The following is a 57671-nucleotide window of genomic DNA, read 5'->3' on the forward strand; positions in this document are numbered from 1 at the left end:
AATTCGGCGGCTGGAATGCCTATCTGTTCACTTCCGATTTACGCATGCCGAAGTTCATCCGTCTGTCCGTTTCACGCCGCACCCTGCTATTCAACGGCGCAATTGAATGTCGTCTATTTGAATACAAGATGGTGGCGGGGAGCAATCGCACTTGAATAAAATTATATGTGAAAAATTCAAGCCATTGCCATTGGCCAAACAATGTTTCTAGTCCAATAGAACGTTCCGTCAACTCGACACGTACGCTGGAGAAATTAGTGACAATGAGGGGCACAGTGTTTGAACTTTGCCCAAGGGCGAAACATTAAACCTGCTGAAATGAAATTGTTGGGCTGAACAAGCCACACAATATTTCTATGGGGATTTTATTTCACTACTCTAAGTCGCGGTTTGCCAGGAAGCGTGGGTTTATCTGGCGAAGTCGCACTACCACTATCCGTTGGAAGTGTCGGTATAGAGTCGTTTCCCTGAAAGACCAGTCCTTGCCCAGTTTCCTTGGCAAAAATACCAATCACAGCATCTATCGGCACGACCAGTCCATGCGATACACCGCCAAAGCGCCCACCGCAGGTAATCTCCTCATTACCAATATGCAGGTTACGCACTGCATCCATGCTAAGGTTGATCACGATTTCGCCATCCTTAACATAGGCCTTTGGTACTCGCGTCTGCTCACTTACTTTAACTGCCAAATAAGGAGTTAAAGCACTGTCGGAACACCAGTCGTAAATCGCACGTATCAAATATGGTTTTGTGGAAAACTCCTTCACTTCCGCATCGCTTTTTCGGCTGCCGTCATCGCTTCAATATAGGCCGGACGCGAAAACAATCGTTCAGCATATTTCATCAGCGGCGCAGCCTCCTTGGCAAGTTGAATATCATAATAATCCAGTCGCCATAGCAATGGGGCTATTGCCACGTCAAGCATAGAGTATTCATCATTCAGCATGAATTTTTGTTTGGCAAAAATTGGGGCAATCTGGGTCAGACTGTCGCGTACTGATAGACGTGCCTTATCTGCGGTCTTTTGCACTCCACTTTCCAGTGCACCAATGTGACAGAACATCTCACTCTCAAAGCGATGTAAAAATAATCTGGCACGCGCACGCATTACAGGGTCGGCAGGCATCAACTGCGGATGTGGAAATCGTTCGTCAATATATTCGTTAATGATATTGGATTCATACAGAACCAAGTCCCGCTCTACCAGCACTGGTACCATATTATATGGATTCATTATCATGAGATCTTCGGGTTTGTTAAACACGTCGACATCAATGATCTGGAAATCCATCCCTTTCTCATACAACACGATACGGCAGCGCTGACTGAACGGGTCTGTTGTTCCCGAGTAAAGCGTCATCATAGCGCGGCTCACACTTTTATCAGATGACTACGGGCCATCATACGACGCACCAGCAGGAACCCGATAACGGCCAATACTGGGACAATAACAAGAACAGCAAACACTGGCATAGTGCCGGTTCCATTTACGCCAGAAATCCAAACATACCTTTCAAACAACGTTCCGACGATAATACTAGCAGCCACTGTCAAGATAATGGGCGGTGAGTGCCGTGACGGACGCATGGCCAGCACTGTAAATGGAATAATAAATTTAAGAGTTATCATCGACCACCATAGCACGCTGTAGTCGCCATTCTGCATCCCCATCACGCGATCCACTTCGTTGGGGAGATTTGGATACCAGATGACTAAATATTGTGCAAAGAAAGTATATATAAACAGTAAAGTGAATGCGAACATCATCTGCGCGAGGTAGTTGTAAACATAATCTTCAACGGGGCGCACCAATTTGCCACGCGTATTCAATACGTAAATCCACGTCACAAGGAAAGCCATGAACATGTTGAAATTACTAATGAAATGCTGCATGCCATAAATCGCACTGTGCCAAGATGGCACCAGCGTCATCTCAAAGTCCCACGCTATCATAGTGCCGTATAATACAAAAGTATAGGGAATCCAATTTGCAATATTATGAAAGCGTTGCTGATCTTCCTTACTGCGATCACTCACCTCCTGTCGCTTGATGAATACCCAAAAAATGGTCATCACTGCCAGCATACCAAGCACTTGGCGTGTCACCAGAAATGTGTAGTTATGCCAAGCGGGAAGATGATGCCCATGCTCAGTGGCCGTGCTCAACCATGGGAAGGTTTTTTCGCCGCCAACCAATAGTATGATCAACAATACAAACGCTAACGGGAAAAGTGCAAACAGAGATACTGCTAATCGGCGAATTTCATAGCGCCATTGGGCGCCTACCAAGTGCAACACTGCACTCAATGTCACCCCCCCCAGCGCAAGATAAAGCACCACCAAAAAACTAACTGTCAAAACTGACCAATTGCTATACGAAATCATTTGCTGCACTCCCTTATTTGGCTGCGGGCGTTACTGCCACAGCAGATTGCCCATTTTGCAGCACCTTGCGCACATAGTTGATTACATTCCAGCGTTCGGTAGCTGACAGATCATTAGCATACGACGGCATGACCGCACCCCCGAACGTCATATAGCCCCAAATGAAACCATCAGACCGCTCTTTCGTTTGATCAGCTGTCAAGTCAAACGGCTTTAATAATAATTTCGCTCCCACTAATCCATCGCCCTTGCCAGAATATCCGTGACAAGGAGTGCAATAAATTTGAAACAACTTCCCGCCAAGCGCCACTGATTTGTCGTCTGCTGGAATTGGATTCAATTGCTTTTCCGACGCGCCCATATCCTTCACCAGAGATGACACACCGGGAATTGGAACTGAATGTTTTGGATATGGTCTCATTCCAGGATTTTTCAAATCCACACTCTCTTGTGGTTTAATACTAATCTGGTTCGCCATGTCGTCCGACCATGGCCATGCTTGCGCAAACGTAGGTACTAACAGCAATACAATTGCCAAGGATAATTTCATCATTTTCCCGCCTCTTCCTGAATCTCAAGTGCCTTATGCTTGGTAAAAATCGTCTTAAAAATAGCTACTGCCGACTCGTCCCCTTTCACCAAAATACCAATTTGGTCTTCCGATACTTTGGTGCTATATAACGATGACCGCTTAGCTGGCAAGCCTGCGCAAATTAAGAAACCAAGGATGGTGATGAATACACCCCCGAGAATGAACATTTCATAAGTCAGAACGAAATCAGGCGGCAATGGCACAATTGGTTTGCCACCCTTAATTTGGGAAAAGAAGTTAGCCTGCGCGCTCGCAACCAGAAAAAAAGCAAGCAAACCACCCATACAGGCTCCAATTAAAGTAAACCATTGCACATGGACTGGCTTGTCGCCCAACACTTTTTCAACTTCAGGATGCTCAATGGGTGACTTGAGTATCAAGTCGTCCATGTTAAACCCCTTGATATTGGCCGCGCGCAATTCAGCAATTACAGCCACGGCCTCATCAAAATCGTTAAACAGTGCCAGTAAATGACGTTGGCTCATTTTAGTACTCTCCCTTCACAGCAGGTTTGTGCTTCATCGCTAGACTACGGTGATACACCATTTCTTTGACTTCATACATAGAAACGGAAGGGAATACCTTGCAGAACACCATAAACAATAAAGTGAACCAGCCAAAGCTACCAAATACGATACCCCACTGCACTAAGCTTGGCCATTGATCATGATCCCAAGTCCAGGGATAGTGGCCGTGAGCGAAACTCGGCGCTATAATCATCCAACGTTCCAGCCACATACCCACGTTAAGCAATATCGATACTACGAACAATATTGGAAGGTGGGTCTGGAAACGTTTAAATGCTAGCATCAAAGGCAAAATGGATCCAAAGAAGATCATTGCCCAGAAGAATGGGGCATAAGGGCCAGTAGCCTTAAAAATTAATTGATCCTTGGCTGTCTGGTCATGCCCATACCATACTGAAGCAAACTCAATCAGATTGAGGTAAGTCCACACCATTGCAATAGCGAAGGTCAGGCGTACCAGCTTCTTCATAATAGGCAACGTCATGTACTCTTCAAACCTGAACACATATCGCAAGATAATAAAAAGCGTGATGATCGCCGCACAACCGGAATATAAGGCACCCGCAACAAAGTAAGGAGGGAACGATGTTACATGCCAACCGGGCATATTCGACATAGCAAAGTCTGAAGCCACGATGGAGTGCACTGACACAGCCAGTGGAATCAGGAAGCAAGCTATAGTTAGATAGGTGATTCTGAAGTTTCGCCACTGGCGATCAGTTCCTTCCCAGCCAAGTGACATCACCGTGTATAATTTCTTACGCCAACCCGAATGGATATTGTCACGGCAAATTGCCAGATCAGGAATCATGCCGACGTAAAGAAAGAGAACGGAAGAGCTTAAATAGGTGGCAATCGCGAACATATCCCATACTAGCGGGGACTGGAAATTTGGCCATACCCAACGCTCATTAGGGTAAGGCATCACATAATAGACCATCCATAAACGGCCTAAGTGCACCAGGACGAACAAGCCTGCCGTCATCAACGAGAAGGTTGTCATTGCCTCAGCGAAACGGTAGATTGGCTTACGCCAATCGGCATGCATTAAATGCAGAATCGCCGACAGCAAAGTTCCAGAATGGCTCATGCCTATCCAAAAAATGAAGGTGGCAATGTACAAACCCCAGACATGAGAGTTGTTTTTATTGGAAACACCCATGCCAGTCTGATACTGGTAAATTTCGCTTCCCACCGCCACACCTATCATGGCAAGTGCGATAAATAAAATCACCCAGTACAGCCTTCTTGGACTCTCCAAACTCTTGAGCACATCTTTGTTAATCTGTGCCCAAGCTATATCTTCGCGTATATCTTTTCCCATTGCTCTATTTCCTCCCCTTATGCTTGCGTGAAAGTAGCTTCAATGCCGCTTCCCACGCGGCATCCCCATTACGCTGCTTAAATAGCGCTTTCACGCAACTGCTCCAGATACATCACCGACGGATAAGTGCGCAACTCTTCCAAAATGCGATAGCCACGCAGTTTGACAGCCTCTTCTGCTGCGTCCTTTGCTTGTTTATCCTTATTTAGTTCAACCTGTTGCGTCATCCACTGTTTACCAACCTTAGCCAAGGGGTCAACCAGATTACCAAAAGATATAGCTCCCGTCGGACAAACTTGCTGACAGGCAGTCTGCACTTCACCATCAAGTACACTTCGTCCTTCGCTACGTGCATTGCTCTTGGCGACAGTCAATCGCTGCACACAGAACGTACATTTTTCCATCACACCCTTGCCACGCACGGTCACGTCTGGATTGAGCTGCTGATTCATCGGCTCCGGCCACACATTAGCAGTAGTTGGATAGTCATACCAGTTGAAGTAGCGAACCTTATACGGGCAGTTCGCGTTACAGTAACGTGAGCCGACGCAACGATTGTAAACCTGCGAGTTCAGACCATCCGCCGTGTGGTTGGTAGCACCTACTGGACATACCGTTTCGCACGGTGCAGCCTCACAATGCTGACACAACATAGGTAGAAACTGCGCCCCCTGATCGGCAAATTCGCGGCCATCATTATCCCAGTAACGTTCGATGCGTATCCAATGGTGGGAATGCCCATGTGCAAATTTCTCCTTGCCAACCACGGGCAGATTGTTTTCTGCATAACATGCCACGCTACAAGCATTACAGCCGGTGCATGAATCCAAGTCTATGCTCATCGCCCATTTGTATTCCCGGTGCGGCCTGTCGTCCGACGGATGCTGTTGGCGGAAGTCAGACCAGTTTTCTAATAAGTTGGTAATGGACACCTTTTACACCTCCTTCGAAAGATTCACTTTATCAGATGACATCCTTACCGCTATTTTTCTGCCCATCTGTTGGCCACCGGCAGGGCCTTCATCTTTAACGATGATCACACGCTGCCCAGCCTTGCTGACTTTAACGCGCGTCTCGTGCATTGCCAACTCTCCGGTTTCCTTGTCGAATACGGGATCAAGAATCTTGAAGGCATTAACACCGACACCCTTTGCATAACGTCCCATCGCCTCATGACCATAGCCCAACGGCACTGAAACTACATCGGGATGAATACCGGTAAATACATAGACCTGCGCCTTAATAGCACCGCTTTTTGAAGCCACTTCAACAATGTCGCCTTCCACAATGCCCAACTTGGCGGCGGTCTTGGGATGCATCTCCACCCAACTATCCCACACGATAGTAGTTAACGGATCCGGTGATTCCTGCAACCAAGGTTCATTGGCATTGCGGCCATCACGTAAGCTGGCGCTCACTGCAGGAATCAGGTGCAACGGATACGTACTATCTTCTACAAACGGAGCTGGCACCACCAAGCCATTGACGGGTGCATGACTGGATATATTGACAGGTGCGCCTACTAATTTGACCACACCATGGCTTAAAGCAGCCTCCCAAAATGTATCGTCGTCCGCATTCGCACCACCCAACGCGCCCTTGTTCGACACCATTGCATTACGCAAGTAAGAATAAAAATCTTCATAGCCTTTATATTCATCTGGCCGGCGTTGTTTGAGCAAGGCAAGCAGGATGTCACCCATGCCCAGTGTACCGGGGTGCAATTTTTCCATCAGCGGTTGCCGAATATTTAGTTGCGCACCTTCCGCAATATATTCCGGCATGACCGTTCCCCAGTCCTCCAGAGCAGAATTCAACGGCAGCACCAAATCGGCCTCTACTGCGGTTTCATCCATGTAATGAGCGAACGCCACCTTAAAAGGTACTTTCTTTAAGTTTTCTTTCAGTTTCATGGACGCAGGTGCAGTGAACATTGGATTTGCACCATAGCTGAATAACACTTTAACCTTGTCTTGCGCCATATTGTCATTGAGTGTCTGTAACGCCAAGCGGTTGCCAGTAGTCGGCGCTATTTGCGGAAATGGTATACCAGAAGGTGCTTCTACCGTCTTACCGACATTGCCTAATACTTGATTCAACAAAGCGATAGCGGTGGCATTCTGCGAACCGTGCGCATAGCCCTCGGCCGCACTACCGGCAATTATTAAGCTAGGGCTACGCTCCTTAAGTAATGCTGCAAGCTTGCCTATATGTTCAGTAGACACTCCGGTATCTTTGCTTACCCGGTCTGCGGTGTATTCCTTTACAGCAGCAGCGACATCTCCTGGAACAGATAATCCTGCTGCAGCTAGCACATTAATCAATCCCAGCGCGAGGATGCCTTCAGTGCCAGGACGTATAGCCAGCCAACGATCCGCATTCGCACCAGTTAATGTCATCTTGGATTCAACCTGCACCAACACCCCGCGCTCGCCATTATCAGCCTTGCGGAAGCGAGCATACTGCTGGGAGAAATGCACCGGTGAGACCCACGCACCGAGGAAATCGGCTCCGAATGAAAGAATAACCTTAGCCTTGTCTAGACGTAACCGCGGCATCTCTACGCCATAAGCCTTTTTATTAGCTGCACGCATAACTGACGGTGCAACTGCCTCATAAACATAATGATGACCAGAGCCCAGCGCATCTAGATAATTTTTCAATAATGCTTTGACATGTCCACTAACACCACCGGTCAGGAAGGCGACATTCTCTGCTTTCACACCACCGACCTTTTCGTTGATTAACGCCAGCGCTTTTTCCCATGTTATCGCTTCACCTTTATCACCATTGCGCAACAGCGGTTCGCGGATGCGATCTGGGTTGTAATGCGCCTGCACTCCGGCCTGCCCTAAACCGCACATTTTGCCGTTATTAATGGATGATTTTGGATTGCCTTCCAGCTTAAGCACGCGACCTTCTCGCACTCGCCCCATAATGCCGCACCCAGCATCACACTGCGCACAAGTCGAGTTAAAGTATGTGCCAATACTAGGAATGATATAGTCCGCCGTCTGGACATAGGAAGTTACAAATTCCTTTCCATCCTCAACTGAGGTATTGCCACATCCGCTTAATGCGACCGTCGCACCGCCCCACCCCAGCACCTTCAAAAAATCTCGCCGATTAAAACTGTTTTCAATCATTGCTGATACCTCTTGGAAATCTTTATCTTGTGAACGCACCGATTACTTATGACACTGCCAGCAGTCGTTCGGGCCGTGAGTCGTCTTTGTGGATGTTGCATCTACCGGATGATCTTTCTGATGACAGCTCACACACCAACCCATGGAGAGTGACTTTTGGCGACGCGCGACGGTCATTGTTTTCACATCGCCGTGACAATAACCACAAGCTTCCTGTACCGGCTTGTTTTGCGCGAAAACAAAACGCTGGATGTGACGCTCATGGTTGAATCGCACGAAATCAGGAAGGTCATGCACCTTTTTCCAAGGCACTGCTTTTTTAGCTTCCCAATATTCGAACAATTTCTTGATACGCGGGGTTTCCCGCACCGACTCGATGCTTTGATGGCAACCAATACATTTCTGCAACGGCGGAATGCCTGCCACAATGCTACGGCGTGCATAAGTATGACAGTACATGCAATTTATCTGCATGCCGCCTTTTGCAGCATCACCAGCGTGACGGTCATGGGGAAACTCAATTGGCTGTTCGACCTTAGGACCCAAGTCGTCAGCTGTAGTGAGGGGCTGCACCGCATTAGCGGCATAGCTGCCAGCGGAAACAATCAATCCAACAAGCAGAACGGACAAACGTAAAAAACAATACATCGTAAGTAGCTCCCCCAACAAACAAATTAGACTGCCGACCAGAACAACATCGGCATGTATATCACATTTACAACAGGTAATTTAAACGATGCAATATCGCTTAAGTATTTACATACTTACTTATTTGGTACATACCCCTCCACAAGGGATAGACGCGATAAAACGACGGCATAATGTCCAGTTTGGAAAATAAAGTCAACAGTACAAAATATAGTACGCTAACTTTTGCACAATAATTTACATAAAAATTATATATAAACATAACATTACATTTTTTATGTCTATTGTTTTTTGCATAAAGAATAACTTTTGCGCATGCCACACTTCTAATAAAACGAAATCCATCTTTAGCTTGCGATTGTTGGTATGCCCCAAAGTCAATCCACCAAGCTGGAATCAAGTGCTATAGACCCGGCACGATTTATAAGTGAACTTTTCTTGATTTTCGATGTCCATGGAGTATGGAAAAAGAAGATGCCCGCAAGCAGTCGCGAGAAGTACTGCATGAACGACGCAAGCAAGTCATTCGTATGCACCGCAAAGGTGTGGCGGTGATGGAGATCGTGGTGCAAACGGGACTGAGCTGGACGGCAGTCAATACGGCGCTGCGGTTGTATAAGGCTGAAGGTTCGGGGGCACTCAAGCCCGGCGTTCGGGGTAAAAAACCTGGCAGTGGACGTCGCTTGACGGTTAGCCAAGAGCTGGCGATTCAACAAACCATCTGCGACAGACGCCCCGAACAACTTAAGATGGATTTTGCGCTATGGAGCAGGCCCGCTGTGCGCCAGCACATTGAGCTGGCGCACAGTATCAAGCTGTCTATTCGGGCAGTAGGCAACTACTTGGCACGTTGGGGTTTTACACCACAAAAACCCATTAAAAAAGCATACGAGCAGCGGCCTGAAGCCGTCCAGGCTTGGCTTGATGAACAATATCCGGCCATTGAAGCCAGAGCAAAAACAGAAGGTGCGGAAATTCACTGGGGCGACGAGACGGCGCTAGTCAACACGGATGTCAGAGGCAGGAGCTATGCGCCGGTGGGCAAGACACCTGTGACGTTCGCAGTAGGCGGCACGCGCCACAAGCTATCGATGATTGCGACGGTAACCAATCAGGGTAAAACGCGCTGGATGATTATTGATGAGGCATTTAACTCCGACAAGCTCATTGAATTTCTGGAGGCGCTCATCAAGGATACAGACCGCAAGGTGTTTCTGATACTGGACAACTTGAGAGTTCATCACAGCAAACCTGTAAAGGCTTGGGCTGCCGAGAACGCACAGAAAATCGAGTTGTTCTACTTGCCCAGCTACAGCCCTGAACTCAACCCCGAAGAAAGACTGAATGCAGATCTCAAGCACGTCATCACTTCAAAGGTGCCAGTGCGCACCAAGGCAAAACTCAGAGCTGCTGCGACTGATCACATGACCATGCTTGAGCAAAACCCCGAACGCGTGCGCCGTTATTTCGGCGACCCAAAAGTCGCCTACGCGGCTTCATGAATAATTTGTGCCGGATCAATAATCAAAAAAATCGGCAGACGTCAATCAAAGCAGAGCACATGAAATTATTTAGCCGTAGCCGATTTTCGCTGTCCCCGTAGCATTAACACCAAGCCCACAATCACCATTGGCAGACTGAGCCATTGGCCCATGCTAATACCGAAACTCATTAGACCAAATATGCCGTCATCTGGGTTACGTGTATATTCAACAAAGAAACGGAAGCTGCCATAACCGAGAAGGAACAAACCAGATACAGCACCTACTGGACGCGGCTTGCGCGAATATAGCCACATAAGCGCAAACAGAACCAAGCCTTCCAGTATAAATTCATAAAGCTGAGAAGGATGGCGCGGCAGATCATCCACATTGGGGAATACCATCCCCCAAGCCACATTTGTGGGTCGCCCCCATAATTCAGCATTAATAAAGTTGCCGATACGCCCTGCACCCAAGCCCAATGGCACCAGCGGGGCTATAAAGTCCATCAATTGCAGCCAGGGAACTTTGTGCTGACGAGCAAAAAGTGCCATCGCCACCAATACGCCTAGAAAACCACCATGAAATGACATACCACCCTGCCAAACCGCGAGAATTTCAAGCGGGCGAGTTACATAGTAACCGGGGTTATAAAACAGCACCTCGCCCAGCCTCCCACCCAGCACAACACCAAGAATGCCGTAAAATAAAAGGTCATCCATCATTTTGTCATCCCATCCAGGACGATTAAGAGTGCGAATGCGCGATTTCCCCAGCCATAAAAATAGCATAAAGGCAAGTAAATACATCAATCCATACCAGTGTACTGCAAGAGGGCCAATGTGTATGGCCACAGGATCAAACTGGGGATGGATGAGCATACTGAGTGATTTATCTTAACGATGATTTTAAGATCAATATTATACGTGATTTAATATCACGTTTATCCTGGCACGCAGCAAATAGAATTTGCTACGCTAAAGCAGGATTTGTCAACGACCAGTTAGAGATATGCGTTATTATCAACACTGTCTAGTGCCTTACAGTTTGCAAACGAGATGGAGTTGGTTAAAATGGCATGGGCAGCAATGTCTAATTATAATTTAATTGTAAGAAAACTTAATATAATGGAGCTTAAGAAAATGAAATCTATCATCGTTAGCATGGTTGCAGCAGCAGGCCTGATGGCAGCAGGTAGCGTTTTAGCAACTGATATGCCAGAACTGGCCAAGAAAAGCGGCTGTACTGCTTGCCACAAAATTGATACAAAATTAATCGGTCCAGCTTGGATGGATGTTTCCAAGAAGTATAAGGGCGTTAAAGAGTATTCTTATTCGCCAACTGGCAGTGCTAGCCCCGACGCCAAGAAGATGTCATTGGAAGAAGGTCTGATCATGAAAGTATCCAAGGGTGGTACTGGCAACTGGGGTACTGTACCAATGACTCCTAACGCTCCTGCTGTAAAACCTGAAAACATCAAAACACTGGTTCATTTCGTTCTTGATCTGGCCAAGTAATAAAGGGATTAAATTTCTCTTAGCAGAAGTCGGCGTCAGCCGATTTCTGCTTTCCGCACAACAATTCAATCAATCGCTTAATGAATGTGATCAAATTTGCAAACAGAACAAACCTTAAAGCCAGTTTATGCTGGCTTTAATTTATTAATGTTCCAGTTGCAGTTTCTGACATGTAACAAATTTACACGCATGATGATGCAACACATGTTATGTTAAACGGGTATCTGCATTGCGTTCTAAGGTTTGTTAATTGTTGCCCCGCATAATCCTCCATCTCAATGATGCGTTGTGCTAACAACAATAATCATATAAAACCTATCATCGCCAACATGCTTGCCTAAATCAGGTTTGATGGTTAAAGGCAGTATCATGCCAGCTGTCATGATGTAGCTTACCAAACAAAGCTCGTGTTCCGACTAACACTCAATTGACAAAAAATAATTGACCACGCACGGATCAGTATCTCCAGAAAGTATTCAAGCTGGCTAAAGTATCGCTTCGAGCAATCCAATTATTGTTTTAATAAAAATAATTATAGTTAACGTATGCTGGTTACATTATTGCGTTTCAATCAATATTCAAAATATGCAAAATTGACAAAAATATAACATGCTAAAGATAATCCATTCGATAACTTATTACCGCTAAACCCATCATGTCGCATAACCAGTCATCCCTGCTCCTCGCCCTGTCCATTACCATCCTCACGGCTTGCAGCGAATCAAAAACACCTGTTACCAGCGGCACGGATGAACTAGTGGTGAAGATCGGTGCCGCTGCCCCACTCACCGGGCCGCAAGCTCATATTGGCAAGGACAATGAGAACGGTACGCGCATGGCGATCGAGGATGCCAATACCAAGGGAGTCATCATTGGCGGACGTAAGGCACGTTTTGAACTAATCAGCGAGGATGACCAAGCGGACCCGAAAACTGCGACTATCGTGGCACAAAAGCTGGTAGACGCAAAAGTGAATGGTGTAATCGGCCATCTCAATTCCGGTACCTCTATTCCGGCTTCTAGAATCTACAGCGATAACGGTATCCCACAGATTTCCCCTTCCGCAACAGCGGTGAGTTACACCGGCCAAGGCCTTAAGACCGCCTTTCGCGTGATGTCCAACGACGGGCAGCAAGGCAAAGCACTGGGCGAATTCGCAGCAAAGTCCCTGAATGCTAAAAAAATTGCGGTTATAGACGATCGCTCTGCCTATGGCCAAGGACTGGCCGACGAATTCATCAAATCTGTACAAGCCAACGGTGCGCAGATCGTAGCGCATGAATACACCACTGACAAAGCGGTAGACTTTACTGCAGTGCTGACCTCCATCAAGGGTAAGCACCCCGATTTACTGTTTTTTGGCGGCATGGATCCGCAAGGCGTACCGATGGCCAAACAGCTCAAAGCTCTTGGTTTAAATATTAAGTTTGTAATGGGCGACGGTGGTTACACGCCAAAATTACTGGATCTGGCTGGCGATGCCGCCAATGGGGTTTATGCTTCACTGCCTGGCGTGCCACTGGAACAGATGCCTGGCGGCAAAGACTTCTCCCAGCGCTATGAAGCAAAATATAAACAACCCATTCAGCTATACGCACCATATTGTTATGATGCGGTGAACGTGATGATCGCCACGATGCAAAAAGCCGCTTCAGCCGACCCAGCGAAATACCTGCCCGAGCTCGCCAAGATTACCCATAGTGGCGTGACCGCGAACATCGCTTTCGACGAAAAGGGCGACATTAAGGGCGGCGCTGTGACTCTGTACCAAGTCCAGCAAGGCAAGTGGCAGCCGTTGCAAACCATGGGCGGGAATACCGCGCTATCCGCGCATTGATTGGGACTGGATTGAAAAATAAAGCGACACCTTGCGTGTCGTTTTTTGTTTGTGAGTAACCTTTGGACACATTGCTACAACAAATCGTCAACGGCTTCGTGCAAGGCAGCGTATATGCCATGGTTGCTTTGGGTTACACCATGGTATACGGCATTCTCGGGCTGATTAATTTCGCACATGGGGAAGTGGTGATGGTGGGAGCAATGGTGGCGATGTCAGTGATCCAGTTGCTCATTGGTTCTGGCTTGCCGCCGCTGCTAATATTACTGATCAGCCTGATAACTTCGATTATGGTATGCATGGCGTTAGGTTACGGCATCGAACGCATCGCCTACCGTCCATTGCGCAATGCCCCACGTCTGGCCCCGCTAATCACTGCGATTGGCGTGTCCATTGTGCTACAAAATCTGGCGATGATGTTCTGGGGACGCGAATACCATGCTTTTCCGTCTTTACTGCCAAACAACTCGCATATGCTGTCTGGTGCAATCATTACGGAAGTGCAGATTCTTATTGTATTAGTAGCGTTAGGAATGATGGGGAGCTTGCTGCTGTTGATGCATCGCACCCGTCTGGGCCGCGCAATGCGCGCTGTAGCGGAAAATCCCACCGCTGCCGTTCTGATGGGAGTGAATATCAACGGTGTGATTGCTATTACTTTCATGCTGGGTTCTGCACTAGCCGCAGTGGCAGGTATCATGGTCAGTGCGAACTACGGCATCGTACACTATTACATGGGTTCCATTCTGGGGCTCAAAGCATTCACTGCCGCTGTATTAGGCGGTATCGGCAACATGCGCGGGGCCATGGTGGGTGGTCTGCTGCTGGGGTTAATTGAAAGTTTAGGAGCAGGTTATGTTGGTGATCTCAGTGGTGGCTTTCTCGGTAGTCATTATCAAGATGTATTTGCCTTCTTTGTGCTGATTTCCGTACTGGTCTTCCGTCCATCCGGCTTATTAGGAGAGCGTGTTGCGGAACGTGCTTAAACATCTGTTTTCTATGAACAGACACAGCGCGTGGCTGGCATTTGTCGTGCTCGCCATTGTATTGCTGGCGTTACCCTTCTTTACCGATGAACTGTTCGGGCGCAGTTGGGTACGCATCATGAATTTCGCATTGCTATACATCATGCTGGCGCTGGGATTGAACATCGTAGTCGGTTATGCCGGCTTGCTCGACCTCGGTTACATCGCCTTCTTTGCGGTGGGCGCATATTGCTATGCTTTGCTTAGCTCGCCTCAATTAGGCTTGCATTTGCCATTTTGGATAGTCCTGCCGCTGGGCGCACTGCTGGCATGTATATTCGGTGTGCTGCTAGGAGCACCAACTTTGCGCCTACGCGGCGATTACCTGGCCATCGTCACCTTGGGGTTTGGCGAAATCATTCGCATCTTCCTCAACAACCTGAACGCGCCGATTAACATCACCAATGGCCCGCAAGGCATTAGTATGATAGACCCTATCCGTTTCGGCGAATTCTCCTTAGGCAACACGCACGAATTGTTTGGCCTCACTTTTCCCTCTGTGCATCTGCATTACTACCTGTTCCTTTTCTTCACATTACTAGTAATTTTTATTTCACTACGCTTGGAAGATTCACGCATTGGCCGCGCCTGGATGGCAATTCGCGAAGACGAAGTGGCAGCTGAAGCGATGGGCATCAATACCCGAAATATCAAACTGCTGGCATTTGCCATGGGAGCAACTTTCGGCGGTTTGGCGGGTGGCTTATTTGCTGGTTTCCAAGGTTTTGTCAGCCCGGAAAGTTTTAGTCTAACTGAATCCATCACAGTGTTATGCATGGTAGTACTAGGTGGTATGGGCAACATCAACGGCGTGCTGTTAGGCGGCATGCTGCTAGTAGTATTGCCCGAAGCTTTGCGCCACGGCTCAGGGCCGGCACAGCAACTACTGTTCGGCAAGACCCTTATCGACCCGGAAAGCTTGCGCATGCTGTTATTTGGACTAGCGCTGATCACGGTCATGTTATGGCGACCTGCCGGATTATGGCCCTCTAACCAACGCCGACGCGAACTGGTTGCCGAAAATGATGCAGCTCAGCGGTAATTAGGATACCTGGGCATGACAACACCCATTGAATTCGACATCAATTTACTCGAACTGTCCGGTGTAGCCAAACGCTTCGGTGGCCTATCTGCGCTGAGCGATATTTCGCTGCACATTCGGCGTGGTGAAATTTATGGCTTGATCGGCCCAAATGGTGCGGGTAAAACGACACTCTTTAACATTTTGACTGGGCTGTATCAGGCGGATAGTGGGCGTTTCACGTTTAACAACATGGAGTATAGCGGCCGCTGCAAACCACATGTGTTAGCGCAGGCAGGAATTGCGCGCACCTTCCAAAACATTCGCTTGTTTGCGAATATGACTGCACTAGAAAACGTCATGGTCGGTCGTCACCTGCGCACCAGCAGCGGCATCTGGGGCGCATTGACTCGCAATGCTAGAGCACGCGTCGAAGAACATGAAATCGTGCAGCATGCACGTACTTTACTGAGCTATGTAGGCATAGACCGCCCGCACCAAACTTTGGCCAAAAATCTATCCTACGGCGAACAACGTAGGCTGGAGATTGCCCGTGCGCTGGCTACCGATCCAAAATTACTTGCGCTAGATGAACCAGCGGCAGGCATGAATGCCACTGAAACTGAAAACCTGAAGGAATTATTACTATCCATACGCGCCAGCGGCATTACAGTGCTGCTCATCGAACATGACGTAAAATTTATTCTCGGCCTGTGCGACCGCGTGGCAGTTCTCGATTACGGCAAAAAAATCGCCGAGGGCGTGCCGGAAAAAATTCGATGCGATCCGGCGGTGATCACGGCTTATTTGGGAACAGAACCCATTATTCCTGCCCAGGCAGGAATCCAATCATAAGAAAAAGATGCTTCATATTGTGAGCATACCAAAACCATGATTGCACCTGAATCAAGATCACTGTTGCAGGTACGCGATCTGAAAGTAGCCTACGGCGGCATTCAGGCACTAAAAGGCATTGATCTCGACGTAGCACCGGGCGAGCTGGTCGCACTCATCGGCAGCAACGGTGCCGGTAAAACCACAACGCTTAAGGCGTTAGCTGGCTTGCTACACCCCTCTGCAGGCGAAATACATTACCGCGGCATATCTTTACAACGCCACGCCGCACATCAACTTATACAAGAAGGATTAGTATTAGTGCCGGAAGGCCGTGGCGTATTCGCGCGACTGACGGTGGAAGAGAATTTGCAGATGGGTGCATATTGCCGCAACGACAAATTCTCCATTGCGCAGGATATGCAACACATCTACAAGTTGTTTCCGCGCTTGGCCGAGCGCCATATGCAACTGGCCGGCACGTTGTCCGGCGGCGAACAACAAATGATGGCACTGGGACGCGCGTTGATGAGCCGCCCCAAACTATTGATGCTGGATGAACCCAGCATGGGACTGGCACCGATGATGGTGGTCAAAATTTTTGAAACCATCCGCAACATTTCCGCACAGGGTGTTTCAATTCTGCTGGTTGAGCAGAACGCCAAGCTTGCCCTCGAAGTGGCGCAACGCGGTTATGTGATGGAAAGCGGCCTGATTACGTTATCCGACAGCGCCGCCAATCTTCTGGGGAGCGCTGTGGTGCGTCGCGCCTATCTGGGCAGTTAGTTCATCTTTAACAGACTGCCTATTGGTGGATGCCATAACGACAATTTATATCGGTCTCAAAGAGATAAGACAACAATAGACGACTGCGCAGAAAGGCGATAATATTGGACGAGCTCACATCCATCTTGCACTGCAACGATGCGAGGAATGATATCCCCACGAAGAGTTAGCGCAGCACATTCAAATGTCGGGCGGTGGACTGTAGTGTGAGCCAGGGTTTATTTTGAATTCAGTAAATACAGCGTTGGAATACTCATCCGCCATAGCTAAATCAAGCTTGCGCAAGGTCTGGTAAATTTCCCGCACCTTTTCCCGCTTGTCTTGGAAATAATAAGCAACGCCTAGGTTAAACCAGGCACTAGCCTTCTCTGGCTCAATACGCACCGCTTCCTCATACGCCAGAATCGCCAGACTGTATTTTTTAAGATTTCCATAAGTAATACCCAAGTTATACCAAGCATCGGCATACTCTGGCTGAAGGCGCAGTGCTTGCCGATATGCCTCAATTGCCTCCTCGTATTGTTTAAGATTGTCACAGGATACGCCTTGGGCAAACCAAGCGTTGACATAGAAGCTTACTGAGTTCATGGTTTCTCCTAAATAATGCAATATGAATTCTTTGTTTCGCGCAAAACAGGCTGGCTAATCACCAAATAACTTTGTAATAGCTGTAAAAACATTGTGGCATGGGTAGTCCAAGACTGGATTTGAAGCTTATAAAGTATTTTATATTATATTTTTATTTAAATTCATCAAAAATTCACCAACCCTCTACTATAGTTACCAAATTTAAAGATGGCCTGCATTGCTAATTCATAAATTAGCTCTCAAGTATAATTTTACCTCTTTATTAGAGATTCATATCCCCAGCCTCGTCCAATATGGAACGAGTCTAAATGACTCGGGTTATAAATGATAATTATACGAGGCATGGTTTTGGATGATCCAAATCTGCACACGATAGCGCAAGTATTGACGTTCTTGGCAGGGCAATCTGAATATTGCCCTCAAAAAATACCTATGGCCGAACATTACTACTGAACGAGTCCCGCTCACTTGATCTATTTAGCGAGATTAATTTCTATACCGTGTTAAACTCGCCGAGAAGCTGGCTAGACAGTCGCCGCGTCCGCAAGTATGGGCGGGGAGGAAAGTCCGGGCTCCGTAGAGCAAGATGCCGGTTAATGGCCGGACACCGTGAGGTGATGAAAAGTGCCACAGAGAATAGTCTGCCTAAGTTCTGCAAGGAAACGGCGAGGGTGAAACGGCGGGGTAAGAGCCCACCGCGGACGTGGTAACACGGACGGCACGGTAAACTCCATCTGGAGCAAGACCAAATAGGCAGGTAATGACGTGGCTCGCGTCGCCTGCGGGTAGGTCGCTTGAGCGTCAGGTAACGAAACGCCTAGAGGAATGACTGTCCACGACAGAACCCGGCTTATCGGCTAGCTTCACTTGATTTCGATAAATATCCAAGAATGATAATTCGAGCGAAAACGGCTTGAATATAGGCCAGCATAAAAACTATCGCTGCCAAAAGGGTAGCTTCTACCAAGTTTTTGTTTTCATTGACATGAAACTAAAACACCTCAAATACCTCTTTTAATTCCGCAGGCCTAGCACCATCACGCTCTGCTCCTCACAAACCCAACAAACATCATAAATAGCTTTAGCATTTTTGTGCAATCCATTATTTATTAAAGAAATTAATACAACATCAACTTTCAGCTCTAACTGCTTGTCGCGCAAAGAAAAATCTAATTTTATTGCTTGACCCAGCCTACTTTTTTCCATATAGTGAAGCGAAGTGGGGAAAAGTGGGTTTTTGTGGGTTGGCAAGTACAGGGTTGCGATAATGTTTCAGGGAGCGACACAACTCAGTCTGGATAGCAAAGGCAGGCTCGCGATACCAGCTCGGCATCGTGATATCTTGCTCGCGCATTTCGCTGGTCAGTTAGTGCTAACTGCTGATGCGGATGGTTGCTTACTGTGTTATCCGCAGCCTGAATGGCAACCGATACGCGACAAACTGCTTAAATTATCCTCTCTTAATCCCCGCATACGCGCGCTACAGCGCCGCCTGATTGGTTACGCCGAAGATGTCGAAATGGATGCAGCGGGACGTGTACTAATTTCTCCCGCCTTGCGTGGCTACGCCATGTTGGATAAGCGCGTAATGCTGATTGGCCAAGGCAATAAACTCGAATTGTGGGATGAGGCAAAATGGACAGCGCAGCAAGAAATAGCGTTGTCGTTTTCCCATGGCGAGCTTCCCCCGGAACTGGAGGGATTCACGTTGTGAGTGGTTGCTTATCTCACACACCCATATTGCTGCATGAAACAGTTTTATTGCACGAAGCCATTGAGGCATTGCAGATTAAACCGGATGGTGTCTATGTGGACGGCACGTTCGGGCGAGGGGGGCACAGTCAGCTGATACTGCAAAAGCTGGACGCGATGGGTCGTTTAATTGCGTTGGATAAGGACCCTGCGGCAGTAGCTGCGGCGCAGGCGATTACTGATTCACGTTTTGTCATGGTGCACAGCGGATTCGCACACTTGACTAAATTGTTGAACAAACTGGCGGTTGAAAAAATAGATGGGGTGTTGCTCGATTTGGGGGTGTCTTCGCCGCAACTGGATGATGAGCAACGCGGCTTCAGCTTCCGTTTCGACGCGCCGCTGGACATGCGTATGGATACCAGCAGCGGACAAACCGCCGCAGAATGGCTGGCCACCGTAAATGAAAGTTTGCTTGGAGAGGTAATACGTGACTATGGCGAGGAACGGTTTGCTACACAGATTGCAAGAGCGCTTGTTGCTGCACGCCAAGAGAAAACTATCTCCACTACGCGTCAGCTCAGCGAGATTGTTGCTCAGGCCGTGCGTACACGTGAGCCCGGGAAAAATCCGGCGACACGTACCTTTCAAGCTATACGGATTTATCTCAACCAAGAACTCGAAGAAATTGCGCGGGTTCTCCCGCAATGTGTGGATTGCCTAAGACTAGGAGGACGTATCGTGGTCATCAGTTTCCATTCGCTGGAAGACCGGATGGTAAAACATTTTCTGCGCAACATGGCGCAGGGCGATAAGTTACCGCGTAATTTACCCATTCGCGCTGCAGATATACCAAAAGGAAGGCTGCGCCTAATCGGCAAAGCAATTCACGCCACATCGCAGGAAGTGGCAACTAACCCGCGAGCGCGCAGTGCGGTGATGCGCGTAGCAGAACGGATGGGCGCGGCAGATGACTAGGGTGCATCTATTGCTCTTACTTATGGTGATCATTTGCGCGCTGGGTGTTGTGACCTCACAAGACAAGGCGCGCAAATTGTTTGCGGAATTACAAAAGGAAAAGGACCGCGCGCAGCAAATGGAAGTGGAATGGGGACAATTACAACTTGAGCAAAGTACCTGGGCGATGCCAGCGCGGGTGGAGAAAATCGCAGTCGACAAGTTGCAAATGCAGCTCCCGAAAAGCCAACAGATCCAATTTATTCGTGCTGAAGAGCTGAATAAATCTTTAACGCAACCATGAATTATCCCAGCAATATACAGGCCGCCAAGCTTGCAACATTACCGCCGTGGCGTTCTCAGCTGTTATTTGCCCTATTGCTATTTGGCATGGGTGCATTGATCGTGCGGGCAGTCTATTTGCAAAGCATCAACAATAATTTCTTGCAACAGAAAGGAAATGCACGTTCCAACCGTGTCGTCGATATTAGTGCGCACCGCGGCATGATTACCGATCGCAATGGAGAGCCGCTCGCCATCAGCACGCCTGTAGAATCCATTTGGGTTAGCCCGCAAGATGTAGAAGCGACTCCACAACAAGTGAATCAGTTAGCGCGGATCATGGGCATGAATATCACAGAAGTGAAGAATCGTTTATTCGACACTACGCGTGACTTCGTTTATCTCCAGCGTCAGTTACCACCCGAACAGGCGGAAAAAATCGTCAAGCTGGGCATGCCCGGTGTGTCACTACGGCGTGAGTATCGCCGCTATTACCCAAGCGGAGACATAACAGCACACCTACTCGGTTTCACTGACGTGGACGACAACGGTCAGGAAGGATTGGAGCTGGCATTACAAAATCAGCTCGGTGGCAAAGCGGGCAGCCAACGCGTAATCAAGGATCGCAAGGGCCATATTGTCGAAGACGTCGCCAGCATTCGCGCGCCCAAGCCGGGCAGCAATCTGGCGCTAAGTATAGACAGCAAAATCCAATATTTAGCCTACCGAGAAATAAAGCTGGCGGTCGAGCACCATAATGCCAAAGCCGGCTCCATTGTAGTGTTAGACGCTAAAAGCGGCGAAGTGTTGGCGCTGGCCAATTGGCCAAGTTACAACCCTAATAATCGTGCCAAGTCCAACCTTCAGGTACTGCGCAACCATGCTGTGACTGATCTATTCGAACCGGGTTCCACGCTCAAGCCTTTCACCGTAGCGGCCGCGCTGGAAACGGGTAACGTGACGCCACAAACCATTATCAATACCGAAAATGGGACAATGCTAGTCGGCAAACACAAAATTCATGACACCCATCCCGAAGAAGCGCTCACAGTGGCACAAGTAATTCAGAAATCCAGTAACGTGGGCGCGGCTAAGATTGCACTATCCTTGCCGCCGGAAAAAATCTGGCAAAGCCTGAACGAAAGTGGTTTTGGCATGCAGACCGGCAGTGGCTTCCCCGGTGAGGCGGCAGGTAAATTACACGATTACAAGAAGTGGCGGCCCATTGAGCAAGCCACCCTTTCCTATGGCCACGGCATTTCCGTCAGCCTGTTGCAACTGGCACGCGCCTATACCATATTTGCAAACAATGGTGAATTGAGGCCAGTGTCGTGGCTTAAGCTGGATGCACCTGTGAACGGCAAAAAAGTATATTCGAATGCCACCGCGCGCGAAATACTCGCTATGCTGGAACTGGCGGTTCTGCCAGGCGGCACCGCGCCGCTGGCACAGATCAATGGCTACCGCGTAGCAGGCAAGACTGGCACTGCGCACAAGCTAGAGGGGGGGCGCTACATCAATCGTTATATTTCTTCTTTTGTCGGATTGGCACCCGCGTCCAACCCACGCCTGGTCGTGGCAGTGATGATCAACGAGCCCAACAACGGTCAATATTACGGCGGTATGGTCGCAGCACCCGTATTTAGTAATGTGATGGGCGCTACGCTGCGGCTGCTCAACGTGCCTAACGATACACAGCTCGGAAATGTATTAATGCCGCTACCTGTCGATATTGTAAAGGAAGAAGTGTGAGCTTCCATTCCGACCTCATTTCCTCCCTCGGCGTAAAAGTCACGCGGCTAGCGACGGAGAGCCGCGCGGTTGCGCCAGGTGATACATTCATCGCCTACCCCGGTAGCAAGGCAGATGGGCGTCAGTTCATTAAGCAAGCTATCGCAAATGGTGCCAATGCGGTGATCTGGGAAGCGCTCGGCTTCAGCTGGAACGGAGCATGGCAACTCCCCAATTTGGCAGTCGCCGATCTGCGCCATCATGCCGGAGAGATTGCTGACCATGTCTATGGCAGTCCCTCGCAAAAAATGTGGGTAGTTGGTATCACCGGCACCAATGGTAAGACATCATGCTGCCACTGGATTGCACAATCATTTTGCGCGCTGGGCAAAAAAACTGCGCTGATCGGAACCTTGGGCAACGGCTTTCACTCTGCTTTGCAGCCCACTCTCAACACCACACCCGATGCCATCCGCCTGCATGAATTATTAGCCGATTATCTCGCGCAGGGCGCACAGGCTGTAGCAATGGAGGTGTCCTCTCATGCTTTGGAACAAGGGCGCGTGAATGGGGTGCAATTCGATGTAGCGCTGCTTACCAACCTCAGCCGAGACCATCTCGATTATCACGGCGACATGCATAGCTATGCGGCGGCCAAGCGCCGCTTATTCGATTGGCAACAACTTAAATACGTTGTACTCAATCTGGATGATGCATTCGGTGCCGAGATTGCCGAACAACTACAGGACAAAGGGGTGGAAGTGGTGGGCTACGGTCTAAACGATGCCGCTTTGGCCTTGGCCGAGCGCCTCGGTTTACGCATGGTTTACGGTGGCGCATTACGTATGGATAGGCAGGGGTTCAGCCTGCAAATACATTCCAGCTGGGGCGGTGGTGAACTGCATAACACACTGATTGGACGCTTTAATGTTGCCAATCTGTTGGGCGTGATGGCGGTGTTGCTGGTGAGTGGAGTGACATTAAGCAATGCGCTGCACGAATTGTCGCATATCAGCGCGGTGCCCGGACGCATGCAGACTTTTAGTGAGGGCGGTCGCCCCACTGTGGTGGTGGACTATGCACATACCCCGGATGCACTGGAAAAAGTGTTACAGGCCCTACGTGAATTGGTCGGACATGCAATAGTCGGAGCTGATAACGGCAAACTGATTTGTGTGTTCGGTTGTGGTGGCGACCGCGACCGCGGCAAACGCCCAATGATGGGGGCTATCGCAGCCAAATTGGCAGACATCTCTATTATTACCAGCGACAACCCGCGCAGTGAAGCGCCACTCGACATAATCGCAACCATTGTATCCGGCATTACGTCAGGAAGAAGGGAAACGAACGGCACATACCAAATCATAGAAGATCGCGCCTCGGCCATCGCACAAGCAGTCCTCAGCGCGCATGCGACGGATATCGTACTGATTGCCGGTAAAGGGCACGAGTCATATCAGGAAGTCAGGGGTATCAAATATCCGTTCAGCGACGCCGAGGTTGCACAGCGCGCGTTGTTGGCTTGGCGCAATGAGGCGCGGGCATGATGCTGCTATCGCAGGCCGCACAAGTATTGGGCTGCGAGCTTGTCGGCCACGATGTATTGTTTACCTCCGTGTCCAGCGATAGTCGAGCGATCAATGCAGGCGATCTGTTTGTAGCGTTGCAGGGAGAAAATTACGACGGTGTCGCATTTGTTGCCAGTGCGACTCAAAGCGGTGCAGTCGCTGCATTGGTAACAGCTACAAATTATCGAAACGTTGAGTCACCGTGCCCTTTGCTGCTGGTGGAAGACACACGCCTGGCATTAGGTCGTCTGGCAGCTCATTGGCGGGCGCAGTTCGACATCCCCGTGATAGCAGTGACCGGCAGCAACGGCAAGACCACGGTGAAGGAAATGTTGGCAAGCATATTGCGCGCAGCAACGGGTGATGACAACGCAGTGTTAGCAACGCTTGGAAATCTCAACAATGACATTGGTATGCCCCTTACTTTGCTTAAGCTGCGAGCCGTTCATCGCTATGCAGTGATCGAGATGGGTATGAACCATCAGGGAGAAATTGAATACTTGACCCGGTTGGCACGGCCGGATGTCGCTATCGTCAACAACGCGGGCAGCGCACACTTGGCCGGATTGGGTTCAGTGGACGCAGTGGCACGCGCTAAAGGAGAAATTTTCACAGGGTTGTCGCCTCAAGGCACTGCGGTCATTAATGCAGATGACGCTTATGCACCACTATGGCGCGAGTTGGCAGACGGCCATACGATTATTGAATTCGGTCTGGGAAAAAGTGTAGCGGTACATGCGCAATGGCAAGTAAGGGACGATGGCGCGCATATCGAAGTGAGTATGCCGCAGGGTAGCTTCAGTGCACAGTTGCAAGTTCCAGGGGTCCACAACGTCCGCAACGCGCTGGCCGCTACTGCGGCAGCGCTGGCCTTGCACGTGCTCGTGCCAGCGATTGCAGCAGGGCTGGAACGGTTTTCTGGCGTGACCGCTCGTTTGCAGCGTAAAACTGCACTGCAGGGTGCGATACTAATAGATGACAGCTACAACGCCAATCCGGCCTCACTGCACGCCGCACTCGAGGTATTGGCGCAGAGCGCCGGTAAAAAAATCCTGGTACTGGGCGACATGGGAGAGTTGGGAGAGGACGCTGTACACCTGCATAGTGAAATTGGCGCAGAAGCCCGCCGTTTTGGGGTGAACCAACTATTAGCATTGGGTAAATTGACACCACATACGGTACATGAGTTCGGCCCAGGCGCTCGTCACTTTGAACGCATTGAGGATTTATTCGCCGTGCTGGATAAGAATTTGGATAGTGATAGCACAATACTAGTGAAGGGCTCGCGCTTCATGCGCATGGAGCGGGTGGTGCAGCACTGCACTCGAACGAATCAGGTAAGAGAAGAAAGAAGCAAGGAAGAGTCCATGCACAAGCTTCACCATCCTTCCTTAACCCTTTCCTCCTAATCGCCCGGCGAAAGAAGCAAAATGTTACTTATATTCGCGCAATGGTTATCGCAATATGTCAGTGTATTCAGCGTTTTCAGTTACATCACACTGCGCGCTGTGCTGGCTGCAATAACTGCGTTATCTATTTCCTTCCTGGTCGGACCGATGATGATACGCAAGCTAACCGCCTATAAGATAGGCCAAGCGGTACGGGATGACGGCCCGCAGACACATCTGATAAAAGCTGGCACGCCAACAATGGGGGGCGCGTTAATTCTCACCTCGATAGCCATCACCACGTTATTGTGGGCCGATCTGAGCAACAGGTATGTATGGGTGGTGTTGCTCACCACATTGGGTTTCGGGGCGATCGGCTGGGTCGATGACTATCGCAAAGTAGTTCATCGCAACCCCAAGGGGCTATCTGCCAAAGCCAAGATATTGTGGCAATCCATCATTGCAGTGATCGTGGCCGCGTACCTGTGGCAACACGCCAGCCTGCCTGCGCATACCGAACTGATCGTGCCTTTCTTCAAGCATCTGGTATTTCCGCTCGCGGCATTCACATTCATTCTGCTGGCCTGCCTGGTTATCGTTGGTACCAGTAACGCAGTAAATTTGACCGATGGTCTGGACGGCTTGGCGATCATGCCCACGGTGATGATCAGCAGTGCGCTGGCGATCTTCGCTTATGTTGCGGGCCATGCAGTATTCGCCAAGTATCTTGGCATGCCGCATATTCCTGGCGCGAGCGAATTGGCGGTATTCTGCGGCGCAATTGCGGGCGCGGGGTTGGCTTTTTTGTGGTTTAACGCTTATCCGGCAGAAGTGTTCATGGGCGACGTAGGTGCGCTGGCGCTGGGCGCTGCGCTGGGCACGGTGGCGGTGATCGTGCGCCAGGAAATTGTCCTGCTTATCATGGGCGGAGTATTCGTACTGGAAACGCTGTCGGTGATCATCCAGGTGGCTTCTTTCAAGCTTACTGGCAAGCGTATTTTTCGCATGGCGCCGCTCCATCATCATTATGAATTGAAGGGCTGGAAAGAGAATCAAGTAGTTGTGCGGTTTTGGATTATTTCAATGATGTTGGTATTAATCGGATTGACTACGCTGAAATTACGATGATGCCATTAACAAATAAATCAGTGCTGGTGCTTGGTCTCGGCGAGACCGGACTATCGCTTGTGCGCTGGCTTAGTGCACAGGGTGCGCGGGTGCGTGCTGCCGACAGCCGTGACCTCCCTCCCTCTCTGGATGCATTACGCACTCAGTTTCCCGAGACAGAGCTGCACTGCGGGGTATTTCGCAGCGAATTGCTCAATGGTATCGATTTGATCGCTATCAGTCCAGGTATGCCATTAAGCAATCAATTGGTAGTGCAGGCGGTGGCACGTGGCATTCCAATAATGGGAGATATTGAATTATTTGCCAGATCATTGCCACAAGATAATTGCCCGAAAATTATTGCCATCACCGGTGCCAATGGTAAATCCACGGTAACCAGCATGGTCGGTGCAATGTGCCGTGCGGCAGGCTTGGACACGGAAGTAGCTGGCAATATTTCGCCCGCAGTGCTGGATGTGCTATTACAACGCCAAGGGCAGCAACCGGATGTTTGGGTGCTTGAACTTTCCAGCTTTCAATTAGAAACCACATCCTCTCTCAGTGCAGATGCAGCCACGGTACTCAACATCAGCGAAGACCATCTCGATCGTTATTCCGACATCAACGAATATATAGCCGCCAAGGCGCGCATCTTCCGTAACAATGGACAAAAAAGCGTGCAAGTGCTCAATCGCGATGATGAAAACAGTACTGGCATGGCGTTATCAGGACGCATACAAAATTCATTTGGTTTGAATACACCGCCTCCCACCGATAATGACTGGGGCATAGATAGCAGCAGCGAAGATGTATGGTTAATGCATGGCCAGCGGCGTGTAATGAATGCCAATGAACTGCGAGTGGCGGGGCTACATAATGTGGCGAATGCACTGGCTGCTCTGGCCTTGTGCCATGGCATAGATTTGCCGCTGACACCGTTACTGAATGCATTACGAGCTTTCGAGGGTTTGCCTCATCGCGTGCAGCCCATCGCAGAAATCAACGACATCGTTTATTACGACGATTCCAAAGGAACGAATGTCGGCGCTACCATAGCGGCGCTACAGGGTTTAAGACGGCCTGCCGTGTTAATTGCTGGCGGAGAGGGCAAAGGACAGGATTTTGCACCGCTCTATCCGGTAGTGATGCAGTATGCGCGCGCAGTAGTGCTCATCGGTCGCGATGCCGACAAGATTGCAGCGGTGCTACAGAATTGTGGTGTGCCTGTGGTTCATGCACAGACCATGGCCGATGCAGTACGTCAGAGTGCCTCTCTGGCACAGCCGGGCGACGCAGTCCTGTTATCGCCAGCCTGCGCCAGCTTTGATATGTTCCGTAATTACAGCCATCGTGCGGAAGCATTTATCGCCGCAGTGCATGCTTTGCAAGGGGATGCGCCATGCTCGCCGCAAGCCTGACCAGCCGCCACCATGCATTAGTGGAATATGACAAGACACTGTCGTGGATAACCATCGCGTTGCTGTCGTTCGGACTAGTAATGGTGTATTCAGCCTCCATCGCCACTGCCGAAGCAAGCAAGTTCACTGGCTTTCAGCCTGCATATTATTTGGTGCGGCATAGCCTGTATATTTTCGTAGGTATCATGGCCGGGGTAATGGCGTTCCAAGTATCGCTACAGAACTGGCAGAGATTGGCGCCCTACCTGTTTCTGCTTGGCGTGGCACTACTCATTTTAGTGCTTATCCCCGGCATCGGGCGCGAAGTAAATGGCAGCCGCCGCTGGCTCTCACTTTTCGTCATTAATCTCCAACCATCTGAACTCATAAAATTATTTGCCGTGCTGTATGCAGCCGATTACACCGTGCGCAAAGGTTTGCTCAAAGATCACTGGGGCCAAGCATTTCTACCGATGTTCGCGGTGATGGCGCTGGTCGGAGGCCTGTTATTGCTCGAACCGGATATGGGTTCTTTTGTGGTGATTTGTATTGTCGCGATCTCTATTCTGTTTCTTGGTGGTTTTAATATCAAAGTGTTCGCCGGATTGGTGATTGCCCTGCCTATCGCATTTGCAGCCCTTATTTTTTCATCACCTTATCGCATGCAGCGCGTAGTCGGCTTTATGGATCCATGGTCTGACCCTTACGGCAAGGGTTACCAGTTAAGCCATGCGCTGATCGCATTTGGTCGCGGCGAGTGGTTCGGCGTGGGGCTGGGCGGTAGTTTGCAAAAATTATTCTACTTGCCAGAAGCACATACCGATTTTCTACTCGCGGTCATTGCTGAAGAGCTGGGCTTCGTTGGTGTATGCATAGTTATCCTGTTATTTGCCGGGCTGATCATTCGCGCCTTCGCCATCGGCCGTCAAGCCGCCAATCTCGATCGCCAGTTTGCCGCGTTGGTGGCACAGGGTATTGCCGTGTGGCTGGGCGTGCAAGCAATGATTAATATTGGCGTAAATACGGGAGTATTGCCCACCAAGGGGTTAACCCTGCCCTTTCTTAGTTTTGGCGGCAGCAGCGTGGTAGTGAGTTGCATTGCGGCAGCGCTGCTACTCCGCATCGATTGGGAAAACAGACGAATGTTGAGAGGTCTGCCAATATGACTTTAATCATTACCAGAACCTCCCATCTTTCGTCTGTTTCAGTAAAAGCCAACATTCGCGTAGTTAATGTTATGTCGGGATTAAACCGTCTATGTGCCGGAGCTGCCAATCATGACGCGTAAGATCCTGATTATGGCTGGCGGAACGGGTGGCCATATCTTCCCAGCCTTGGCTGTGGCTGACTACCTACGCTCAAAAGGCTGGCGCATCATTTGGCTGGGCGCGCCCAAAAGCATGGAAGCACAGTTGGTACCTCAACATGGTTATGAAATGGCCAATGTGCGTTTCTCCGGTCTACGCGGAAAGGGACTGTTGCGCAAATTGATGCTGCCACTCAATCTGCTGCTGGCATTGGGGCAGAGCGGTGCTGCATTGTTTCGTCATCGTCCCGACGTAGTACTGGGCATGGGAGGTTACATCACCTTCCCCGGCGGAATCATGGCTGCATTGATGCGCCGTCCATTGTTGATTCACGAACAAAACTCTATTGCCGGACTGAGCAACAAAGTTCTGGCGCGATTGGCCGCAAGAGTGCTGAGCGGTTTTCCGCACGTACTGCCCGCAGCTGAATGGTGTGGCAATCCAGTACGCGACAGTATCACCATGCTACCCGAGCCACCTATACGCTACGCCGCACGTAGCGGCGTGCTTAACCTATTAGTGCTGGGTGGCAGTTTAGGTGCGAAGGCAATCAATGAATGCGTGCCGCAGGCATTGGCATTATTGCCACAGGCTACGCGTCACAATGTGTTACACCAAACTGGCAAACAGCATTTGGAGGCGGTGCGCACCGCCTACCAGCAGGCGGCAGTAAACGCCGAGTCTCAGCCATTTCTGGATGATATGGCACAGCACTATGCCTGGGCGGACGTAGTAATTTGTCGTGCTGGAGCCTTGACTATCGCCGAACTGGCAGCAGCCGGCGTGGCCAGCATACTGGTGCCATTTCCGTTCGCGGTGGATGATCACCAGACCGGCAATGCACGCTTTCTCAGCGAGCGCGGCGCGGCCGCCCTACTACCACAGACTGAATTGAAACCGCAGCCATTGGCAAATTTATTACAGGGAATAACCAGGGAACGCGCGCTGAACATGGCGCAAAGCGCACGCAAACTGGCCAAACCGGAAGCAACACTGTGCGTTGCGCAAGTATGTATGGAGTTGGCTGGATGAAACATAAAGTTAAACACATTCACTTCGTTGGCATAGGCGGCTCCGGCATGAGCGGAATAGCCGAAGTATTACTCAATTTGGGATATCAGGTGAGTGGTTCTGATATAGCTGACAACGCGATCACACAGCGTATGAAACAACTCGGCGCGACAGTGTATTTAGGACATGCCAATAGTCATGCAGCGAATGCTAATGCAGTGGTAGTGTCTTCCGCAGTGAATTCAGACAACCCGGAGATAGTGGCCGCGCGCGCGCACAATATTCCAGTGGTGCCGCGCGCAATGATGCTGGCAGAGTTGATGCGTTTACGCCAGGGAATCGCCGTGGCCGGTACACATGGCAAGACCACCACAACCAGCCTGACCGCGAGCGTGTTAGCCAAAGGTGGTTTTGACCCGACCTTTGTAATTGGCGGGAAGCTTAACAGTAGCGGCACCAACGCCAAGCTGGGAACTGGTGAGTTTATCGTAGTGGAAGCCGATGAATCGGATGCTTCGTTTCTGTACCTGCAACCCATCTTGGCTGTGATTACCAACATAGATGCCGATCACATGGAAACATACGAGCATGATTTCTCGAAGTTGAAGCAGGCATTCGTGGATTTTGTCGAACATTTACCATTCTATGGCATGGTCATGGTGTGCGTGGATGATGCCAACATACGCGACATTCTGCCCAGCATTAGCAAGCCAGTTACCACTTACGGTTTTGCCGAAGATGCGCAAATCCGCGCGGTGAATGTGCGCCACCAAGATGGCAAGATGCGATTTACCGCACTATGCCGACAAAACGGGCAGCCACGCGATCTGGATATCATACTCAATCTGCCCGGGCAGCATAACGTACAGAATGCGCTGGCAGCAATCGCCGTGGGGCTGGAAGTCGGCGTAGCAGATGATGCCATCATTAGCGCGCTCGGTGAATTCGAGGGCGTGGGGCGGCGTTTTCAGCGCTATGGCGAAATTCCACTAGCGGGCAGTGGTACCTTTACCCTGATCGATGATTACGGCCATCATCCCATCGAAATACTGGCGACAGTAAATGCTGTGCGCGGGGCATTTCCGAGGCGGCGTTTATTGCTGGTGTTTCAGCCCCATCGCTACACGCGTACGCGTGATTTATTTGAAGATTTCGTCAAGGTATTAAGCGGGGTGGATGTGCTACTGCTAGCCGAAGTATATGCCGCAGGTGAGGCACCCATCGTAGCAGCTGACGGGCGAGCATTAACACGCGCGTTACGTGTGGCCGGGCAAAACAAGGTGCTGTTCGTGGAACAAATTCAAGATATGCCGCAGGCCATTCTGAATATGGCACAAGCCGGTGATGTGATCGTAACGATGGGAGCGGGTTCGATCGGTGGAGTAGCGAACACGCTAAAAAATATAGCCACAAGTATTGGCGCATCTCCTAAATGAACATGATCGAGCCCGCACAATTTATTACAGAAGCGTTGCGCGGAACGCTACGCAGCAACGTCGCCATGTGCCACCACACCAGTTGGCGTGCTGGTGGCCATGCTGAAAGAGTCTATCAACCCGCTGATTTGGCCGACTTGATTGTTTTCCTGCGTACCTTGCCAGCAGATGAGCTGGTAGTCGCAGTGGGATTGGGCAGCAACCTATTGGTGCGTGATGGAGGTCTACGCGGCACGGTGCTGCTGTTACATGCGGCGCTCACCGAAATGCGTATAGAAACGGATGGATCGATCTATGTGCAGGCTGGTGTATCCGGTGCCAAGCTGGCTCGCTTCGCAGCAAAGCATAACCTGAGGGGTGCGGAATTTTTCGCCGGAATACCCGGCACACTGGGCGGAATGTTGGCAATGAACGCTGGCTGCTACGGTAGCGAAACTTGGAATGTGGTGGCAAATGCGCAGACGCTAATGCGTAGCGGAAAACTATTGGAACGTGAGCCGGATGATTATGAGATTGGCTATCGGCATGTTGTGTTGCGAAAGAAGGGTAAATATCTTGAGCACGACGACCACATCCCTAATTCCTTGCCTTTTTACCAAGAGGAATTTTTCGTCGGCGCGAGACTGCGCTTGCCAGCTAGTGACGGCGAAATCGCTCGCCGCGAGATTAAGTCGCTGTTATCCAAGCGCATTGCCTCCCAGCCCTTAAACCTGCCGAATGCTGGCTCAGTGTTCCGCAATCCGCCAAATGATTATGCGGCACGTCTGATCGAGCAGTGCGGGTTGAAAAGCTTGCAGATCGGCGGTGCGCGCGTATCGGAACAGCACGGCAACTTTATCGTAAACGTGGGCGGAGCCACGGCGGAAGACATTGAAAATCTGATTAACAAAGTACAGGTGAGTGTGCAACACAAGACCGGCATTTGCCTGCATCCGGAAGTGCGAATTATCGGCGAGTACGCAAACACTCATGAATAACCAATACCTTTTCCCACATTCCTTGCCCCCTGCACAACATGGAAAAGTTGCGGTCTTGTGTGGCGGGCGCTCTGCCGAGCGCGAAATCTCGCTCAAGAGTGGTGCAGCAGTGCTGACCGCGCTACTGAAAAGTGGGGTTAATGCCCAGCCATTTGATCCTGCCGAACAGGATTTACATAAGCTGCTGGAGGATGGTTTTCAACGCGCCTTCATTGCGCTACACGGACGCTTTGGCGAAGACGGCACAATGCAAGGCGCACTTGAATTGATGAACATACCCTATACCGGTAGCGGGGTGTTGGCTTCAGCGCTAGCCATGGATAAGTGGCGCAGCAAATTGGTGTGGCAGGCTGCAAGGTTGCCTATTCCGGCTTATGAGATGCTCGATGCAGCCAGCGATTTGGCTGCGATAGTGAAACGGCTGGGGTTGCCGCTATTCATCAAGCCAGCCAATGAAGGTTCCAGTGTGGGCATCAGTAAAGTGAAAGAGGCCAGTGAACTGCAAGCTGCATATGCAGAAGCGGCGAAACACGACAAATTGGTAATTGCGGAGGCATTTATTAGCGGGGGCGAATACACGGTCGCCATCCTTGGTGAGCAGGCACTGCCAGTAATTAAGATAGAGCCAGCCAATGAATTTTACGACTATGAGGCAAAGTACTTGCGCAACGATACACGCTATCTGTGTCCCTCTGGTTTGTCGCAAGAAAATGAAGCCGAGATGCAACGGCTGGCACTACAAAGCTTTGCACTGATAGGAGGCGCCGGCTGGGGACGTGTGGATTTTTTGACGGATGAGACTGGACAGCCTTTTTTGCTGGAGATCAATACCGTGCCCGGCATGACCGACCATAGCTTGGTGCCGATGGCGGCACGTCAGGCAGGAATGAGTTTCGAACAACTGGTGCTAACCATATTGGATTTGACCCATGTGGGATAAGCCGGAGTCGTTACGCATGATATCCAGCGCACTATTCGGCATTTGCTTCGTACTGGTTTCATATGGCGCGTTGCACTATGCGTTGCACATGCCAGTGTTTGCGCTACGCGTCATATCTATTAGTACAGCGCCGCGCCAGGTGGTTCCTGCTCAGATTGAGGCTATGGTACGCAATGAATTGCACGGTAATTTTTTCACTCTAGATTTGGAACGTACGCGGCGGGCTTTTGAGAGCATTCCCTGGGTGCGTAAAGTAAGCATACGGCGCCATTTCCCCTGGCGACTTGAGATAAGCTTGGAAGAGCATGTAGCGCTGGCACACTGGAACAATGCAGGGTTGGTAAGCACCCACGGCGAAGTGTTTTCGGCTGAAACGGACAAGCTATTGCCGAAATTCATCGGGCAGCCCGATGGCGCAGCCGAAGTGACCCAGATGTATGTCGCATTGACTGAGCAGCTTGCACCGCTTAAGCAGGAAATTACAGAAATCAGCTTGTCCCCGCGCCGTTCCTGGCGATTGCGCCTGAACAACGGCATGCTGCTGGAATTGGGGCGTGAGCAGTCAAAGCAGCGCTTGGCGCGCTTTGTGGCAGTGTATCCATATAGCCTGATGCCCATGCAACAAAATTACGAACTTTTACATGCGGGAAAAGCTCCGCATCAAAATGGACTGCAACGCAGGGCAGAATATGTGGATTTGCGTTATCGCAATGGCTTTGCCGTTTACCTGTCGAGTACAGCAAACGGTCTGGGCATGGTCGGGAAAAAAAGTAATGTAGGGCGAAGCTAAATTCGACAGAGGATTTTTCTCATAATGGAACGCGTATTTTAGTACATGCATCGTCCAAACAACACAACGCAAAAAGTTTAGGCAGTGGAGAAATGTAATGAGTAATAGCAGGGAAAACAAGAATTTGATCATAGGGCTGGACATCGGCACTTCCAAGATTGTCACTATCGTCGCCGAGGTCAAGTCGGAAGGAACCATGGAAGTCATTGGCGTAGGAATGCACGAATCCTCCGGCATGAAGAAGGGAATGGTGGTCAATATTGATGCGACAGTGGCAGCGATCCAGCGAGCACTGGGTGATGCCGAGTTAATGGCTGATTGCAAAATTCGTGAGGTTTACACGGGTATCGCGGGCAGCCATATTAAAAGTTCCAATGCCAATGGCATGGTCAAGATTAAAGATCGAGAAGTTGCGCAGGCTGACATCGACCGAGCAGTTGAAACCGCCAGCTCGCTAAGCTTGCCTGGCGACCAGCAGATATTGCACATTTTGGAACAGGAATTCAGCATCGATGGGCAAGGGAATATCAAGAAGCCGCTGGGTATGAGCGGTATGCGCCTTGAGGTCGAGGTGCATATCGTAACTGGTGCGGTCGCAGCGGCACAGAACATCATGAAATGCGTGCACCGTTGCGGGCTGGAGGTGCGAGAAATGATCCTGCAACCGTTGGCATCCAGCAAGGCGGTGCTGTCGGACGATGAGAGAGATTTAGGCGTGTGCTTAGTGGACATCGGCGGCGGTACTACCGATGTGGCGATTTTTACGGGTGGCGCGATTCGTCATACCGCCGTCATTCCGATTGCAGGTGACCAAATTACGAATGATGTCGCAATGGCTTTGCGCACTCCGACTACCGATGCCGAAGACATCAAGATCAAATATGGCTGTGCTCTGCGCCAGCTCGCTGACGATGGCCCGATCGGAGTCCCCGGAGTCGGTGAGCGAGGTGTACGTATGTTGTCGCGGCAAACCTTAGCAGAGGTCATTGAGCCACGCGTGGAGGAGCTCTATATGCTGGTGCAGGCTGAGTTACGTCGCAGTGGATTCGAAAATTTGCTGTCCTCGGGCATCGTCATCACTGGAGGTAGCAGCGCCATGCAGGGCATGGTGGAACTGGGTGAAGAAATATTCCATATGCCGGTGCGTTTAGGACTGCCGCGCTATATAGGAGGACTATCTGATGTGGTGAAAACACCCCGTTTTTCCACCGGTGTTGGCTTGCTGCTCTATGGATTGGAGCAGTACCAGCACAATCAGGCTGCGCGTCAGCGCTCGAATTCTTTCAGCGAGATGCTGAACAGCATGAAAGCATGGTTCAAAGGAAATTTTTAGTGGACTAATTTCTAGCTGAGCATAACCAAGTAGATCATTAAGTGTTTGAATTTATATCGTAAACAAAAGGGAGAAAACAATGTTTGAAATCGAGAATGTACAACTTCAGGACGCGGTAATTAAGGTTATAGGCGTGGGCGGCTGCGGCGGCAATGCAGTGGATCATATGATTGAAAAAGGCGTACAGGGCGTAGAGTTCATCGTCATTAATACCGATGCCCAAGCACTCAATCGCAACAAAGCACGCACTCAATTACAAATAGGTGCCACTATTACCAAGGGACTAGGTGCGGGGGCCATTCCGGACGTTGGACGAGCCGCTGCCGAGGAAGATCGCGAGCGCATTGCCGATTTGATCCGAGGTGCCAATATGATATTTATCACTGCAGGAATGGGTGGCGGCACGGGCACCGGCGCGGCACCCGTAGTAGCCCAGATAGCCAAGGAAATGGACATCCTCACCGTGGCCGTGGTGACCAAACCATTTCTTCACGAAGGCAAGCGCATGCGTTTGGCACTAGCTGGCATCGAAGCACTGTGCGAGTCTGTGGACTCACTTATTATCGTGCCAAATGAAAAATTGATGACCGTGCTGGGCGAAGACACTAGTTTACTGGATGCATTCAGCGCCTCCAATAGTGTGTTACAGGGTGCAGTGGCGGGCATCGCCGAGGTAATTAATGTACCCGGCCTGATGAATGTGGACTTTGCCGATGTGCGCACCCTTATGTCTGAAAACGGCATGGCGATGATGGGATCGGCTACTGCTTCTGGATCTGATCGCGCTAAAGTTGCGGCCGAACGCGCCATGTCCAGCCCTTTGCTGGAGGATGTGAACTTAGCAGGCGCGCGCGGTGTGCTGATAAATATCAGCTCCAGTAGCAAACTCACCCTGAGAGAATTCAGGGAAATTACCAACAGCGTGCAATTTGCCATTGAAGAAGCCACCGTAATAGTCGGCTCTGTGTTCGATGAGAGCATGGGTGACGAACTGCGAGTGACCATTGTGGCAACTGGCTTGGGCTCGCCGCTGGAACGTAAGCAAAGTAAGCCCGAACTTGTATATGGGCAACGCACAGGCACGCATAACGAACCAATCTTCGCGGTCAATTATAAAGAGCTTGAAATGCCGGCAGTAATCCGTAATGGCCGTCACCGCGAAGCAGTCGAAGCGATGAAACAGTCTGGTGTTGACACACTGGATATTCCATCCTTTCTGCGCAAGCAAGCAGATTAATACCGTTCTAGGAGCGCGAGCATCCCATCTTTAATTGGGCGTTGCGATCAGTAGACACAAAGGCAGAATAACGAGTAAGAGACTTGCTTCAAAGAATGGGAAATCACTTTATGGTAATTTCCCTGCGTTTGATTCATCTGCGTATCGAATTGACACACTGCAATATGGGCGCGATTTGTTTAGAAGTTCTTGTATAACACCGGTATAAACCGGTGCCAGAATGAACTATGTTAAAATTTAAAATTATTTATAAGCCTTTTAAAGCAACATGGTTAACCAACGCACATTAAAAAATTCGGTGCAAGCTACTGGGGTTGGGCTGCATACTGGTGAGCGAGTTAATCTTACCTTGTCTCCTGCACCTGCAAACAGCGGCATCGTATTCCGCCGGGTTGATGTTGTGCCGGTGGTGGTGATACGCGCTGAAGCGCATGTGGTGCAGGATACCCGCTTGTCCACCTGCCTGGAAGTAAACGGCACGCGTATAGCCACTATAGAACACCTAATGTCCGCTTTTGCCGGGCTAGGCGTGGATAATGCTTTTGTTGACTTGACGAGCGCAGAAGTACCCATTATGGATGGGAGCGCCGGAACATTTATTTTCCTTTTGCAATCTGCAGGCATCATCGAACAATCTGCGGCAAAAAAATTCATCCGCATAAAAAAAATCATAGAGATCAAAGACGGTGACAAATGGGTGCGCTTCGAACCATTCAACGGCTACAAACTTAACTTTACTATTAATTTTTCCCATCCTGTATTTGCCTCTACTAAACAACATGTAACGATAGATCTGGGGGAACATTCTTACATCAAAGAAGTAAGCCGCGCCCGTACCTTCGGCTTCATGCATGACGTTGAGAATATGCGGGCTCAGGGATTGGCGCTGGGTGGCAACTTGGACAACGCCATCGTGATGGATGAATATCGCGTCATCAATCCAGATGGGTTGCGCTTTGAGGACGAGTTCGTCAAGCACAAAATACTAGATGCCATTGGCGATCTATATTTGCTCGGACATCCGCTGATCGGCGCTTTCTCTGGTTATAAATCTGGCCATGCTCTGAACAATGCCTTGCTACGCACCTTGCTTGCTGATGAACAAGCGTGGGAATTCGTGACTTTCAACAAGACTGAGGAAGCGCCGGCATTCCTGCGTTTACAATTGCAGACTGCCTGATTCTTCATCAGGCAACCGCCCCTTCACCGACGAGCTGAGTAAAGATTAGGGAAGTTAAATTCACCGAATCAACTGTAAGGACAAATACTTTGCTCATTTTGCGTCTGCTACTCGTCCTGGCCGCTCTCTTCATTATCTTTTCCGGTGGAGCGTACATGATTACCCGCAATCGCCGCTATCTAAATCTCGCGTGGCAGATAGTACGCTTCGTGATTTTCATGCTGTTGATATTTGTTGTGCTGTTTTTGTTGGAGCGTTACGTTTTAATAGGTTGGCGCATTTTTGTTTAAGATTAGCTACCCTGAATAACCAGAAAAAATTGCGTATTTATTTGTTTTAATAGGTAATAAAGAGATAACTGAATCGGCACCTTGACCTGTAGGAATTGACAAGCCGAATATTAAGATAGGGCAGACGAACAGTTTGTCAACCCGTTCCCCGGAGAAAGGTCGACTAGCCCTCTCCGATCTGATTGATGGGGGTTGCACAATCTGAAGTACATCTAGCCTAGCGGATAAACAAAGGCGCTCAGCGAATTAGCATTATTCTGAGGGATGCTATGAGCGCGTATCGAAACAGAGCAAATTTGCTACTGAGAAGAGCTTAAAGTGCATATCTAAAGCAAAATAGACCCACGCTTAACATGGAAGATCAGAAGTTACACAACTCAATGTATTGAACTTCCAGAATCTTTATCGAGATGTTGCATAAGCTTTGCAGCAGCCTTAAGCACATCGTCGAGAGGAATAATAAATGTTAGTTCAACCTCCCCCATAAACACCCGTAAAGCGCATTCAGTAGCAGTTCGGCCAATAGCTAATTCGATATGCTGTGCTGGGAGTGCATTCTTTGGACCAGACCAAGTTTGTACTTTTAAATCCGGTTCTTTTGCCCATTTCGAAGCAAGTCCAAGAACTGGGTATATAAGAGCATTCAATCCTTCTGGGTTGATAATAAATTCTGTTTCAGTGCCATTAGTATCTGTTAGTGCAAGGCAAATTACATTGTTTGTATCGGTAGGATATGTGCGAACTGAAGCTATTGGTCTTAATGGTTTTTCGTTTGACATTTTTTTCCTACGGTAGGAGTAATAATTTATATCTTAACATTTAGTTGCATAACACCCCGCTAGGAACACAACCGTGACGAAGTATCACCAAGAGAGAAATATACTGACCAGAATTAAACTAGTAATATAATTTACATAAATATTATATTGTGTCTGAGTCAGGCATGCAATGCTGGTTGTGAGAAATACTTGCGCGTCGAATGTCTTTTAGATACACTTAACTATTAGGTAATAATGGTTATTATAAATAACGATACATAAGGAGTAATATCATGGAAATATTGGTTCCCATAGTGCTTTTCGGCACTGGCATTATTGTCGCCACAATCTTGGCTGGCTTAGGTATTGAACGGATTATAGAAGGTCAAAAAGGTAATAAATAAATATTACTCAGCTTCTATTACAAATACAAATTCTCAAAACGATAAAAATCGTTATCCTGTTATTCGCTCAAGCACGGCCATATGCGGCCGTGCTTTCGTTATTGAAGCATCACACCGACACTTCCCATGCGTTTAAACAACACTGAGTTCGCCCACTTAATTAAGTTTTTGTTGGTTTCCACAATTTCTTTTTTCTTCGGTGCAATGCATGGCATGTTGCAAGTGATTCCGTCAATACGAGCTTGGCTGGATTCTATCGGCAGCCCTTACGGTGGCCCTGGGCACATGATAGATCCCTTGGCACATGCACACATAAACTTAATCGGAGGGCTAGTGATATTGGCAATGGGAACCATGTATTATTTGCTCCCCATTATTAGCGGAAAAGCAATTTACTCTATACGTTTGATAAACCATTCGTTTTGGTGGACAACTATCGGAGTATTTTATTTTTACACTACGCAAGTAGTATTTGGCATCCTGGAAGGAAATTTATTACTAGAAAATAACCTGCAAGCTATGGCACAAGTACACCGCTTTTATGGACCCATCGTAGCCAGTTCAGGAATGATCATGGCGACAGGTTTTTGCATCTATCTTGCTAATGTCTTACTCACACTTAAAAATAACGACCGGAATCCTTAAAAACTATTTATTGCTAAGGCGATAAGTTCAGCGGGAAGCGCAGAACTCCTTCAGCGCCGTTGCGTTTTATTTGCACCTGTAACACGGACCTGGTGCCTAGGGTAACTTTAGCCGCCCTGCGGTAAACACCTACTTCCCCATCTTGTATTGCTTGTATCCATTGATCTTGGTCGTCAGTGCGCACCGAAACCATAATGTCATGGACTGGTCCACGTTCACCAGTCACTATCACCAAAAACTCGTTTATTCCAGGACGCGGTGGACTGGGCCTTGATTCAACTCGTACCTCCGCACCCTGCCATTTTTGCGGTTGCGTATCAGCAACTTGGTCTCTGCCACATGCGGTTAGCAGCACCAAAAAAAACAACTTAATATATTTTACATATGTACTCCGCAGTCGGCTAACGGGGGTATGCGAATTATTTTTCTGCATTGAGCTCATGGGATTGTTCTTTATTATTTTTATCTGAATCCAGCTTGCCACCCATAGACGATCCATATAGATTTACCATGAAACGAACAAATGCACTTCCGGCAGCAACATAAAATAAAGCGATGATAAACCCCCAGTCCACCCAAGGGCGCTCATCACCCGGTCGGAGACCCCAAAATGGGAAACTCAAACCCACCGCAACCAGTAACACCGCAACAGTCACTCCTACAAACCAATAAGGTATCTTTTTTTGCGATTCAGGGATGGTTTCTACCAATTCCCAATCTTCAAGCCCACGTTTGGCCATACGTTCTTCATCAGAAGCATACCCAAAATGGTCATCCGGCTTCTCACCCCAGCGCGGCTCATCTACTTGCGATAAACCTCGATCTTTTTCACCCATATCGCTGGCGATCATAGCTTTCTCCTTTGTTCGGAAAAATGTTGAACAGGGAATCGGCCCATCCAGGTATCACCTGCAGAAACTTCAACTACAACAGAATGTAAGCCTCGTGGCAAATCTTGCGCGATGGAAAGAATAAGCGATTCTCGCCCGACTGGTGGTAATTTAACGTTCTCAGCGCTGAGCCGATAACTGTCCGGCGGCAAGCCTAACACACGTACGTGTAGCTCCGCTGAGTGATACAGTTTGTTGGAAAGCGCAATGCGATATTCTTGAACCGTACGACCTTGCTGGATATCCGCATTGCCCACTACTACATGATAAGGTTGATATGACCATAATCCCCAAATAAACATCACCGCACCCAATACCACGAAGGGGGACGTCCAGCCCATTCGGGCAAACAAAGAAATTGCGACGCCACGAAATTTATTTACACTTTTATTCGTGCGTTCAAGCATATCAAAACGTAATAACCCAGGAACTCCTTGTTTATTATGCAAGCGATTACAAGCATCAACGCAATCGCCACAATTGATACAACTGTCATAAATATCAGTTTTGCGCGGATCCAGATCGATAAAACAAGAAGTGACACAATAATTACATTTGGCGCATTCATCGCTGCGGCTGGCATCGTATGCTATATGCAAAGTCTGCTTGGTTTTAAACGAATGCATCCAAACTCTGTAAATACAGGCGTAGCGGCACCAGAAATGTCTTATTAACGCAATATCTATGAAAACGATCACGACACATACCGCATAAATCCAATGCAACGATCCCGCTAGCTGGGTATTTTCTTGCAGTGTTACGAAAGACCACACCACACTTGGCTGATAGAAATAAAATAATGGGATTAGCGCAAAAAACATAGCCGCCCCAAAAAATGCAACGCCGAGCAACATCCAATTCATGATCTTATTCTTGGCACCCGCCACGCGCGGCGCTTCGCCAGTTAAGCTTACCTCGGCATGCTTACCTAATAGTTTGTGCGTAAGATTGTTAGCCCACTCGGCCATACTATTTTGAGGACAAACCCAACCGCAAAACACAGTACCTGCAGTCGAGTACAGTAACACCAAACTACTCGCCAAAAAAAGCCATGCCCCGGTTACCAAGGAAAAATCAGCCAGCCAGATTTGCCTATCAAGCACAACAAAAGCGGCCGCACCCGGATCAATCCGGAATAGGCCGCTAGCCGGAATTAGTACAACAAGTACCAGTACCAGCATCTGCACTAACCGCCGCTTCCAACGGAATTCGGAATGAGTTGGCTTGGAACCTACGACCGTGCCGATAACCTTGACCGGGATACTGGAAATGGATTTATACTTGACGCCGCTGGCCATAATTCAATTAATTCCCTGTCGTATTTGCTTCACGGTCAAGCGGGCTCAGCTCCAGCAAGTGCGCACGACTCAATTCCGCGTGTGCATCACCCGCATTCCGCTCAATTCGCCACAATGCACGCACCGCTTCTACGTGATATGGATTAAGACGCAAAATTTTCTGCAACGCCTCTTTCTCACTCAATCCATGCTCGCGCGCCTGTGCTAAAGATGAAAACATATTATCAGCCAACGCATAAGCAATCCAGCGATCTTTTGCATTCGCCTTATAAGCCAGATGCGTCAGCTGGTTAGCCTGTTGCGTTGCGCCACGCGCAGCCGCAAGCCAGCTTCGCGTCATCAGCTCGCTGGCTACGTAAGCGCGTTCGAAAGCCTCTTTATCGTGGTCACGAATGCCAAGCAAATTTGCAGCAGCTTCCATTTTCGGCCTGGTTTTAAGCAAAATCTGTAATAATTTTGCCACATCTAATTCACCAGCGTAGCGCGCGCGTGGCAGACGAAATTCAATCACTGGCGACCACTCATCTTGCACTTGTTCCTGACTAACCGGCAGTGGCCCCCAATAGCGTCCGAGCCAAGTCCACCCCCCTTCGCCAGCAGTCGCCTCATCCTGTTGCCCCAAGGACAAACGCTGCAAATTATGCAGCAACCCCTGCGCCCCCATAAACTTCTGCTGTGGACCGACCAAGGCTAGATGCATTCCATCGAGAAATATTTGCGCATCTGGAAAAACCCGTCGAAAGCTATTAAAAATTACGTTCAAAGATTTGTTGTCAAATTGATTGAGTGCCAACCACTGAACAAATAGTCCATTTTCGCTTAAGCGATTACGCACGCGCTGAAATTGCTGGACTGATAATAAAGAACTTGAACCTGCCAAATCCGGATGAAACACGTCGCCGATTATGACGTCGTATTGATCCCGACTCGCGCTTAAAAAATGCCGTACGTCGTCACGTTCCACTTTAGTTTGACGCAACACGTTGCGATTTAATGGGGCGAACCAACTCACTGCGGATTCAATCGCACCCTGTGATAGTTCAACAGCACTACGCTTTAAATTTGGAAACGCTAGCGAACCAGCCACAGAAATTCCAGTACCTAGCCCGAGAAATAGCACCGAACGAGGCTGTTCATGCAACAGTAACGGAAGACGCGCTTGATTGGACTGCACGAATACCGCCGTAGGATCAGTTGAAGCATCCATTCTTTGTAAGTCAGTCAACAATACACGCTGCCCGTCTTGTTGCTCCACCACATGAGTCATCGAAATGGCGTCTTCGTAAAAATATAAATCTCTGCTTCCCGCTTGCGCCTGCGGCAATAACATATTAACTGGCGGTAACTTTACAACTGGCCATGCTGCCATTAAAAAAACTGGTACGGCAAGCCATGCGATACGCGACTGCGCCCAAGTTAAACCCACAATCAACAATACCGAAGCTGCCACCGCCACCGTAGCAGCGCTGCCCCAAAGCGGAATCAATACCACCCCTGCAACTACCGCGCCGAACGCGGCACCCAATGAATTAGCTCCATACAACCATACCCCACCGCCATTCGAGCGGCCATTTAACAAAGGCAGCCAAGCTCCAAGTGCCACGGTAACTGGCAGAGTTACCAGCATGAGTAATAACCCCTGCATTCTCAATGCTTCAAATAAAGAAGCAAACTCAGCTCGCTCCACCCATGCCGAAAGTGCAGGTAACAACCACAAACTCAATACGGTAAATCCTCCGGCAGCAATGGGCAAGATTACAAACCATACTTGCCTGTGCTGGCGTGGCACGATCAAGCTGCCGCTACCAATGCCCAACAGAAATGACGCCAAAATCACTGCCAGCACGTACTCGGTGCGTAGCATCACCATGCCGAACAGGCGCGTCCAAGCTATTTGCAAGATCAGACTTGCCGCACCGATTGCGGCATAGGCGAACAGAAAAGTTAGACGTGGTCGACTTGCCCTAACACTTCTCTCGGTAACCTGCACTGTGGTGTACCGCGATGAAAGCAGCAACAGCGCAACAGCTCCCAAACACCCAATCGCGGCAACCACTCTGACTGCCCAGACCCAGCCCAAAGCAGGCAGCAACCAAAGTGGTAACAGTGCGCCGCAAGCAGCACCTAGGGTATTTAAACCATAAATCTTCCCCAGTCGCTCTGGCCTATTTCCCAATGATGCTAAAATCAATGGAAACCCTGCTCCCATAATAAAAGCTGGGAACAGCAACAAACACAATGCAACACTAGCAATAAGGCCATACCATTGAAATAACGAAAATTGAGCAGCCGCGCCTTCCATTCCCACCGATGTCATTTGCAGAATCAGGGGCAAGAGTAAGGCGTAAACAGCAATACCCCCTTCCAATACAGCAAGCAACAACAACGGTCTTTTGATTTGGGAAGCCCGGTGTACCGCAAATAAACTTCCCGCTCCCAACCCTCCCATAAATGCGGCGACAGTCAGTACCACCGCAAAAATACTCACACCGAATTGCAAAGAAAGTATGCGCGCCCACAATACTTCGTATGCCACGCTAGTCATACCAAATAACCCATACAGCGCTGCCAGTGGCCAATAATTACGCTTTGGGATTAATGATTGTGACTCTTTCACCAGCATGAACTAACCTTAATGTACTGTAATATAATTAAAACAAATATTGATAACAGCGCAAAAATGTGCAATTTTAATTGTTAAGTAACAACTTAGTATATCCGCATAGTTTCCAGTGAGCTTCATATAAGCGGCAATATCTTTAGCTTTCCCGCAGTGGAACAACTTGCGGATGGGATAGCCCTGAGAATTACGGGAGTCCACATGCGTTTGCTTTAATCGCCTGGATTGAAGCCCTGGTCAGTCGCATTACTGATGAAATGGCGAGCCAAATTTAGCACGCTCTATAATTGCAGGTGCAGCATGCACGTTATTTTTTGACTGGTTCTAATAGACTATGAATTCGCACTGACCATCTACACATCGAAGTATCACTGCGGTGTAGCGATAACACCCGTTCGATGAATTTTTTTTGATGCGCCAAACCAAACTGATTTTGAGTTTCATCTGGTGCACAAGGAGAATGCATCTACTATCACAGCAAATTCATCGAAGATCCAGCTAACCGGACAGTGGGAGCAGGGCAGAAACATCGTTCAACACGCACCAACGCAACGCTCAAAACAAACTAAAAAATATCGAAGCATGAATAGTGTTTCATTGAAATTGTTTGATAAGCAACAGATACGGGGCTAAGCGTCGACAAAAATAGGCCACATCGTTTTGTAATTGAATCAGAAGGGATAAAACCAAATAACGCCGACAATTGCGTGTACAAAAGCCAGTGTAATAGTAAGCCCGGCAGAAATCATATGTAGCACGAATACTTGCTTACCATATATCCCCATAGCAATGCCCAGCGCGCCAGTAATTAGGAGCAAAATTAACAATGGCACACCCAACAAAAACATCGTCAAATGTTTTTTTTGGATGGTTGAGGGCCTATCTGTTTTAATCTGGCTGGCTTGCTGTTCAAACGCCTCCATCACCTTAGAACTATCGCCTTTTTGATCGTTATCTTCAGCTCGCGCGTTTGGTAGAGCAAGCATCAAAAATAACACCGCTGTAATCAGCCAACATGCTAATAGACATGGATAAGAGCTACCCTTTGCACTCGCCATTATTTATCACTCTCGACTGAAACTGCCTGCTGCTCTTTCGGATCGGTTTTGCTTTCCGCGTAATGCCATGTCAACACCGCAATCAGAATAAAAGGAACAAAAAGAATACCCAGCAGAAATAAAAAAATAAACCAGAGCGTATCAATATGCACATGAAGAAAACGGTAGCTATCCACTGCATAGCTCATTTTTACCGAAGACAATGTGAGACCAAGAACCATTCCTAGGCGCCACAAAATTTTGAGCACTCTCACCCTTTTTTATCCTTTACCTCGAGATTACTCGCACAGCGAAATCCAAAAAAATCAGAAGCATAGTTTGCAAAAGCGAAATTTCGATGGAATACTGCGGAGGAGAATGGGTCCCCCTTCCATGAGCCACCACGCAATACTTTATAGCTTCCCCCAGTCGGCACAACGTCAACCTCTTTTTTATTTGTCGCCCGCACGACTTTTCCTTTAAACAAATCCGACGGCGCGTCAGATCCAGGATAGGGTGCAAAATCATCCGCTGTCCACTCATTTACGTTACCCGCCATATCCATTATTCCATATGGACTAACTCCATTGAGATAAGCATTCACGTTGGTTGTCGAACCTACATTGTAATAAGTATTTAACCGCTCCGGTTCCATTTTGTTACCCCACGGCCACCGCCGACCATCCGTTCCACGCCCAGACTTTTCCCATTCCGCTTCAGAAGGAAGCCGCTTGCCTGCCCACTTCGCGTACGCTGTTGCATCATACCAAGACACCATAGTAACTGGGCGCAACATTTCGCCTTGAGGAATTTTTCCTTTTTTCCAGTTTAGCGGCGGACGGTGTGAAGTAGCGACTACAAATTTGGCATATTGTGCATTAGTTACAGGGTATTTATCTATCCAGAAGGCAGGTAATTTAACTGTATGCTGCGGACGATTTTGTACATCTGCACGTTCTAAATCTGTACCCATCGAAAAAGCTCCCTCAGGGATTAATACCATACTATCTACTTCCAGCCACTCTTCTTTGGAGAGCAAACTTTCAATTTCTATCGCACTATATCCTACCGTATGATTTTTATCGGCCTCATGCACACTATGCAATACTAAATCTTCACCAGCAGCGCGTATGTGGGATGATTCATCTTTCAATTCGTAAGTTGCACGCGTGCGCATTTCACCCATACGTTCGAACCCCTGATTTACCACATACAGGGTAATTCCAATTGCTAACAAGACGAAGCAAATTACAAAAGTAGCCGATAAGTAACGTTTACGACGTGCATAATCTACAGCAGGAAGTACAGTTTTTCTGTTTGCAGAAGTAACCGCCATCTAAATATCACTTTCTTTGTTGTCGGAACGTTGCTTATATAAAAGAACTCGCGGACTTCGTCCGTAAGTGCCTTTTACCATAATTTCACCCATGACCCCACCGAATGCTGCCGCGGTCATAACGACAGTTACAAACAAACCCCACAGGCCAAAAGGAATTAGCGATGCATCTTCCGGAACTGTATTGAAATAAATACTTTCCACGTAACTAATCGATTTAACTATTAACGGAGGGAAGTAACACAACCATTTGCCGCCAAGTCCAAAAATAACAGCAACCAATACGCCGACAAAAAAAGGTAACACCAGCATATCTATGACCCACAGCCCATTAAAGTCAAGAATGCCGCGAAATAACTCGATTTTTACTCCAAGTAAGCGGTCGCCGAAGTAATTCAGCGCACAACCCATGATAACTGCCACGACCCCGCTGAAAAATCTGGCTTTGGTCAAAGGCGGCAGTCTACTCATGGACGATATTCTTGACCTGTAAGTATTTCATGTTCGGCTTTACGTGTTTCTTCGAGATACCAATCTTGCACCTTCAGGTTTGCCATATAGCGCGCCAAAAGTCGTCGTTCACTTTCCGACAGTTGCACATAAGATGGCATTTGATATTCCCTCTTCAAACGGGATGGCAATATTGCCTGAGGATTTATGGCTGAAAAATACTGGTAAAACCAGTCTTCGCTACGCAAAGAACCGATACCATCCAATATTGGGGCCGGGACGGCTTTCATAAGATCACGCACCGTCCACAATGAATGGCAGCTTTTACAATTTTGCTGGCGATAAATATCCATAGCAGCGCGTTCGAGAGTAGCTGATGCAGTGCTGTAATAGGGAATACCTTTATCGACTTCCTGAATAGTATTGAGACGCCATAGATTACGTCCCATAAAACCTACAACAACAATCGCAATTACTATAAAAACAATTTTTTCGCCTAGTTTCATTGGTCCTATTGCTTTTCTTTTTCCTGACGCTTTAATACACGTTCCCGGCTTTGCATCTGTGTGGCATTTACCTCGCGACTTTTTGCATATTCTTGAGGTGACATTTTTTCTTTATCACCTTCATCAAATACTAAATACTTGATGTCTTCATCGAATTGCTCATTCTTCACCCCCCACCTAATCCAATAAATGACAGCAATAATAATCAATCCGCCAACAATAAGCCAAAGGTAAATAGACCATCCATCATCCATTGATTGCAAGTAGTTTTCCATATTTCCTCCATCGATCGTTAGGTAGCTCCCCTAATGAGTTAGTCTAATAAAGATATCCGCCTAGCATTTGTAGCCCACCAAAAATGACTGCAACTATGATGCCTAAAATTATTAATGCAAACATCACTTTCTCCCCAGATCTCATCGTTTTTGGTGCATGATTGCCGAACATAACCATATAAACAATGCCAGAAAATACTAAAACTCCCAACAGCATAAAAAAAAACACACCCGCGCTAAATTGTTGGCTGCGCATACCTTCTATGCTTAAATCTAATTTAGGTGAATACGCTGTATTAGCTAATATATGTAACACACTGTCTAAATTTAATCTTTCAAGAAATGAATAAATAATTGTCTCCACTCATTCCGAATGAATCTCTATAAAAAGATTATGCCGCCTATACGGCGGCATACCTTATTCATTTAGCTTTCTAGCCGAAATATTAACTCTTATTCGATCTTATTTGAGGACTTTTCTTATCATAATCGTCCACAAAGAAGCTATAAAAAAATGGAGCAAATGTTGCAAATGCAATTACTGCCGCGAATACGGTAGGTGCATAGTCATAATCTATCATAATAGTGCCTCCTGTAATATCATTTAAAAACTAAACGTTATGTCGTCTGTCACCGTGACGTTGATCATGATCGTGATGACGAGGCTGCCAGGTATATGGAGGCAACCGCTTCACAGTAACTGTTACGCCAACAAAGAACATCGTAAGATAAAATAGGTCAATTAAATATCCTTTATCCCACCAAGGCTGTTGACGCTCTCGTTTACCATTAGCACGATAATTACCTTCAAAATTAGCGATTTTTACCTCTGGACCAACAACAGTGTAATCCTTAAGATCTACATCTGGAATCTTCATTATTTCTTCGATTTGTGGTTTGAGAACACGTAAATCACTCATAGTCACCGGATGTCGATCCTGCTGACCTTTCAATGGACTGTCTTTATTAATCTCAATAATACGTTTCATTGCTGCATCATCGCCTTGAGCTTCTTGTATCGACTGGATTTCCGGATTATCCATAACTTTAATAAAGTCAGCATAGATCGCAGCTGTGGGACGCTGTCCCCAAAGCGGGAAAGTAGTCAAAAATGCCGTTACGACAGTTAACATAACAAGAATAACAACAGGCACCGGTAACCGATTGTTATCCTCTGTCATACCACCAAGATCTTCAGCTTCCCAAAGTGCTTTACTTCGTTCTACAGTATTATCAACTGACAAACTAACCAGTGGAGCATTAAAAACCCAAGTCATTTCATGTCCCCCTTAAATTATTTCAGATTTATAACAAAATCAATCAAGTTTCGAATTTCGCTATCTTTAGCGTACATAGGCACATCTGGGGGAGTAGTGATTTTTCCTTCCCGATATTCGTCGTACTCAGAACGCCATTTATTGTAATCAATTTTTTTGCCATTTACGTCCACCTCACCCCATAAATAATCAAAACGGGGCATAATAGAATGGGGTTGTACTAAACGCGGATTAAAGAAATGCAGCATCATCCACTCTCTAGACGAATTGCGCGATCCTACGTGCAACAAATCTGGTCCTTTGCGGTCAGATCCAAATGCTGTTGGAGATTCCCCATTAAAGTCACCCAGCATCGGGGGAGCACCAAACACCTGCCAATCTTGCGTTTGTTCAGGCAACAATGTATGACACCACCAACAACCCTCACGTACAAACATGGTTTTTCCAGATCCGGCATGTAAAATATCTGCATCCGCAGCAAGTTTTAAAACCTCGTCTGGAGTCCAGCCTTTCGTGGCAGTCGCATTTTCTATATATGAAAGTGGTTTACCCTCAAAAGTCTGCAATTCATCACTTTTCTTAATTAGGAATACGGCGCCGCTTTCTTTTTTTGCTTCATTTACGCGACCTTGCTTGACACTAAGCTCTTCTACCCCTTTACCCAAATTAGCCGTATGCGTCACTCCATTGGGCAATGACGTGCCTGCAGGATATACATAAGCATATACTGGCTCCATTGACTCACCGCTTTTCGGATCTTTTCTGACCAGCACTTTCAATGGCTTATTCAAGCCCTTCAGCACTGGATCTGCAAGTTGCCACCCCGAATCCCATCCTGAAGTTAATTGCTTATCCAAACCAACCTCGGAGACCACTGAAGCCGCAAGATCAAAACTTGGAAAAAACAAAGTTATACTCATTGACAATCCGAATGCCATCCCAAACGCTCTGGAACCGATTCTATACTCTCTAAAATTCATAATTTTCTCCCCAGATTCTGTCTTAAAGTTATAGGTTTAACGTTCGTACGCCAATTCGTGTGGCATGCGTCCGGCCGGAATAACAGTACCTTCACGCGCAGTCATCCACATGTTGTATAACCAAATGAGGGTCGAAGAAAATACCATGGTACCACCTAACCAACGAGCGATCATATAGGGATGCTCGGCAATCACGACATCAATGTATGGCACTTCATAAATTTTACCAGCGCCTTGAATTAAACCAGCAATCGTCATTGATATCCAATAGGTACTAAATCCAATCAATAATAACCAGAAATGCAAGTTACCTAGCGTCAGCGAGTACAACTTACGCTTCATCAACGTTTGCAAACCCAAGTAAACAGCTGCAGCCTCAAGGAATGTCGAAAATCCTAACAAAGCAAGATGTGCGTGTGCCACCATCCAACCAGTACCATGAATGTACCAATTGATCGAGCGTGTTTGTTGGAAACCGCCCTGCATATTAAGCGGAATCGCCAATAATACGCCCACCACGGTAAAACGCACTTCGATGTTTTCAACAAACATATTCCATTTACCCTGCATGGTCAAAAGTATATTTGACACGAATGCAATCGCTGGCACCAAAATCAAAACCCCTTCCACCGAAGCAAAAGACTTTAGCCATTCAGGTAAGGGGGCAGACATCAAATGATGCGCGGCCGGGGTGGAATAAAACACAACTATGGACCAAAAATGCAAGTGGCCTATACGATGCGAATACAATGGATTGCCGGTCACTTTTGGAATAACGTAATAGGCAATCGCTGCAGCAACGGGAGTAATCCACAATCCCAGAATGTTATGCGCAAACCACCACGTCATGTAAGCTTCGGTTAAGCCCGTAAGATGGAAATACTCTGGCAGATTACCAACCAAAAATACGATAAACAACATAAAAGTTGATGCTGCAAAAAACCAGTTTGTCGTATAAATACCTTGGGTACGGCGCTTTATTATGGTCATCCATACATTAGTCGCCAAAGGAATAGTTACAAAAGCAGCGATACCCAAATCTATTGGCCATGGGAAATCAGAATATTCGCGTCCCGAGGTTACTCCCATCCATAATAGAGATAGACCCGTAGCCAATGCAATATTCCACATCATACAGTTCCACAAGCCAAGCTTTTCTGACCAGAGCTTTGTATTCCCCAGTATCGGGGTGATATACATCATGGCCATTGCAAATGCCATCGAAATCCAGCCAAAAATCACTGCCAACACGTGCACTTGACGCATATGGCCAAAAGCAAACATTTCCGTCCCAGTTACAAAATCAGGGAACGCAAGCTTAGCCGCATTAAATGACCCCAATCCAGTCCCGATTACGAACCATAAAATGGAAGAAAACCCGAAGAAAATCGCCGCCGAACCGACCGGGATAGCCTCATTTTTAGCAAACAAATACTTAAGAATCATGCTGCATCTCCTTTTTTAGCTCTAGCAGACTCAATGGCTGCTGCACTTAGTGTTATTTTCACTATAATTTCAACAATTTATTTTTTTGACGTTTTATGCGGCGCTATCGAAGCTATCTCTTCAGAAATTATTTCGCCCACAGTACCTCCCACCGTGTCCCCCAGAACGTCCCCCCCCGGCAAATGAATACGTTTATGCGGCATTAATACGTACCACGATAACCACATACTCGAAAATGCCAAGAGCATACAGCACACCCCCGCTATTAGTACAAGCATATTCCCCTCCTTATTTAAGGTCGTCAGTTTTTAAAACAATTGTTTTACGCAAGCGAGCACCGATCTAAGCATGACGGGAATTTTCAATCGTATCGTGACGCTTTAAAGCAAGTGCCAACATTAAAGAAAACGCAAGGCCAAATGCAAACATACAGAAACTCATAAAACCATTAAATGTTGTAGGTATATATGAACCAGCACCTACTCCACCCCAATCTGTGAATCCTCCACGCCCCATCCAGCACATAAGGGCAGCTCCGAACACACTACCATTACCCATGCCCGTCACAAATCCCGCAACTATAATAATCCAAAAGGATCTAGATGGTATTGACTTTGCCTGCATTTTGTATTTCCTCCCCGGTTTTTTCTAAAATATTTAGATATTTTTACTAATTTTTAAACGGAACTCGGATGTTTTCAAGCAAATTTACGCTGTAACCGAATTCCTTCTGGTAAAAAATAGTGTAGATACCAGCAATTACTAAATCCAGTGATATAAAAATGCAGTGATATAATAAAACCCTACGCTTAACCTTGTCAAGGCATAGCGCACCTAAACCAAACAATAATATTGATTATGAACATTAATAACTTTCTGTCGCGTATCCCTCTTCGTTACTGGGGATATCTTTCGTTGTCATTATGGGGTGCAGCGATTCTCTTTTTGTTGCGCCAAGACCTTTACAATTTAGATGAGGGTTCTGCCAAATCTCTTTTATTGGTATGGTCAATCGCTGATCAGGTGGCAGCTTCAGTTGTAACTTTTGGCGCGCCCGATTTGCGCACATTGTTGTTTTTACCTGTGGCGTTTCTTTGGACAGGTAATGTTTTTGCAGCCAAAATTTTCACTACCCTTTTGCTAGCATTTGCTATTTGGTTACTTTATTTATGGAACCGACACAATGTCAATGCTGAAAGTGCTTTAATTGCCAGTGGCTTACTAATTATATCGCCGTTAATGCTAGAACAAATTGATACACTTTCTCCGGGCATTTATATATTGCCAGCGTTTGCATTAGGTGCATGGCTGAATACGGAATATCGAGCAAATCCTAGCCCGGGTGGGGGTTGGTATTTTTCCCAATTACTAGTCAGCGCCTTCAGCGTAAGCTTGCATCCCATTGGCCTAGCTTATCCATTATCGCTGCTTTGGTCATGGTACAAAGATCCCTTAGACCAGAAGCAACAGAAATATTTTTTTATAGGGGTAAGTTTTGTTGCTCTCTTTACTTTACTCATCTTAAGGGGTTGGAATTACGTCGAATGGTTCCAAAACCCTATTAAAAGTCTCACCATTGCTATACTTGGATCATCCTTGGGAGGTGAATTATCTGCTGTCAGTTGGATAGCAGGAGGATTCATGCTTGCGGGGCTTCTAATCATCGTCACCAAACAATACCGCAACCTATGGTCAGATTTTACTGGACGCACTTTTCTTATTGGGTTGACGCTAGGAGTTACAACCAGTGATTCCACTTGGGCCACAATTGCGTTAAGTCTTATTTTATATTTTGGCATCCCTTTATTATTACAATCGCGACAGGTTCGTGCAGGTGAGGGATTTATACAGCAACGTGGCTTAATTTTGCTGTTTATTATCATTCTTTCCACAGTTTTTATGCGGGCGGATAAAACCCACTACGAAATTCGACAGTCCGGCTTTTTATCCGACGAGGATAAATTAATTCATTTTCTTGTTGAAGAAGCTGAAAATAACCGTAAAATCGCTGAAGAAGACACAAGCGAAACAAATCCTGTTCCTTTACGTGTTGCCAGTCAATGGCCAAGCCGTACCATGATCGCCTGTAAATGTGATACTTTGCCTTTACCCCCAGCGGCGCGAGATCCGCAGACTCAGCTCACCATGCTGCACAGCATTACCCACTTATTATTCAATCCACGGCAAGCCAACAATGCAGCACTTGCCCGGAACCTATCTATTTCTGGTGGAGGGTTCATTGAAACTATCGCATTACAGCCCGGCGGGGTGCTTTTACATTTTAAAAAATAAATACACCAGCTAACCTAAAAAATAGAGGCGGATAATAAGCGCATACCGACAAGAGGAGATGCGCGATGGGGATCAACAAGATTCAGTTTCAAAAAGGTCTGTCGATGACTGGATTCATGGAAAATTACGGAACGGAGGATAAATGCCACGCAGCATTGGTTGCTTCGCGCTGGCCTGCCGGGTTTGTTTGTCCGAAGTGCGGCGGTACGCACCATAGCACCTTCGAGCGCAAGGGACTGCATTACTGGCAGTGTTCGATGTGCCGAGAACAGACCACTGCAATCTGCGGGACGATTTTCCACGCCACGAAGCTGCCCCTGACCCACTGGTTTTTGGGTATGCATCTGTTGAGTCAATCGAAGAACAGCATATCGGCGCTGGAACTCAAACGTCATTTGGGGGTGCGCTACAAGACCGCCTGGCTGTTGAAACACAAGCTGATGCAAGTCATGACGGTGCGGGAAGAATCGCGCCAGCTCGACGGTCGCGTTGAGATCGACGACGCTTATCTGGGTGGGGAGTTGCCCGGCGGCAAGAGCGGCCGGGGCTCGGAGAACAAGGTGCCCTTCATCGCTGCGGTGCAGACCACTGAAACTGGCCATCCGCTGTTCGTTTGCCTGACCAGGCTGAAATTTACCAAAGACGCGATTGCCCAGTGGGCGAAGAAATCGCTGTGCGCGTCGGTTAATGTCATTTCCGATGGATTGGGGTGCTTCCGAGCCGTCACAGAATCTGGAGCCACTCACGAGCGCACCGTCACCGGCGGCAGTACTGCCTGCGTAAAGCTGGAGCAATTTCGCGCGGTCAATACCCTCTTAGGCAATCTGAAGACGATGTTCTCTGGAACCTACCATGCGTTCGATTTCTCCAAGTACGCCCATCGTTACCTCGCCGAGTTTCAATATCGATTCAACCGCCGCTTCGACCTGTCTGTCATTCTGGTCAGACTGCTTCGAGCATCATCCGTCACTTCGCCCTATCCTGTGCGCCTCATTCGCGAGGCTGAACATTGTGGCTAATCAGGAAAAGTTATGTGCGAATTGCGTAACCTTCCAGAAATAATTTTCTGGTAACTCTACGACGTCGAAAGCTTAAGATTAGCCTGATTTAGTCGGCTCATGCCCCAATTGGAGAAAAATTTAATTTAACGATATGAATAAGCTCATACAAGAAATTATAATTTATTTGGTTGTCGCTCTTAGCTCTCTATTCATCATGAGCTATGCTGTACACATGCTGGTTGGTGGCTTAGTTAGCAAGAAAACTGAGTACTTGCTGATTTTAATCACTTGTATCATTGGTGTAGTGGCTATAGGATTTATGGCTTGGGATGTAGCACAACGCCGCAAGGGCATTAAATAGCGATTCGCACACAGCTTAAAATACTAGCAGCCTGCCGAGCTGCATGGCAACATAAATAATCGATACATCAATATAATTAGTTTTTGAGCAAAGCCGGACAGACTGCTAATCTTACTGTTACAAATGTAATTTTAGCTTACCGGTTACAATGCGGACAATGGCCCAAGGCACTTGTGAAAGCGACGTTCAAGTAACACTACTCTGGTACGTAACGCTGTTGCGTACACTAGGCTGCCACGAGCCAGCATAATCGTTCTACTTGGCGTTCGGCGAATTTTTTAACCGCTGCCATCGCGTCCGGCCTTGAGTCGTGACGCCATCAAGAGTCCTAAGCTGCGATGCTCAGCGTAATGGTGAAACCCGCGTTAGTCCCTTCCTTCGTAGTGCCTTAGTCTAAAAGTCCTGCTTGAGTTCCTGAAAGTCCCGCTCGATGCGCCAAGCTTTCTTCGACAATACCAGAGCCAAGTCATCACCATCACCGATTCATGCCGGGTTCCCGACACAGTCCCATTGGGCATACGCGGGGACCATACCCAAGTTTAGGCGGTGCAGTCCCCAGTTACCCATACCGCGCGGGGGGCCGGGCAAATGCCGACTATATGGTAGCGTTAGTACACGATGGGAGGCTGTCTTGAAGGCTTACCAGTGACAAACTGACTATCTAGCTAGGACTAGGACTCTACAAGTAGGGCACCTGTAAAAATGACCAAGGCACGCACCAGCAACAACGCCTTACCTTGCGCACGATGATCGATGCGCACGCTGTTATCACTACGCAGCAAACACAGAGCAGTTTTAACTTGCATTACATATAACGCGTACATCATCACGAGCATCATGAAATGTATCCACACTAGAATTGAGGTCAATTCGCTTTCCACAATCAAACGCCGATACCAGCCCTTATAAAGATAGAGATAAATCGGCATCCCCAAATCAAACAAAATTACGGAAGTCATTGTCAGTACATGAAACGTACGTTGCTTAGCGTATCGGAACGCAGCTAACATTAATACATAAGTAAACAGCGCTGCCCACACTGTACCTGCCGTTAGCATATTCTGTTCTGTCCACGCACCTTACTTGCATTCTCCATCAGTTCTTTTAGACGATTCTAACTACGATAGTTCGTAAGATAATGCCGAACACCGGTTCCACCGTGCATTTACGTTTTACATATAGCGCCCGGCCCATGATCGTCAGTAACAAATGCCGCCTGCCCCACCTCCGTAGCATCTTATTTCAGCAGCGGTAGTGCAGTAAGCATGTTACTCACTACACACTGCAATCACGGGCTGATGTTCTGTTCCACGCAAGCCTTGACGTTAGCCAATGAAAAGTACGTGTGGGCCACCAAGTCAGCCGGCTTTCCAGTTCAACCAGCAATGCTTTGAACTGCTGGATCGATGCTACTTGTCATTACACGCCTACACAGTGTTAATCGTCACGATCAGCTAACGTCCATACCCACCTCAACCTGGCCGTTGTAGCATTCCACCACCGGATACTTTCATGACGCGTAATTTTTCTCATCCGTGAGAGTGATTTAATCTTTGTCCTGCGCATCCGCCTCTGGCGGAATAGGGTGTTTGCCGTGAGGTTTATATCCGCTTTTTTGCTTTTGCCTCACGCTAGTCCAGCTTGCCTTGATGCTCGACTTGTTTCTACTCAACGATAAACCGCGCTAAGTGATGTTCCGGTAGCCAGTTGTTCATCGAAGATGGGAATAGGCAGCATATGTTACATATGATCTGCTTG

The 57671-nt window shown here is 48.1% G+C and carries 58 protein-coding genes and 1 other RNA gene (1 of these 59 only partly in view); 31 read left to right on the top strand and 28 right to left on the bottom strand.

The annotated features are described in order from the left end of the window. Window positions 1–155, top strand: partial view of a THUMP domain-containing class I SAM-dependent RNA methyltransferase gene (locus MKZ32_RS14610; protein WP_239797936.1) — the 3' portion only. It extends 988 nt beyond the left edge of the window; 155 of the gene's 1143 nt are visible here — the last part of the coding sequence; its start codon lies beyond the left edge, outside the window; it ends in the stop codon at window positions 153–155. Between the two features lie 210 nt (window positions 156–365). On the opposite strand, the gene MKZ32_RS14615 is transcribed toward MKZ32_RS14610, so the two are convergent. From MKZ32_RS14615 to MKZ32_RS14655, 9 genes are all read right to left on the bottom strand, one after another. Further along, a complete protein-coding gene (locus tag MKZ32_RS14615) occupies window positions 366–770 on the bottom strand; it encodes a ClpXP protease specificity-enhancing factor (RefSeq protein ID WP_239797937.1) in 405 nt (134 codons plus the stop codon). Further along, entirely contained in the window at window positions 767–1366 is a 600-nt protein-coding gene (locus MKZ32_RS14620) for a glutathione S-transferase N-terminal domain-containing protein (RefSeq protein ID WP_239797938.1), read from the bottom strand. Before MKZ32_RS14620 ends, MKZ32_RS14615 begins: the two co-directional genes overlap by 4 nt. A gap of 8 nt (window positions 1367–1374) precedes the next feature. Beyond that, on the bottom strand, window positions 1375–2388 hold the full coding sequence (locus tag MKZ32_RS14625) for a hypothetical protein (protein ID WP_239797939.1): 1014 nt from the start codon (window positions 2386–2388) through the stop codon (window positions 1375–1377). Between the two features lie 13 nt (window positions 2389–2401). Beyond that, a complete protein-coding gene (locus MKZ32_RS14630; protein ID WP_239797940.1) occupies window positions 2402–2866 on the bottom strand; it encodes a c-type cytochrome in 465 nt (154 codons plus the stop codon). A gap of 71 nt (window positions 2867–2937) precedes the next feature. Beyond that, window positions 2938–3465: a DUF3341 domain-containing protein gene (locus MKZ32_RS14635; RefSeq protein ID WP_239797941.1), complete on the bottom strand. Its 528-nt coding sequence runs from the start codon at window positions 3463–3465 to the stop codon at window positions 2938–2940. 1 nt (window position 3466) lies between these two features. Next, window positions 3467–4831 (bottom strand): NrfD/PsrC family molybdoenzyme membrane anchor subunit, encoded by a 1365-nt coding sequence (gene nrfD, locus MKZ32_RS14640; RefSeq protein ID WP_239797942.1) that lies wholly within the window; start codon window positions 4829–4831, stop codon window positions 3467–3469. A 77-nt stretch (window positions 4832–4908) separates the two neighbouring features. Further along, window positions 4909–5763: a 4Fe-4S dicluster domain-containing protein gene (locus MKZ32_RS14645; RefSeq protein ID WP_239797943.1), complete on the bottom strand. Its 855-nt coding sequence runs from the start codon at window positions 5761–5763 to the stop codon at window positions 4909–4911. A 3-nt stretch (window positions 5764–5766) separates the two neighbouring features. Beyond that, on the bottom strand, window positions 5767–7977 hold the full coding sequence (locus tag MKZ32_RS14650) for a molybdopterin-containing oxidoreductase family protein (protein ID WP_239797944.1): 2211 nt from the start codon (window positions 7975–7977) through the stop codon (window positions 5767–5769). Window positions 7978–8019: 42 nt separating this feature from the next. Further along, window positions 8020–8625, bottom strand: a complete 606-nt coding sequence (locus tag MKZ32_RS14655; protein WP_239797945.1) for a cytochrome c3 family protein — start codon at window positions 8623–8625, stop codon at window positions 8020–8022. Between the two features lie 461 nt (window positions 8626–9086). On the opposite strand from MKZ32_RS14655, the gene MKZ32_RS14660 reads away from it, so the two are divergent. Then, on the top strand, window positions 9087–10127 hold the full coding sequence (locus MKZ32_RS14660; protein ID WP_239797946.1) for an IS630 family transposase: 1041 nt from the start codon (window positions 9087–9089) through the stop codon (window positions 10125–10127). A gap of 65 nt (window positions 10128–10192) precedes the next feature. Here the strand turns inward: MKZ32_RS14660 and lgt are convergent, their stop codons facing one another. After that, the gene (gene lgt, locus MKZ32_RS14665; protein ID WP_239797947.1) at window positions 10193–10987 is read right to left on the bottom strand and encodes a prolipoprotein diacylglyceryl transferase; all 795 of its coding nucleotides are present in this window, start codon (window positions 10985–10987) and stop codon (window positions 10193–10195) included. A gap of 192 nt (window positions 10988–11179) precedes the next feature. Here lgt and MKZ32_RS14670 point away from each other — a divergent pair, with 192 nt between their 5' ends. The 6 genes from MKZ32_RS14670 (at window position 11180) to MKZ32_RS14695 (ending at window position 17126) form a co-directional block, all read left to right on the top strand. Continuing rightward, window positions 11180–11623: a c-type cytochrome gene (locus MKZ32_RS14670; RefSeq protein WP_420887747.1), complete on the top strand. Its 444-nt coding sequence runs from the start codon at window positions 11180–11182 to the stop codon at window positions 11621–11623. Window positions 11624–12278: 655 nt separating this feature from the next. Next, entirely contained in the window at window positions 12279–13460 is a 1182-nt protein-coding gene (locus MKZ32_RS14675) for a branched-chain amino acid ABC transporter substrate-binding protein (RefSeq protein WP_239797948.1), read from the top strand. Window positions 13461–13522: 62 nt separating this feature from the next. Beyond that, complete coding sequence (locus MKZ32_RS14680; RefSeq protein ID WP_239797949.1) at window positions 13523–14446, top strand: branched-chain amino acid ABC transporter permease; 924 nt, start codon at window positions 13523–13525, stop codon at window positions 14444–14446. Between the two features lie 13 nt (window positions 14447–14459). Next, on the top strand, window positions 14460–15527 hold the full coding sequence (locus MKZ32_RS14685) for an ABC transporter permease subunit (protein WP_239797950.1): 1068 nt from the start codon (window positions 14460–14462) through the stop codon (window positions 15525–15527). A 15-nt stretch (window positions 15528–15542) separates the two neighbouring features. Next, window positions 15543–16361: an ABC transporter ATP-binding protein gene (locus MKZ32_RS14690; RefSeq protein ID WP_239797951.1), complete on the top strand. Its 819-nt coding sequence runs from the start codon at window positions 15543–15545 to the stop codon at window positions 16359–16361. A 36-nt stretch (window positions 16362–16397) separates the two neighbouring features. Further along, on the top strand, window positions 16398–17126 hold the full coding sequence (locus MKZ32_RS14695) for an ABC transporter ATP-binding protein (RefSeq protein WP_239797952.1): 729 nt from the start codon (window positions 16398–16400) through the stop codon (window positions 17124–17126). A 180-nt stretch (window positions 17127–17306) separates the two neighbouring features. Here the strand turns inward: MKZ32_RS14695 and MKZ32_RS14700 are convergent, their stop codons facing one another. Then, on the bottom strand, window positions 17307–17714 hold the full coding sequence (locus tag MKZ32_RS14700) for a tetratricopeptide repeat protein (protein ID WP_239797953.1): 408 nt from the start codon (window positions 17712–17714) through the stop codon (window positions 17307–17309). 516 nt (window positions 17715–18230) lie between these two features. On the opposite strand from MKZ32_RS14700, the gene rnpB reads away from it, so the two are divergent. Further along, window positions 18231–18583, top strand: an RNA gene (gene rnpB / locus MKZ32_RS14705) — RNase P RNA component class A. 145 nt (window positions 18584–18728) lie between these two features. Here rnpB and MKZ32_RS14710 read toward each other — a convergent pair. Then, the gene (locus tag MKZ32_RS14710) at window positions 18729–18920 is read right to left on the bottom strand and encodes a hypothetical protein (protein ID WP_239797954.1); all 192 of its coding nucleotides are present in this window, start codon (window positions 18918–18920) and stop codon (window positions 18729–18731) included. Window positions 18921–18981: 61 nt separating this feature from the next. On the opposite strand from MKZ32_RS14710, the gene mraZ reads away from it, so the two are divergent. The 18 genes from mraZ (at window position 18982) to MKZ32_RS15530 (ending at window position 38337) form a co-directional block, all read left to right on the top strand. Continuing rightward, complete coding sequence (gene mraZ, locus MKZ32_RS14715; RefSeq protein WP_239797955.1) at window positions 18982–19428, top strand: division/cell wall cluster transcriptional repressor MraZ; 447 nt, start codon at window positions 18982–18984, stop codon at window positions 19426–19428. Next, window positions 19425–20384 (top strand): 16S rRNA (cytosine(1402)-N(4))-methyltransferase RsmH, encoded by a 960-nt coding sequence (gene rsmH, locus MKZ32_RS14720; protein ID WP_239797956.1) that lies wholly within the window; start codon window positions 19425–19427, stop codon window positions 20382–20384. Before mraZ ends, rsmH begins: the two co-directional genes overlap by 4 nt. Next, entirely contained in the window at window positions 20377–20667 is a 291-nt protein-coding gene (gene ftsL, locus MKZ32_RS14725) for a cell division protein FtsL (protein WP_239797957.1), read from the top strand. The genes rsmH and ftsL overlap by 8 nt, the downstream gene beginning before the upstream one ends. Further along, the gene (locus MKZ32_RS14730; RefSeq protein ID WP_239797958.1) at window positions 20664–22397 is read left to right on the top strand and encodes a peptidoglycan D,D-transpeptidase FtsI family protein; all 1734 of its coding nucleotides are present in this window, start codon (window positions 20664–20666) and stop codon (window positions 22395–22397) included. The genes ftsL and MKZ32_RS14730 overlap by 4 nt, the downstream gene beginning before the upstream one ends. Beyond that, window positions 22394–23923 (top strand): UDP-N-acetylmuramoyl-L-alanyl-D-glutamate--2,6-diaminopimelate ligase, encoded by a 1530-nt coding sequence (locus MKZ32_RS14735; protein ID WP_239797959.1) that lies wholly within the window; start codon window positions 22394–22396, stop codon window positions 23921–23923. Before MKZ32_RS14730 ends, MKZ32_RS14735 begins: the two co-directional genes overlap by 4 nt. After that, window positions 23920–25353 carry a UDP-N-acetylmuramoyl-tripeptide--D-alanyl-D-alanine ligase gene (locus MKZ32_RS14740; protein WP_239797960.1) on the top strand — a complete coding sequence of 478 codons (1434 nt, stop codon included), beginning with the start codon at window positions 23920–23922 and terminating at the stop codon, window positions 25351–25353. The genes MKZ32_RS14735 and MKZ32_RS14740 overlap by 4 nt, the downstream gene beginning before the upstream one ends. 21 nt (window positions 25354–25374) lie before the next feature. Further along, window positions 25375–26460, top strand: a complete 1086-nt coding sequence (mraY, locus tag MKZ32_RS14745) for a phospho-N-acetylmuramoyl-pentapeptide-transferase (RefSeq protein WP_239797961.1) — start codon at window positions 25375–25377, stop codon at window positions 26458–26460. Then, window positions 26460–27857, top strand: coding sequence for a UDP-N-acetylmuramoyl-L-alanine--D-glutamate ligase (gene murD, locus MKZ32_RS14750; protein ID WP_239798175.1), 1398 nt, complete (start codon window positions 26460–26462; stop codon window positions 27855–27857). Before mraY ends, murD begins: the two co-directional genes overlap by 1 nt. Then, on the top strand, window positions 27839–29002 hold the full coding sequence (gene ftsW, locus MKZ32_RS14755) for a putative lipid II flippase FtsW (protein WP_239797962.1): 1164 nt from the start codon (window positions 27839–27841) through the stop codon (window positions 29000–29002). Before murD ends, ftsW begins: the two co-directional genes overlap by 19 nt. A 111-nt stretch (window positions 29003–29113) precedes the next feature. Beyond that, window positions 29114–30175: an undecaprenyldiphospho-muramoylpentapeptide beta-N-acetylglucosaminyltransferase gene (gene murG, locus MKZ32_RS14760; protein WP_239797963.1), complete on the top strand. Its 1062-nt coding sequence runs from the start codon at window positions 29114–29116 to the stop codon at window positions 30173–30175. Beyond that, a complete protein-coding gene (gene murC / locus MKZ32_RS14765; RefSeq protein ID WP_239797964.1) occupies window positions 30172–31590 on the top strand; it encodes a UDP-N-acetylmuramate--L-alanine ligase in 1419 nt (472 codons plus the stop codon). Before murG ends, murC begins: the two co-directional genes overlap by 4 nt. Then, a complete protein-coding gene (gene murB, locus MKZ32_RS14770) occupies window positions 31587–32567 on the top strand; it encodes a UDP-N-acetylmuramate dehydrogenase (protein ID WP_239797965.1) in 981 nt (326 codons plus the stop codon). The genes murC and murB overlap by 4 nt, the downstream gene beginning before the upstream one ends. After that, the gene (locus MKZ32_RS14775; protein ID WP_239797966.1) at window positions 32560–33507 is read left to right on the top strand and encodes a D-alanine--D-alanine ligase; all 948 of its coding nucleotides are present in this window, start codon (window positions 32560–32562) and stop codon (window positions 33505–33507) included. The genes murB and MKZ32_RS14775 overlap by 8 nt, the downstream gene beginning before the upstream one ends. 16 nt (window positions 33508–33523) lie before the next feature. Beyond that, window positions 33524–34297, top strand: coding sequence for a cell division protein FtsQ/DivIB (locus MKZ32_RS14780; protein WP_239797967.1), 774 nt, complete (start codon window positions 33524–33526; stop codon window positions 34295–34297). A gap of 97 nt (window positions 34298–34394) precedes the next feature. Next, window positions 34395–35630, top strand: coding sequence for a cell division protein FtsA (gene ftsA / locus MKZ32_RS14785; RefSeq protein ID WP_239797968.1), 1236 nt, complete (start codon window positions 34395–34397; stop codon window positions 35628–35630). A 79-nt stretch (window positions 35631–35709) separates the two neighbouring features. Further along, on the top strand, window positions 35710–36867 hold the full coding sequence (ftsZ, locus tag MKZ32_RS14790) for a cell division protein FtsZ (protein WP_239797969.1): 1158 nt from the start codon (window positions 35710–35712) through the stop codon (window positions 36865–36867). A gap of 268 nt (window positions 36868–37135) precedes the next feature. After that, window positions 37136–38047 (top strand): UDP-3-O-acyl-N-acetylglucosamine deacetylase, encoded by a 912-nt coding sequence (gene lpxC / locus MKZ32_RS14795; RefSeq protein WP_239797970.1) that lies wholly within the window; start codon window positions 37136–37138, stop codon window positions 38045–38047. Window positions 38048–38202: 155 nt separating this feature from the next. Beyond that, on the top strand, window positions 38203–38337 hold the full coding sequence (locus MKZ32_RS15530; RefSeq protein ID WP_256449862.1) for a hypothetical protein: 135 nt from the start codon (window positions 38203–38205) through the stop codon (window positions 38335–38337). Window positions 38338–38714: 377 nt separating this feature from the next. Here the strand turns inward: MKZ32_RS15530 and MKZ32_RS14800 are convergent, their stop codons facing one another. Further along, window positions 38715–39116 (bottom strand): hypothetical protein, encoded by a 402-nt coding sequence (locus tag MKZ32_RS14800; RefSeq protein WP_239797971.1) that lies wholly within the window; start codon window positions 39114–39116, stop codon window positions 38715–38717. Window positions 39117–39625: 509 nt separating this feature from the next. Between MKZ32_RS14800 and MKZ32_RS14805 the strand changes: the two genes are divergently transcribed. After that, entirely contained in the window at window positions 39626–40144 is a 519-nt protein-coding gene (locus MKZ32_RS14805) for a cbb3-type cytochrome c oxidase subunit I (RefSeq protein ID WP_239797972.1), read from the top strand. A gap of 419 nt (window positions 40145–40563) precedes the next feature. Here MKZ32_RS14805 and MKZ32_RS14810 read toward each other — a convergent pair whose 3' ends face one another. The 14 genes from MKZ32_RS14810 to MKZ32_RS14875 form a co-directional block, all read right to left on the bottom strand. Continuing rightward, complete coding sequence (locus tag MKZ32_RS14810; protein ID WP_239797973.1) at window positions 40564–40995, bottom strand: hypothetical protein; 432 nt, start codon at window positions 40993–40995, stop codon at window positions 40564–40566. Next, a complete protein-coding gene (locus tag MKZ32_RS14815) occupies window positions 40992–42332 on the bottom strand; it encodes a 4Fe-4S binding protein (protein ID WP_239797974.1) in 1341 nt (446 codons plus the stop codon). The genes MKZ32_RS14810 and MKZ32_RS14815 overlap by 4 nt, the downstream gene beginning before the upstream one ends. Window positions 42333–42339: 7 nt before the next feature. Then, entirely contained in the window at window positions 42340–44955 is a 2616-nt protein-coding gene (locus tag MKZ32_RS14820) for a fused MFS/spermidine synthase (protein ID WP_239797975.1), read from the bottom strand. 668 nt (window positions 44956–45623) lie between these two features. Then, window positions 45624–46010 (bottom strand): hypothetical protein, encoded by a 387-nt coding sequence (locus MKZ32_RS14825; RefSeq protein ID WP_239797976.1) that lies wholly within the window; start codon window positions 46008–46010, stop codon window positions 45624–45626. Then, window positions 46010–46231 (bottom strand): hypothetical protein, encoded by a 222-nt coding sequence (locus MKZ32_RS14830; RefSeq protein WP_239797977.1) that lies wholly within the window; start codon window positions 46229–46231, stop codon window positions 46010–46012. The genes MKZ32_RS14825 and MKZ32_RS14830 overlap by 1 nt, the downstream gene beginning before the upstream one ends. A 29-nt stretch (window positions 46232–46260) precedes the next feature. Continuing rightward, window positions 46261–47325, bottom strand: a complete 1065-nt coding sequence (locus MKZ32_RS14835) for a formylglycine-generating enzyme family protein (RefSeq protein WP_239797978.1) — start codon at window positions 47323–47325, stop codon at window positions 46261–46263. Next, window positions 47326–47796: a hypothetical protein gene (locus MKZ32_RS14840; protein ID WP_239797979.1), complete on the bottom strand. Its 471-nt coding sequence runs from the start codon at window positions 47794–47796 to the stop codon at window positions 47326–47328. Then, window positions 47793–48281, bottom strand: a complete 489-nt coding sequence (locus MKZ32_RS14845) for a c-type cytochrome (protein ID WP_239797980.1) — start codon at window positions 48279–48281, stop codon at window positions 47793–47795. Before MKZ32_RS14845 ends, MKZ32_RS14840 begins: the two co-directional genes overlap by 4 nt. 5 nt (window positions 48282–48286) lie before the next feature. After that, window positions 48287–48556, bottom strand: a complete 270-nt coding sequence (locus MKZ32_RS14850; protein WP_239797981.1) for a hypothetical protein — start codon at window positions 48554–48556, stop codon at window positions 48287–48289. Window positions 48557–48599: 43 nt separating this feature from the next. Continuing rightward, entirely contained in the window at window positions 48600–48920 is a 321-nt protein-coding gene (locus MKZ32_RS14855; protein WP_239797982.1) for a hypothetical protein, read from the bottom strand. 247 nt (window positions 48921–49167) lie between these two features. Beyond that, window positions 49168–49833, bottom strand: a complete 666-nt coding sequence (locus MKZ32_RS14860) for a hypothetical protein (protein WP_239797983.1) — start codon at window positions 49831–49833, stop codon at window positions 49168–49170. Window positions 49834–49850: 17 nt separating this feature from the next. Then, complete coding sequence (locus MKZ32_RS14865) at window positions 49851–50813, bottom strand: cbb3-type cytochrome c oxidase subunit II (protein WP_239797984.1); 963 nt, start codon at window positions 50811–50813, stop codon at window positions 49851–49853. 36 nt (window positions 50814–50849) lie between these two features. Next, window positions 50850–52259 carry a cbb3-type cytochrome c oxidase subunit I gene (locus tag MKZ32_RS14870; RefSeq protein WP_239797985.1) on the bottom strand — a complete coding sequence of 470 codons (1410 nt, stop codon included), beginning with the start codon at window positions 52257–52259 and terminating at the stop codon, window positions 50850–50852. Window positions 52260–52601: 342 nt separating this feature from the next. Beyond that, complete coding sequence (locus MKZ32_RS14875) at window positions 52602–52883, bottom strand: hypothetical protein (RefSeq protein WP_239797986.1); 282 nt, start codon at window positions 52881–52883, stop codon at window positions 52602–52604. Window positions 52884–53117: 234 nt separating this feature from the next. Here MKZ32_RS14875 and MKZ32_RS14880 point away from each other — a divergent pair, with 234 nt between their 5' ends. The 3 genes from MKZ32_RS14880 to MKZ32_RS14890 all read left to right on the top strand — a co-directional run bounded on the left by MKZ32_RS14880 (window position 53118) and on the right by MKZ32_RS14890 (window position 55913). Beyond that, complete coding sequence (locus tag MKZ32_RS14880; RefSeq protein WP_239797987.1) at window positions 53118–54551, top strand: hypothetical protein; 1434 nt, start codon at window positions 53118–53120, stop codon at window positions 54549–54551. A gap of 65 nt (window positions 54552–54616) precedes the next feature. Continuing rightward, on the top strand, window positions 54617–55570 hold the full coding sequence (locus tag MKZ32_RS14885) for an IS1595 family transposase (protein WP_239797988.1): 954 nt from the start codon (window positions 54617–54619) through the stop codon (window positions 55568–55570). Between the two features lie 133 nt (window positions 55571–55703). After that, a complete protein-coding gene (locus tag MKZ32_RS14890) occupies window positions 55704–55913 on the top strand; it encodes a hypothetical protein (protein ID WP_239797989.1) in 210 nt (69 codons plus the stop codon). A 671-nt stretch (window positions 55914–56584) separates the two neighbouring features. Here MKZ32_RS14890 and MKZ32_RS14895 read toward each other — a convergent pair. Continuing rightward, window positions 56585–56872 (bottom strand): hypothetical protein, encoded by a 288-nt coding sequence (locus MKZ32_RS14895; RefSeq protein ID WP_239797990.1) that lies wholly within the window; start codon window positions 56870–56872, stop codon window positions 56585–56587. Window positions 56873–57671: the final 799 nt, after the last annotated feature.

Source organism: Candidatus Nitrotoga arctica (assembly GCF_918378365.1).
Taxonomy (GTDB): Bacteria; Pseudomonadota; Gammaproteobacteria; order Burkholderiales; family Gallionellaceae; genus Nitrotoga; species Nitrotoga arctica.

What these genes read in the sequence shown, in the direction of transcription:
- MKZ32_RS14620 (WP_239797938.1), bottom strand. Translation starts at nt 1,366, where the DNA reads ATGATGACGCTTTACTCGGGAACAACAGACCCGTTCAGTCAGCGCTGC.
- MKZ32_RS14625 (WP_239797939.1), bottom strand. Translation starts at nt 2,388, where the DNA reads ATGATTTCGTATAGCAATTGGTCAGTTTTGACAGTTAGTTTTTTGGTG.
- MKZ32_RS14630 (WP_239797940.1), bottom strand. Translation starts at nt 2,866, where the DNA reads ATGGCGAACCAGATTAGTATTAAACCACAAGAGAGTGTGGATTTGAAA.
- MKZ32_RS14635 (WP_239797941.1), bottom strand. Translation starts at nt 3,465, where the DNA reads ATGAGCCAACGTCATTTACTGGCACTGTTTAACGATTTTGATGAGGCC.
- nrfD (WP_239797942.1), bottom strand. Translation starts at nt 4,831, where the DNA reads ATGGGAAAAGATATACGCGAAGATATAGCTTGGGCACAGATTAACAAA.
- MKZ32_RS14650 (WP_239797944.1), bottom strand. Translation starts at nt 7,977, where the DNA reads ATGATTGAAAACAGTTTTAATCGGCGAGATTTTTTGAAGGTGCTGGGG.
- MKZ32_RS14655 (WP_239797945.1), bottom strand. Translation starts at nt 8,625, where the DNA reads ATGTATTGTTTTTTACGTTTGTCCGTTCTGCTTGTTGGATTGATTGTT.
- MKZ32_RS14660 (WP_239797946.1), top strand. Translation starts at nt 9,087, where the DNA reads ATGGAAAAAGAAGATGCCCGCAAGCAGTCGCGAGAAGTACTGCATGAA.
- lgt (WP_239797947.1), bottom strand. Translation starts at nt 10,987, where the DNA reads ATGCTCATCCATCCCCAGTTTGATCCTGTGGCCATACACATTGGCCCT.
- MKZ32_RS14670 (WP_420887747.1), top strand. Translation starts at nt 11,180, where the DNA reads ATGGCATGGGCAGCAATGTCTAATTATAATTTAATTGTAAGAAAACTT.
- MKZ32_RS14675 (WP_239797948.1), top strand. Translation starts at nt 12,279, where the DNA reads ATGTCGCATAACCAGTCATCCCTGCTCCTCGCCCTGTCCATTACCATC.
- MKZ32_RS14685 (WP_239797950.1), top strand. Translation starts at nt 14,460, where the DNA reads ATGAACAGACACAGCGCGTGGCTGGCATTTGTCGTGCTCGCCATTGTA.
- MKZ32_RS14690 (WP_239797951.1), top strand. Translation starts at nt 15,543, where the DNA reads ATGACAACACCCATTGAATTCGACATCAATTTACTCGAACTGTCCGGT.
- MKZ32_RS14695 (WP_239797952.1), top strand. Translation starts at nt 16,398, where the DNA reads ATGATTGCACCTGAATCAAGATCACTGTTGCAGGTACGCGATCTGAAA.
- MKZ32_RS14700 (WP_239797953.1), bottom strand. Translation starts at nt 17,714, where the DNA reads ATGAACTCAGTAAGCTTCTATGTCAACGCTTGGTTTGCCCAAGGCGTA.
- MKZ32_RS14710 (WP_239797954.1), bottom strand. Translation starts at nt 18,920, where the DNA reads ATGGAAAAAAGTAGGCTGGGTCAAGCAATAAAATTAGATTTTTCTTTG.
- mraZ (WP_239797955.1), top strand. Translation starts at nt 18,982, where the DNA reads ATGTTTCAGGGAGCGACACAACTCAGTCTGGATAGCAAAGGCAGGCTC.
- ftsL (WP_239797957.1), top strand. Translation starts at nt 20,377, where the DNA reads ATGACTAGGGTGCATCTATTGCTCTTACTTATGGTGATCATTTGCGCG.
- MKZ32_RS14730 (WP_239797958.1), top strand. Translation starts at nt 20,664, where the DNA reads ATGAATTATCCCAGCAATATACAGGCCGCCAAGCTTGCAACATTACCG.
- MKZ32_RS14740 (WP_239797960.1), top strand. Translation starts at nt 23,920, where the DNA reads ATGATGCTGCTATCGCAGGCCGCACAAGTATTGGGCTGCGAGCTTGTC.
- mraY (WP_239797961.1), top strand. Translation starts at nt 25,375, where the DNA reads ATGTTACTTATATTCGCGCAATGGTTATCGCAATATGTCAGTGTATTC.
- murD (WP_239798175.1), top strand. Translation starts at nt 26,460, where the DNA reads ATGCCATTAACAAATAAATCAGTGCTGGTGCTTGGTCTCGGCGAGACC.
- ftsW (WP_239797962.1), top strand. Translation starts at nt 27,839, where the DNA reads ATGCTCGCCGCAAGCCTGACCAGCCGCCACCATGCATTAGTGGAATAT.
- murG (WP_239797963.1), top strand. Translation starts at nt 29,114, where the DNA reads ATGACGCGTAAGATCCTGATTATGGCTGGCGGAACGGGTGGCCATATC.
- murC (WP_239797964.1), top strand. Translation starts at nt 30,172, where the DNA reads ATGAAACATAAAGTTAAACACATTCACTTCGTTGGCATAGGCGGCTCC.
- murB (WP_239797965.1), top strand. Translation starts at nt 31,587, where the DNA reads ATGAACATGATCGAGCCCGCACAATTTATTACAGAAGCGTTGCGCGGA.
- MKZ32_RS14775 (WP_239797966.1), top strand. Translation starts at nt 32,560, where the DNA reads ATGAATAACCAATACCTTTTCCCACATTCCTTGCCCCCTGCACAACAT.
- MKZ32_RS14780 (WP_239797967.1), top strand. Translation starts at nt 33,524, where the DNA reads ATGATATCCAGCGCACTATTCGGCATTTGCTTCGTACTGGTTTCATAT.
- ftsA (WP_239797968.1), top strand. Translation starts at nt 34,395, where the DNA reads ATGAGTAATAGCAGGGAAAACAAGAATTTGATCATAGGGCTGGACATC.
- ftsZ (WP_239797969.1), top strand. Translation starts at nt 35,710, where the DNA reads ATGTTTGAAATCGAGAATGTACAACTTCAGGACGCGGTAATTAAGGTT.
- lpxC (WP_239797970.1), top strand. Translation starts at nt 37,136, where the DNA reads ATGGTTAACCAACGCACATTAAAAAATTCGGTGCAAGCTACTGGGGTT.
- MKZ32_RS15530 (WP_256449862.1), top strand. Translation starts at nt 38,203, where the DNA reads ATGATTACCCGCAATCGCCGCTATCTAAATCTCGCGTGGCAGATAGTA.
- MKZ32_RS14800 (WP_239797971.1), bottom strand. Translation starts at nt 39,116, where the DNA reads ATGTCAAACGAAAAACCATTAAGACCAATAGCTTCAGTTCGCACATAT.
- MKZ32_RS14805 (WP_239797972.1), top strand. Translation starts at nt 39,626, where the DNA reads ATGCGTTTAAACAACACTGAGTTCGCCCACTTAATTAAGTTTTTGTTG.
- MKZ32_RS14810 (WP_239797973.1), bottom strand. Translation starts at nt 40,995, where the DNA reads ATGATCGCCAGCGATATGGGTGAAAAAGATCGAGGTTTATCGCAAGTA.
- MKZ32_RS14815 (WP_239797974.1), bottom strand. Translation starts at nt 42,332, where the DNA reads ATGGCCAGCGGCGTCAAGTATAAATCCATTTCCAGTATCCCGGTCAAG.
- MKZ32_RS14820 (WP_239797975.1), bottom strand. Translation starts at nt 44,955, where the DNA reads ATGCTGGTGAAAGAGTCACAATCATTAATCCCAAAGCGTAATTATTGG.
- MKZ32_RS14825 (WP_239797976.1), bottom strand. Translation starts at nt 46,010, where the DNA reads ATGGCGAGTGCAAAGGGTAGCTCTTATCCATGTCTATTAGCATGTTGG.
- MKZ32_RS14830 (WP_239797977.1), bottom strand. Translation starts at nt 46,231, where the DNA reads ATGGTTCTTGGTCTCACATTGTCTTCGGTAAAAATGAGCTATGCAGTG.
- MKZ32_RS14835 (WP_239797978.1), bottom strand. Translation starts at nt 47,325, where the DNA reads ATGGCGGTTACTTCTGCAAACAGAAAAACTGTACTTCCTGCTGTAGAT.
- MKZ32_RS14840 (WP_239797979.1), bottom strand. Translation starts at nt 47,796, where the DNA reads ATGAGTAGACTGCCGCCTTTGACCAAAGCCAGATTTTTCAGCGGGGTC.
- MKZ32_RS14845 (WP_239797980.1), bottom strand. Translation starts at nt 48,281, where the DNA reads ATGAAACTAGGCGAAAAAATTGTTTTTATAGTAATTGCGATTGTTGTT.
- MKZ32_RS14850 (WP_239797981.1), bottom strand. Translation starts at nt 48,556, where the DNA reads ATGGAAAACTACTTGCAATCAATGGATGATGGATGGTCTATTTACCTT.
- MKZ32_RS14860 (WP_239797983.1), bottom strand. Translation starts at nt 49,833, where the DNA reads ATGACTTGGGTTTTTAATGCTCCACTGGTTAGTTTGTCAGTTGATAAT.
- MKZ32_RS14865 (WP_239797984.1), bottom strand. Translation starts at nt 50,813, where the DNA reads ATGAATTTTAGAGAGTATAGAATCGGTTCCAGAGCGTTTGGGATGGCA.
- MKZ32_RS14870 (WP_239797985.1), bottom strand. Translation starts at nt 52,259, where the DNA reads ATGATTCTTAAGTATTTGTTTGCTAAAAATGAGGCTATCCCGGTCGGT.
- MKZ32_RS14875 (WP_239797986.1), bottom strand. Translation starts at nt 52,883, where the DNA reads ATGCAGGCAAAGTCAATACCATCTAGATCCTTTTGGATTATTATAGTT.
- MKZ32_RS14880 (WP_239797987.1), top strand. Translation starts at nt 53,118, where the DNA reads ATGAACATTAATAACTTTCTGTCGCGTATCCCTCTTCGTTACTGGGGA.
- MKZ32_RS14885 (WP_239797988.1), top strand. Translation starts at nt 54,617, where the DNA reads ATGGGGATCAACAAGATTCAGTTTCAAAAAGGTCTGTCGATGACTGGA.
- MKZ32_RS14890 (WP_239797989.1), top strand. Translation starts at nt 55,704, where the DNA reads ATGAATAAGCTCATACAAGAAATTATAATTTATTTGGTTGTCGCTCTT.
- MKZ32_RS14895 (WP_239797990.1), bottom strand. Translation starts at nt 56,872, where the DNA reads ATGACTTCCGTAATTTTGTTTGATTTGGGGATGCCGATTTATCTCTAT.